Annotated in this window: 48 protein-coding genes and 1 pseudogene (1 of these 49 cut by a window edge); 20 read left to right on the forward strand and 29 right to left on the reverse strand. The window is 72.0% G+C overall.

Features of this window, described 5'->3' with window-relative positions; translation table 11 throughout:
• Nucleotides 1-89: 89 nt before the first annotated feature.
• Entirely contained in the window at nt 90-899 is an 810-nt protein-coding gene (locus tag ABT297_RS06425; protein ID WP_502885505.1) for a sulfurtransferase, read from the reverse strand.
• Nucleotides 896-1,297, reverse strand: coding sequence for a recombinase family protein (locus ABT297_RS06430; RefSeq protein WP_350545384.1), 402 nt, complete (start codon nt 1,295-1,297; stop codon nt 896-898). Before ABT297_RS06430 ends, ABT297_RS06425 begins: the two co-directional genes overlap by 4 nt.
• A gap of 21 nt (nt 1,298-1,318) precedes the next feature.
• Between ABT297_RS06430 and ABT297_RS06435 the strand changes: the two genes are divergently transcribed.
• Both ABT297_RS06435 and ABT297_RS06440 read left to right on the forward strand, forming a co-directional pair.
• Nucleotides 1,319-2,026 (forward strand): iron-dependent transcriptional repressor DtxR, encoded by a 708-nt coding sequence (locus ABT297_RS06435; RefSeq protein ID WP_350545387.1) that lies wholly within the window; start codon nt 1,319-1,321, stop codon nt 2,024-2,026.
• 286 nt (nt 2,027-2,312) lie between these two features.
• The gene (locus tag ABT297_RS06440; RefSeq protein ID WP_350545390.1) at nt 2,313-3,260 is read left to right on the forward strand and encodes a tetratricopeptide repeat protein; all 948 of its coding nucleotides are present in this window, start codon (nt 2,313-2,315) and stop codon (nt 3,258-3,260) included.
• Here ABT297_RS06440 and ABT297_RS06445 read toward each other — a convergent pair.
• Entirely contained in the window at nt 3,257-3,808 is a 552-nt protein-coding gene (locus ABT297_RS06445; protein ID WP_350545392.1) for a hypothetical protein, read from the reverse strand. The genes ABT297_RS06440 and ABT297_RS06445 overlap by 4 nt on opposite strands.
• A 10-nt stretch (nt 3,809-3,818) precedes the next feature.
• Nucleotides 3,819-5,000 (reverse strand): L-2-hydroxyglutarate dehydrogenase, encoded by a 1,182-nt coding sequence (gene lhgD, locus ABT297_RS06450; RefSeq protein WP_350545394.1) that lies wholly within the window; start codon nt 4,998-5,000, stop codon nt 3,819-3,821.
• 92 nt (nt 5,001-5,092) lie between these two features.
• Between lhgD and ABT297_RS06455 the strand changes: the two genes are divergently transcribed.
• On the forward strand, nt 5,093-6,184 hold the full coding sequence (locus ABT297_RS06455) for a lysylphosphatidylglycerol synthase transmembrane domain-containing protein (RefSeq protein ID WP_350545395.1): 1,092 nt from the start codon (nt 5,093-5,095) through the stop codon (nt 6,182-6,184).
• Nucleotides 6,185-6,202: 18 nt separating this feature from the next.
• Here ABT297_RS06455 and ABT297_RS06460 read toward each other — a convergent pair whose 3' ends face one another.
• On the reverse strand, nt 6,203-6,580 hold the full coding sequence (locus ABT297_RS06460) for a GNAT family N-acetyltransferase (protein WP_350545397.1): 378 nt from the start codon (nt 6,578-6,580) through the stop codon (nt 6,203-6,205).
• Nucleotides 6,581-6,671: 91 nt separating this feature from the next.
• Between ABT297_RS06460 and ABT297_RS06465 the strand changes: the two genes are divergently transcribed.
• A complete protein-coding gene (locus ABT297_RS06465; protein ID WP_350545399.1) occupies nt 6,672-7,673 on the forward strand; it encodes an ADP-ribosylglycohydrolase family protein in 1,002 nt (333 codons plus the stop codon).
• 68 nt (nt 7,674-7,741) lie between these two features.
• On the opposite strand, the gene ABT297_RS06470 is transcribed toward ABT297_RS06465, so the two are convergent.
• The 4 genes from ABT297_RS06470 to ABT297_RS06485 all read right to left on the reverse strand — a co-directional run bounded on the left by ABT297_RS06470 (nt 7,742) and on the right by ABT297_RS06485 (nt 10,271).
• Nucleotides 7,742-8,014 (reverse strand): phosphoribosyltransferase, encoded by a 273-nt coding sequence (locus ABT297_RS06470; protein ID WP_350545401.1) that lies wholly within the window; start codon nt 8,012-8,014, stop codon nt 7,742-7,744.
• 86 nt (nt 8,015-8,100) lie between these two features.
• Complete coding sequence (locus ABT297_RS06475; RefSeq protein ID WP_350545403.1) at nt 8,101-8,412, reverse strand: hypothetical protein; 312 nt, start codon at nt 8,410-8,412, stop codon at nt 8,101-8,103.
• Between the two features lie 37 nt (nt 8,413-8,449).
• Nucleotides 8,450-9,451: a DNA-processing protein DprA gene (locus ABT297_RS06480; protein WP_350545405.1), complete on the reverse strand. Its 1,002-nt coding sequence runs from the start codon at nt 9,449-9,451 to the stop codon at nt 8,450-8,452.
• Between the two features lie 100 nt (nt 9,452-9,551).
• Nucleotides 9,552-10,271 carry an HAD family hydrolase gene (locus ABT297_RS06485; protein ID WP_350545407.1) on the reverse strand — a complete coding sequence of 240 codons (720 nt, stop codon included), beginning with the start codon at nt 10,269-10,271 and terminating at the stop codon, nt 9,552-9,554.
• 328 nt (nt 10,272-10,599) lie between these two features.
• Here ABT297_RS06485 and ABT297_RS06490 point away from each other — a divergent pair, with 328 nt between their 5' ends.
• Nucleotides 10,600-11,718: a Shedu immune nuclease family protein gene (locus tag ABT297_RS06490; RefSeq protein ID WP_350545409.1), complete on the forward strand. Its 1,119-nt coding sequence runs from the start codon at nt 10,600-10,602 to the stop codon at nt 11,716-11,718.
• Nucleotides 11,719-11,754: 36 nt separating this feature from the next.
• On the opposite strand, the gene ABT297_RS06495 is transcribed toward ABT297_RS06490, so the two are convergent.
• The 3 genes and pseudogenes from ABT297_RS06495 to ABT297_RS06505 form a co-directional block, all read right to left on the reverse strand.
• Nucleotides 11,755-14,613 (reverse strand): vitamin B12-dependent ribonucleotide reductase, encoded by a 2,859-nt coding sequence (locus ABT297_RS06495; protein ID WP_350545559.1) that lies wholly within the window; start codon nt 14,611-14,613, stop codon nt 11,755-11,757.
• 272 nt (nt 14,614-14,885) lie between these two features.
• A pseudogene (gene nrdR, locus ABT297_RS06500) lies at nt 14,886-15,332 on the reverse strand (transcriptional regulator NrdR); the annotation flags it as partial.
• Between the two features lie 281 nt (nt 15,333-15,613).
• Nucleotides 15,614-15,934, reverse strand: coding sequence for a LysM peptidoglycan-binding domain-containing protein (locus ABT297_RS06505; RefSeq protein WP_350545411.1), 321 nt, complete (start codon nt 15,932-15,934; stop codon nt 15,614-15,616).
• Nucleotides 15,935-16,373: 439 nt separating this feature from the next.
• Between ABT297_RS06505 and lexA the strand changes: the two genes are divergently transcribed.
• Nucleotides 16,374-17,054: a transcriptional repressor LexA gene (gene lexA / locus ABT297_RS06510; RefSeq protein WP_350545562.1), complete on the forward strand. Its 681-nt coding sequence runs from the start codon at nt 16,374-16,376 to the stop codon at nt 17,052-17,054.
• A 646-nt stretch (nt 17,055-17,700) separates the two neighbouring features.
• On the opposite strand, the gene ABT297_RS06515 is transcribed toward lexA, so the two are convergent.
• The gene (locus ABT297_RS06515) at nt 17,701-19,551 is read right to left on the reverse strand and encodes a hypothetical protein (protein ID WP_350545413.1); all 1,851 of its coding nucleotides are present in this window, start codon (nt 19,549-19,551) and stop codon (nt 17,701-17,703) included.
• A gap of 87 nt (nt 19,552-19,638) precedes the next feature.
• Nucleotides 19,639-21,069, reverse strand: coding sequence for a GTPase HflX (gene hflX / locus ABT297_RS06520; RefSeq protein WP_502885506.1), 1,431 nt, complete (start codon nt 21,067-21,069; stop codon nt 19,639-19,641).
• A 150-nt stretch (nt 21,070-21,219) separates the two neighbouring features.
• Here hflX and ABT297_RS06525 point away from each other — a divergent pair, with 150 nt between their 5' ends.
• The gene (locus ABT297_RS06525; RefSeq protein WP_502885507.1) at nt 21,220-22,674 is read left to right on the forward strand and encodes an NAD-dependent malic enzyme; all 1,455 of its coding nucleotides are present in this window, start codon (nt 21,220-21,222) and stop codon (nt 22,672-22,674) included.
• 21 nt (nt 22,675-22,695) lie between these two features.
• On the opposite strand, the gene dapF is transcribed toward ABT297_RS06525, so the two are convergent.
• The 3 genes from dapF to ABT297_RS06540 are packed head-to-tail and all read right to left on the reverse strand — an operon-like array spanning nt 22,696 to nt 25,155.
• Complete coding sequence (dapF, locus tag ABT297_RS06530; RefSeq protein ID WP_350545415.1) at nt 22,696-23,550, reverse strand: diaminopimelate epimerase; 855 nt, start codon at nt 23,548-23,550, stop codon at nt 22,696-22,698.
• 4 nt (nt 23,551-23,554) lie between these two features.
• The gene (gene miaA, locus ABT297_RS06535) at nt 23,555-24,457 is read right to left on the reverse strand and encodes a tRNA (adenosine(37)-N6)-dimethylallyltransferase MiaA (protein WP_350545416.1); all 903 of its coding nucleotides are present in this window, start codon (nt 24,455-24,457) and stop codon (nt 23,555-23,557) included.
• Nucleotides 24,458-24,474: 17 nt separating this feature from the next.
• Nucleotides 24,475-25,155: a class III extradiol dioxygenase subunit B-like domain-containing protein gene (locus ABT297_RS06540; protein ID WP_350545418.1), complete on the reverse strand. Its 681-nt coding sequence runs from the start codon at nt 25,153-25,155 to the stop codon at nt 24,475-24,477.
• 196 nt (nt 25,156-25,351) lie between these two features.
• Between ABT297_RS06540 and ABT297_RS06545 the strand changes: the two genes are divergently transcribed.
• Nucleotides 25,352-26,560, forward strand: a complete 1,209-nt coding sequence (locus ABT297_RS06545) for a DUF349 domain-containing protein (RefSeq protein ID WP_350545420.1) — start codon at nt 25,352-25,354, stop codon at nt 26,558-26,560.
• A 336-nt stretch (nt 26,561-26,896) separates the two neighbouring features.
• On the opposite strand, the gene miaB is transcribed toward ABT297_RS06545, so the two are convergent.
• Nucleotides 26,897-28,360 (reverse strand): tRNA (N6-isopentenyl adenosine(37)-C2)-methylthiotransferase MiaB, encoded by a 1,464-nt coding sequence (gene miaB, locus ABT297_RS06550; RefSeq protein ID WP_350545421.1) that lies wholly within the window; start codon nt 28,358-28,360, stop codon nt 26,897-26,899.
• 252 nt (nt 28,361-28,612) lie between these two features.
• Between miaB and ABT297_RS06555 the strand changes: the two genes are divergently transcribed.
• The 5 genes from ABT297_RS06555 (at nt 28,613) to ABT297_RS06575 (ending at nt 35,205) form a co-directional block, all read left to right on the forward strand.
• Entirely contained in the window at nt 28,613-29,359 is a 747-nt protein-coding gene (locus ABT297_RS06555) for an amino acid ABC transporter ATP-binding protein (protein ID WP_350545423.1), read from the forward strand.
• A gap of 106 nt (nt 29,360-29,465) precedes the next feature.
• The gene (locus ABT297_RS06560; RefSeq protein WP_350545425.1) at nt 29,466-30,431 is read left to right on the forward strand and encodes a glutamate ABC transporter substrate-binding protein; all 966 of its coding nucleotides are present in this window, start codon (nt 29,466-29,468) and stop codon (nt 30,429-30,431) included.
• A gap of 153 nt (nt 30,432-30,584) precedes the next feature.
• Nucleotides 30,585-31,241, forward strand: coding sequence for an amino acid ABC transporter permease (locus ABT297_RS06565; protein WP_350545426.1), 657 nt, complete (start codon nt 30,585-30,587; stop codon nt 31,239-31,241).
• A complete protein-coding gene (locus ABT297_RS06570; protein ID WP_350545428.1) occupies nt 31,238-32,110 on the forward strand; it encodes an amino acid ABC transporter permease in 873 nt (290 codons plus the stop codon). Before ABT297_RS06565 ends, ABT297_RS06570 begins: the two co-directional genes overlap by 4 nt.
• A 206-nt stretch (nt 32,111-32,316) precedes the next feature.
• On the forward strand, nt 32,317-35,205 hold the full coding sequence (locus tag ABT297_RS06575; RefSeq protein ID WP_350545429.1) for an ABC transporter substrate-binding protein: 2,889 nt from the start codon (nt 32,317-32,319) through the stop codon (nt 35,203-35,205).
• A gap of 13 nt (nt 35,206-35,218) precedes the next feature.
• Here ABT297_RS06575 and rny read toward each other — a convergent pair whose 3' ends face one another.
• The 7 genes from rny to dhaM form a co-directional block, all read right to left on the reverse strand.
• Entirely contained in the window at nt 35,219-36,967 is a 1,749-nt protein-coding gene (gene rny, locus ABT297_RS06580) for a ribonuclease Y (protein WP_502885513.1), read from the reverse strand.
• 1,189 nt (nt 36,968-38,156) lie between these two features.
• Entirely contained in the window at nt 38,157-38,813 is a 657-nt protein-coding gene (locus ABT297_RS06585) for a regulatory protein RecX (protein WP_502885514.1), read from the reverse strand.
• Between the two features lie 1,244 nt (nt 38,814-40,057).
• The gene (recA, locus tag ABT297_RS06590; protein WP_350545432.1) at nt 40,058-41,107 is read right to left on the reverse strand and encodes a recombinase RecA; all 1,050 of its coding nucleotides are present in this window, start codon (nt 41,105-41,107) and stop codon (nt 40,058-40,060) included.
• Between the two features lie 156 nt (nt 41,108-41,263).
• Nucleotides 41,264-41,464 (reverse strand): DUF3046 domain-containing protein, encoded by a 201-nt coding sequence (locus ABT297_RS06595; protein WP_350545434.1) that lies wholly within the window; start codon nt 41,462-41,464, stop codon nt 41,264-41,266.
• A 10-nt stretch (nt 41,465-41,474) separates the two neighbouring features.
• Nucleotides 41,475-42,719: an MFS transporter gene (locus ABT297_RS06600; protein WP_350545435.1), complete on the reverse strand. Its 1,245-nt coding sequence runs from the start codon at nt 42,717-42,719 to the stop codon at nt 41,475-41,477.
• Between the two features lie 40 nt (nt 42,720-42,759).
• Nucleotides 42,760-43,020: an HPr family phosphocarrier protein gene (locus ABT297_RS06605; RefSeq protein ID WP_350545437.1), complete on the reverse strand. Its 261-nt coding sequence runs from the start codon at nt 43,018-43,020 to the stop codon at nt 42,760-42,762.
• On the reverse strand, nt 43,004-43,384 hold the full coding sequence (dhaM, locus tag ABT297_RS06610; protein ID WP_350545439.1) for a dihydroxyacetone kinase phosphoryl donor subunit DhaM: 381 nt from the start codon (nt 43,382-43,384) through the stop codon (nt 43,004-43,006). Before dhaM ends, ABT297_RS06605 begins: the two co-directional genes overlap by 17 nt.
• A gap of 68 nt (nt 43,385-43,452) precedes the next feature.
• On the opposite strand from dhaM, the gene dhaK reads away from it, so the two are divergent.
• Both dhaK and dhaL read left to right on the forward strand, forming a co-directional pair.
• The gene (gene dhaK / locus ABT297_RS06615) at nt 43,453-44,448 is read left to right on the forward strand and encodes a dihydroxyacetone kinase subunit DhaK (RefSeq protein WP_350545442.1); all 996 of its coding nucleotides are present in this window, start codon (nt 43,453-43,455) and stop codon (nt 44,446-44,448) included.
• Nucleotides 44,449-44,450: 2 nt separating this feature from the next.
• Nucleotides 44,451-45,083 carry a dihydroxyacetone kinase subunit DhaL gene (gene dhaL, locus ABT297_RS06620; protein WP_350545567.1) on the forward strand — a complete coding sequence of 211 codons (633 nt, stop codon included), beginning with the start codon at nt 44,451-44,453 and terminating at the stop codon, nt 45,081-45,083.
• Here dhaL and ABT297_RS06625 read toward each other — a convergent pair.
• The 3 genes from ABT297_RS06625 to ABT297_RS06635 are packed head-to-tail and all read right to left on the reverse strand — an operon-like array spanning nt 45,058 to nt 48,104.
• Nucleotides 45,058-46,200: an acyl-CoA dehydrogenase family protein gene (locus ABT297_RS06625; protein ID WP_350545444.1), complete on the reverse strand. Its 1,143-nt coding sequence runs from the start codon at nt 46,198-46,200 to the stop codon at nt 45,058-45,060. The genes dhaL and ABT297_RS06625 overlap by 26 nt on opposite strands.
• A 57-nt stretch (nt 46,201-46,257) precedes the next feature.
• Nucleotides 46,258-47,010 carry a hypothetical protein gene (locus ABT297_RS06630; protein ID WP_350545447.1) on the reverse strand — a complete coding sequence of 251 codons (753 nt, stop codon included), beginning with the start codon at nt 47,008-47,010 and terminating at the stop codon, nt 46,258-46,260.
• A 53-nt stretch (nt 47,011-47,063) separates the two neighbouring features.
• The gene (locus ABT297_RS06635; protein WP_350545450.1) at nt 47,064-48,104 is read right to left on the reverse strand and encodes a hypothetical protein; all 1,041 of its coding nucleotides are present in this window, start codon (nt 48,102-48,104) and stop codon (nt 47,064-47,066) included.
• A gap of 332 nt (nt 48,105-48,436) precedes the next feature.
• Between ABT297_RS06635 and ABT297_RS06640 the strand changes: the two genes are divergently transcribed.
• The 3 genes from ABT297_RS06640 to ABT297_RS06650 all read left to right on the forward strand — a co-directional run bounded on the left by ABT297_RS06640 (nt 48,437) and on the right by ABT297_RS06650 (nt 54,950).
• The gene (locus tag ABT297_RS06640) at nt 48,437-49,651 is read left to right on the forward strand and encodes a bifunctional pyridoxamine 5'-phosphate oxidase family protein/GNAT family N-acetyltransferase (protein ID WP_350545569.1); all 1,215 of its coding nucleotides are present in this window, start codon (nt 48,437-48,439) and stop codon (nt 49,649-49,651) included.
• Complete coding sequence (gene leuE, locus ABT297_RS06645; RefSeq protein WP_502885508.1) at nt 49,627-50,268, forward strand: leucine efflux protein LeuE; 642 nt, start codon at nt 49,627-49,629, stop codon at nt 50,266-50,268. Before ABT297_RS06640 ends, leuE begins: the two co-directional genes overlap by 25 nt.
• A 173-nt stretch (nt 50,269-50,441) precedes the next feature.
• A complete protein-coding gene (locus tag ABT297_RS06650) occupies nt 50,442-54,950 on the forward strand; it encodes an ATP-dependent helicase (protein WP_502885509.1) in 4,509 nt (1,502 codons plus the stop codon).
• A 75-nt stretch (nt 54,951-55,025) separates the two neighbouring features.
• Here the strand turns inward: ABT297_RS06650 and ABT297_RS06655 are convergent, their stop codons facing one another.
• Nucleotides 55,026-55,802, reverse strand: coding sequence for an SAM hydrolase/SAM-dependent halogenase family protein (locus ABT297_RS06655; protein ID WP_350545457.1), 777 nt, complete (start codon nt 55,800-55,802; stop codon nt 55,026-55,028).
• A gap of 19 nt (nt 55,803-55,821) precedes the next feature.
• Between ABT297_RS06655 and ABT297_RS06660 the strand changes: the two genes are divergently transcribed.
• Together ABT297_RS06660 and ABT297_RS06665 are read left to right on the forward strand one after the other, a co-directional pair.
• The gene (locus ABT297_RS06660) at nt 55,822-56,760 is read left to right on the forward strand and encodes an LLM class F420-dependent oxidoreductase (protein WP_350545459.1); all 939 of its coding nucleotides are present in this window, start codon (nt 55,822-55,824) and stop codon (nt 56,758-56,760) included.
• Nucleotides 56,761-57,149: 389 nt separating this feature from the next.
• Nucleotides 57,150-57,515 carry the 5' end (the start) of a glycoside hydrolase family 5 protein gene (locus tag ABT297_RS06665; protein ID WP_350545461.1) on the forward strand. 849 nt of this gene lie beyond the right edge of the window, so the window shows 366 of its 1,215 coding nt (coding positions 1-366); it begins with the start codon at nt 57,150-57,152; its stop codon lies beyond the right edge, outside the window.

A 57,515-nucleotide genomic window follows, 5' to 3' on the forward strand; every position in this document is an offset into this window, starting at 1 on the left:
TCATGCCGACACCTCCGCTTCGCTCCGGCGGCGGCACGAGCTACACCTGTGCTCCCGATTCGCGGCCACTACGCTTCGCTCCGTACCGCTCATGCGGCTTCACCCTTCGCGACGGGACGGCCGGGATCGGTGATCCAGTGGCTCCACGAGCCCACGTACAGGGCGGCGGGCACGCCCCGCTCGTGCAGCGCGAGCACGAGCTGCGCAGCGGTGACGCCGGAGCCGCAGTAGGCGCCGACGCGATCCCCGTCGACGTCCGGCGGGCGCAGCAGCCCGTGCTCGTCGACCGTCTCGGCGGCGGGGAGGTTGCGGGCGCCGGGGATGTGGCCGGCGACGGGATCGACGGGCTCGGTCTCGCCGCGGTACCGCTGCGGGATCCTCGCGTCCAGCAGGACGTTGCGCGGGTCGGACGCCTCGGCCTCGGTCCACACCGGCATGCCGCCGGGCGTGACCGTGACGTCGCCCAGGGCCGGCTCGACGGGGTCGGTGGTCACGGGCCGGCCATCGGCCACCCACGCCGCGTAGCCGCCGTCGAGCACCCGGACGTCGTCGATGCCCGCCCAGCGAAGCGTCCACCAGGCCCGGGCCGCGGCACCGGTGGGATTGGCTCCGCCCGCGTCGTACACCACCACCGGCCGACCGGCGCGGACCCCCAGCCTCCGCAGCGCGGCCTCCAGCGCGGCGGGATCGGGCAGCGGATGGCGTCCACCGGCGCCCGGCCGCCCACAGAGGTCCTCGTCGAGGTCGGCGAAGACCGCGCCGGGCAGATGTCCGGCCGAGTAGGCGGCTCGGCCGTCTTTGGCAAGGGTCCAGCGCACATCGAGAACGGTCGGCGGTTGCGCTGACCGCACCAGCTCAGCAAGCACGGAGACATTCAAGATCGCCCGGTTGGCTGTCACGCTCCAATCTTGTCGTACCCACCCGGCCACCGCCGGGCACGGTCGTTGGCACCGCTCCCGACTGTGGTGATCAGCACACTGGATTCGTCGTAGCGCTTGATCGGCCGCGCCGGCCCGAGCGGCCGGCGGGTCGGACGACCGTAGGTCAGGGCCATGATCACGTCGTGCTGCCGGCTCGACGGCGACGAGCATGGGTCGTCCACGGGCCGCGGCCGCGCGCCGAGTGTGCCCGCGGACACGTCGTTTTCGATGTGAACCCCGGCGACCAGGTAGCCTTGCTTCGCAGCGAGCGCCTGGCAGCCATCCTCCTGGCTTGCCACACCGTGCTCAAGGCCCTCGCGGTTCTCCGAGATACGGCAGTAGATACAGGCTCGCTTAGGCTTGGTCAGGGCGGCCACGGGTGGAAGTGGGTGAACACCATGAGAGTACAGAATCTTCAGGTACAGAAGCACGACCTCGTGGACACCACCGAGATGTACTTGAAGACGATCCTCGAGCTCGAGGAGGAGGGCGTCGTCCCGAAGCGCGCCCGGATCGCCGAACGGTTGCACCAGAGCGGCCCCACCGTCAGCCAGACCGTCGCCCGCATGGAGCGCGACGGGCTGCTCATCGTCGAGGGCGACCGCCACCTGGCGCTCACCGGCCAGGGCCGCGAGCACGCGGTGGCCGTCATGCGCAAGCACCGCCTCGCCGAGCTGCTGCTCGTCAACGTGATCGGGCTGCCCTACGAGGAGGCCCATGAGGAGGCGTGCCGCTGGGAGCACGTCATGAGCGACGCCGTGGAGCAGCGGGTCTACGACCTGCTCGGGCGGCCGACCCGCTCGCCCTACGGCAACCCGATCCCGGGGCTGGACAACCTGCGCGGCAGCGAGGAGACCGACGAGGCCGCCGATCGGGAGCGCAACCTCGCGTTCCCGGGGCTGGTCGGCTCGGTCGTGGTGAGCCGCATCTGCGAGTCGGTCCAGACGGACGCCGACGTGCTGCGGCAGTTGCACACGGCCGGGATCGACCCGGGGGCGACCGTGACGGTCGCCCAGGAGCGGGACGGGGTCAGCATCGATCGCGAAGGGGAGCGGATTCGGCTTCCCCGGGAGGTCGCGTCGCGGGTGTTCGTCGCGGCGGCCTGACGGTCGCCGGCGGCGCGGGGCCGGGGTGCCATCGGGGGGGCCACAGCCCCCTCCTGGCCCCCGGCCCCGCGCCGCCGCCAGGCCGTCTGCCGTACTGTCCGATCGGGCCATCCCGGGGAGCAGCCGGCGGATGCTGACGGTCACGTTCCGCAATCCCGCGCGCGACGGGCTTGTGGTCGCCCTCACGGGCTGGGCGCGACGGCGCAGGGGTGATATTGCGGCCGCCCGAGTTCGATATGACGAGCGCGGGGGCTGAGCGGACCCGTTTCGTGCCTAGGCTGAGCCCGTGGGGCTTGATCTTGCCTTCTCCGACGAACGGCTCGAGAAGGCGCTCTGGGCGCTTGCCGACGATGCCGAGGCCACGCCCGCGATGGAGCTGATCGCGGGCATCGATGACGTACACGAACGGGAGCGCGCCGTCAGCGTGCTCGGCGCCGGCGGGGCGCGGCGGCTCGAGCTGCTGCGCGAGCTGGCGCGGCAGCAGGCGTACCGCCAAGAGCGGTGGCTGCTGCTCGGGGCCTCCCTCGCGGCAGCGGCCTGGGAGGTGCGTGACCCGGCGGCGTCCGACAAGGCCACCTACCGGCAGACGATGGAGCAGCAGGCGCTCGTCGCCGAGGCGCGCTCGGCGCTGCGGCACGCCGCGGCGCTCGGGCGCGACGATCCGGTGCCGTGGAGCGAGCTCGCCGGGGTGGTGATCGGCGCGCCGCTGCACGCCACGGAGGCGGCCGACGCGTTCAAGCGGGCCGCCACCATCGCGCCCGACCTGTACCTCGCGCACGCGCGGCGGCTCATGGCGCTGACCCGGCGCTGGTACGGCACCCCGGACTACTTCCTGGCATTCGCCCGGACGCGCGTGGAGGGGCGGCCCGACGGGCATCCGCTGCACGCGCTCATCGCGCTCGCCCACATCGAGGGCTGCGTCGACGGGCTGCTGCGCGGCAACGTGCTCGGGCGGTTCTGGCGGGCGTGGCGGTACTTCGGCGACCCCGAGGTCCGGCGCGAGACCGACGCGGCCGCGGACCGGCTGCTCGCGGGCGGCGGCGAGTACCGCTCCCACCCGTGGGCGATGCCGGCGCACCAAGCGTTCGCGGCGCTCTTCCACCAGGCCGGCGACGCGGGGCGGACCCGGGCGCACCTGGAGCTCGCCGGGGACCGGCCCGCGGTGTGGCCGTGGCGGTACTTCGGCGACCCGGACAAGCTCTTCGCCGCCGCCCGCAGGTCCGCCGGGCTCTAGAGGCTGCTGAGGTCGATGAGCTTGGCCAGTTCGACGAGCTTCGGAACGGCCTCGGCGGCCCGCTCGTCGGGGGTGCCGGGGGCGAAGCGCAGCGACAGCTCGATGATCCGCTTGTTGCCGGCCAGCCAGCCGACCTCGACGCCGGGGCCTGCCTTGCCCGCCGGCTGGGTCGGCATCTGGTATCCGGCCACGCCCAGGCCCTGCACCGGGGTCGCGTCCTTCGGCTGGATCATCGAGCCGAACACGTCGGCGCCGATCGTCGTCGTGCTCACCGACAGCACCAGGTCGGGGTAGCTGGCGCCGCTGGCCTGCAGCACGCAGCTGAACGTGTTGTCCTGCGACGCGCCCGCGGCGACGCTCAGGTCGAGGCCCAGCTTGGCGTTGACCATGCCGAAGTCGAGCAGCTGGCAGGCGCCACCGGCGGCTGCCGCCGGGGCGGTCGAGGACTTGGCTCCCGGGCTCGCGCCGGCACCGTCGCAGCCGGCGACGAGCAGGGCCGAGAGGCCGACAGACGAGAGGGCAAGGACGGCCATCAGCACCCTTCGCACAGCGGGCACCCTATACCGGCAGGCGCGCGGTGATGTACTTGGCGATCTCCAGCGAGCTCGTCGCGGCCGGCGACGGCGCGTTGAGCACGTGGACCTGCCGGCCCTCGCTGACGATGAGGAAGTCATCGACGAGGTCGCCGGAGGGCGTGATCGCCTGCGCCCGCACGCCCGCCTCGGCCCGCACCAGGTCGTCGGCGGTCACCGCGGGCACCAGCCGGGCCAGGCTGTGCGCGAAGCGCCGCTTCGACAGCGAGCGGCGGACCTCCGTGACGCCGTACCGCAGATGCTTGCGCGCCAGCTGCCACAGCCCGGCGTAGGTGGCGGCGTCGGCCACGTCGCGGGGGCGGATCTTCCCCCACGTGTAGCCCTCCCGCGCCATGGCCAGCACCGCGTTCGGGCCGGCGTGGACGCTCCCGTCGACCATGCGCGTCAGGTGTACCCCCAGAAACGGGAACTGCGGGTCGGGCACCGGATAGATCAGTCCGTTGACCAGGTGCCGGCGATCCTCGCGCAGCTCGTAGTACTCGCCGCGGAACGGGATGATCCGGGCCGGCGGCCGGATCCCGGCCATCCGGGCCACCCGGTCGGCGTGCAGGCCGGCGCAGTTGACCAGCACGTCCGCGACGATGTCCCCGGTCGTGGTGCGCACCACCACCTCCCGGTCGGTGGATCGGATGCCGACGACCGCGGTGTTGAGCCGCAGCGTGGCGCCCGCCTTCTCGGCGATCTCGGCCAGCTTGTCGCAGACCGCCTTGAAGTCGGCGATGCCGGTCGACGCGACGTGGATCCCCTCGACGCAGGCGACCTCCGGCTCGTACTCGCGCGCCTCCGCCTGGCTCACCAGGCGCGCCGGCAGCCCGTTGGCCTGCGCCCGCTCGAACAGGGCGTGCAGCCGGGGCAGTTCCTCGGCGGCGGTGGCGACGATGAGCTTGCCGGTCACCTTGTGCGCGATGCCGTGCTCGGCGCAGAACTCGACCATCGAGGCGCTGCCGGCCTTGCAGAGCGTGGACTTGAGGCTACCGGGCTTGTAGTACACGCCGGCGTGGATCACGCCCGAGTTGTGCCCGGTCTGGTGGGCGCCCCAGACGCCCTCCTTCTCCACGACCGTGACCCGGGCGTCGGGCCGGTCCAGGAGCAGCCGGTGGGCGGTGGCCAGCCCGACAATTCCCCCGCCGATAACCACGTAATGCACGCTGACTCCTCCAAGTCGGATCGCTGCATCTTAATTGCGTGCTAGCGTGACCGACCGTGAGGCGTGAGCCCGGGACGACCACCGGAGTAACGATGGACGACGGGCCGATCACTCCCACCAACCCGGCCGGCACTGTCATACCGGAAGACCCGCTCTCGCCGAATGATACGACGGCCGAGTCGGGTGACCGGGTCGCGCCGCCCGCGACGAGCGGCCGGAAGCCGTGGCGGGCGCGGGCCGTCCAGGCGGTGCGCATCCTCGCCGCCATTGGTATCGCGTACTTCATCGTGGCCACGACCGTCCAGCAGTGGTCCGACGTGTCGGCGACGTTCCGTAACCTGTCGTGGCCGTCGCTGGGCGCCTCGCTCGCCGCCGCGGTCGCCTGCCTGTGGGCGACGATGATGGCCTGGCGGGCGATGGTCGGCAGCCTCGACCACCCGCTGCGCATCCGCGACGCGGCGCCGGTCCAGCTCATCGGCGCGCTGGGCAAATACCTGCCCGGCACAGTCTGGGCGTACGTCGTGCAGATGGAGCTCGGGCGCCGCGTCGGCGTGTCCCGGGCGAAGGTGTTCATCGGCTCGGCCGTCGTCACCGGCCTCGGCGTCACCGTCGGCCTGGTCCTCACCGCGCCCGGCTTCGGGGTCGCGTTCGACGGCGCCCGCGCCGCCGAGCACCGGACGTTCGCGGCCGGCGCGGTGTGGTGCACGGTGATCCTGCTGCCATTCGGCCTGGTCTGCTGCTACCCGCCGCTGCTCACCTGGCTCGTCGGCCGGGCGATGCGGGTGCTGCGCCGCCCGGCCCTGGACCGCCCGATCACCTGGCGCCCGGTCCTGGTCTCCAGCGCCTGGTGCGCCGTCGGCTACCTGGCCGCCGGCGCGCACGTCTGGCTGCTGGTCCGCTCCCACCTGCCCGGCCCGCACGGCCTGATCGGCGGCGTCTTCGCGATGGCCCTGGCGATGAGCATCAGCACGTTCGTCATCGTCGCCCCGTCGGGCCTGGGCGCCCGCGAGTTCCTCATGGCGATCGCGCTGGTCGGCCTGGGCGTGCCGTGGCCGGCGGCGTGGGCCCTGACCCTGGTCTCCCGCCTGCTGTTCACCGTCGCGGACGTCGCCGCGGCGGGCGTCTCCGCCGCGGTGGGCCTGCGCCGCATCCGCCACTCGGCGCCGCCCCCGGTCGCGCGGTAGGCCACTCCGGCGGGCTCGTCAGAGGGCGATCACCCCGGCCGCGGTCGGGGTGAAGCCGCACGCGTCGAGGTAGTAGACCGTCAGGTGCGGCTCGAAGTCGACGTGCAGCCACTCGCAGCCCGCCGCCCGCGCCTCGGCCGCCGCCGTCGCCACGAGGCGGGTACCGACGCCGCGGCGACGCGTCCGCTCGGCCACCCACGTGTCCAGGATGAACGCGTGGCCGCCGCCGTCCCAGGCCACGTTCACGAAACCCACCAGGGCGCCGGCGTCGTCGCGGGCGCAGACCCAGCCCAGGCTGTGCCGGTTGACCCTGGCCCACCAGCCGGGAGAGGCGGTCGCCACGGCGGCCAGCTCGGCGTCGTCGAAGGGTGTGCGCCAGGCATAGGAGATCGTCACCGTGCCAAGGTTAGGCGCCGGGCCGCCCGGGGGTCGCGCATCGATGTCGTTCGGGTATAGCTTGCCCGACGGCTGTCATTGGAGGGTCGCCATGTCGAAGGTGAAGGGTTCCCTGTTCGGTCTCGCGTTCGGCGACGCGCTCGGCGCGCCGACGGAGTTCATGAGCTACGAGGAGATCCTGCGGCGGTACGGCGACCGAGGCCCCCACGAACTGCCCCCGAAAGCGTTGGTCACCGACGACACGCAGATGACCCTCGCCGTCGCCGACGCCCTGCTGAGCGCCCAGGAGGAGCCGCCGGTGACCGCCGAGCGCCTCGAGCCGCGCCTGCGCGGTCGCTTCCTGCAGTGGTGGAGCAGCGACGAGAACGACCGCGCCCCCGGCCGCACCTGCATGGACGCGTGCGCCTCGATGGCCGGCGGCAAGCCCTGGTGGGAGGCGACGATCGCCGGCTCGAAGGGCTGTGGTGCCAACATGCGCGTCGCCCCGATGGGCCTGGCCCCCGGCCTGACCGACGACGAGCGCGCCGGCGCCGCTCAGCTACAGGCGGCGCTGACCCACGGCCACCCGACCGGCCTGGCCGCCTCGGAGCTGACCGCCCTGGCCGTGCGCTGGCTCCTCGACGGCCTGCCGGTCGCCGAGCTGCCGGCCGCGTTGCGCGCCCGCTGCGCCTCCCAGCGCACGGTGTACCGCGGCGACTGGCTCGGCGACCACCTGTGGCGCCGCGCGCCGGCGGAGTCCCCCGAGCGGTTCATCGCCACCGGCTGGGACGAATGCCAGGCCGCCCTGTCCGGCCTCGAGGACGCCGTGCGCTACGTCGGCCCGGACGCCGACCCGTGCTCGGCCGCGGGCGCCGGCTGGGTCGCCGAGGAGGCCCTGGCCACGGCCGTGTACTGCCTGCTGCTCTTCCCGGACTCCCCGATCGACGCGATCGCGAGAGCCGCCGCGTCCTCCGGCGACTCGGACTCGATCGCCTCCCTGACCGGCAGCTTCGCCGGCGCCGTCCACGGCGAGCACGCCTGGCCGGCCGAGTGGTACACCCGCATCGAGTACCGCCCGGACCTGGACCGCCTCTCCGCCGCCTGGACCGCCTAGCCTCAAACATCCTCCGACAAGAACAGGGGCCCTACCGTCCCTCCGGCTCGATGCAGCAGCGCTCCAGATCACCACTGCGCCGATCTGAGACGGCCGATCATTGACGCCGATGGCCCGAAGGCCGGATTCACGTGTCGTCCCAGAACCACCGCCGCGACGGCGACGGCACCGGCATCCTTGAGCGCGAAGGCGAGCGACTGGAGCCTGCCACCGCTGGTCCAGGTGTCGTCGAGGAGCAGTACCCGAGCCCTGGCCACCGGCCCGGGCGGGACGAAGAAGCGATCGCGGTGGAAATCGCGATCCTCATTGGAGTAGGCAGAGCTGGCCATCACCTGCAGCATCGGAAGTCCGACCCGCCTCGCGAGAATGATCTCGACGGGATGCGGGCCCCGCTGTCCCCTGGTCGACGGAACGGTCGTCGCGTGCGTCAATGGCCCGCCAGCCGCTTCGGCAAAACATTTCCAATGTTGCCGAAGAAACATGACACCGAGGGCGGAGAGGCTTCGCTGTGCCAACTGCGAGGGTACGGGGCCTTGTACGCCGCCAGGTTGTGCGCGTGCTGGCCGTTCTTCACCGCATAGGCGATCGGGACGACGACGTCCGCCAGCCGTCCGCCCGATGCATAACGGTGCTGCCGGCAGGGATAACAGAATTCGAAGCGTGGTTCGACCGGCCCCCGGCAGACGGCGCAGATGCCGGCGCCCAATGGAAGCGGGTTACGCAGAAAGTTGCGCTGCATTTCCACGGACCGCCGGGCAGCGGTCCAAATGTCGTCATTACCGTCTTCGGACAAGGGGAGGTAGCCCCTCCAGCGGGTCCAGAGCATCAGGAATCTGGCTGACAATGTACTCCACCGCCTCGAGCAATTGCTCGACGGTCCGCACCACCATTACGCCCGGCCGGGTGGCGTAGTCACGTGCCCAGTCGTGGACAAGCAGCGAATCGATCAGCACCACCGGGCGGCCATGCTGCAGCGCAAGTCTGGCCTGCATTCGAGCGCCACTCTGATACGCCGCCTCGATGACGACTGTCGCCGCCGCGTATCCGCTCATGACCGCATTACGCATGGGAAACGTCTGCTTGGTCGGCGGCGCGTCGGGCCAGAACTGACTCAGTACCAGTCCATCCCTGACGATCCGGTTTTGAAGCGATCGGTTGGTCGCAGGATAGTACCGATTGACGCCGGTTCCGATGATCGCGACCGTGCGGCCACCCACGCGCAGCGCCGCCTCGTGCGCGGCAGTGTCGATGCCTTTGGCAAGGCCCGACACCACGGTCACGCCGCTCTCGGCCAATGCGGCCGCCGCGGTCCGGGCGGTCGCGAGGCCACGCTCGGTCGGGTTGCGCGTTCCCACGACGGCCGCCGCCCGCCGATCCTGAGCCAAGGCTCCTCGGGTGAAGACCACCGGCGGCATCTGATGGATGTCGCGCAGTTGGGCTGGATACGTGTCGTCGAAGAGGCAGTGCACGGCGATCCCACTGGCGAGCCAGTCGCGCACCTCGGCCGCGGAGGCGTCGAGCACACCGTCGATCGCGTTGTCGTCGTCGAACAGCGTCGCGCCGGAGTACAGCGCCCGACGTAGCACCGGCATCGCGCTGCCCTCGGCAAGCACGTCCGCGGTGATGTCCGCCCACCGAGCGCCCGGACGCCGCAGCAACGCCACCAGGGCGGCGGTCTCGGCCAAACGATCTTCCGGCATGCCTTCGATCCTATGAGCCGTGGGTGCCGGCGGCAGCGGTGCATGGACCACGACGGCTCCCCCCTTCGGCTCGATCATCCTTCAAGGGTATACGTAATCGAACGCATGTTCTATTAGTCCGCCGTGTGTGGCCGGAGGCACCTGGATCGTCTGCGCCATCTCGGCCGGCGTGATGGCGTCATGCGAGAGCCGGATGGCCTCCGCCGTTCCCGACCATCTGCAGAACCGTGCCCAGTCCGTGCACCGGGCCGTCCGTCCGAGGCAGGATCAACGTTCGAATCTTCAAGGGCACTCCGCCGACGTCGTCCCTGGGGCTGTCGCCGACCATCAAGGTCTGGATGCCCGGAACGTCGAGCAGTTCCAGCGCGCGGGCGTAGATCGCCGGGTCGGGTTTCACCAGACCCACCTCGAAGGACAGCACTACGCCGTCGAGTAGACCACTCACACCGAACCGATCGAGGAGGGGACGAATGTCCAGCCCGATATTGGACAGCACCACGATCCTGACGCCGCGCGACTTCAGTTCTCGAAGGACAGGGAGGGCATCGTCGAAGAGCGCCCACTGATCCGGCATCACCGCGTACAGCGCAGCGATCAGATCGGGTTTGATACCGGGAAACAGGGCGACCGTCCTGTTGAAGACGTCCCAATGACGATCCTGGCTGAGATCGCGCTCGCTTCTGGGGTCGATCGTGTGGGCGTGCTGCCAGATCTGGTCGAGATGCTCGCGCAGGCCCGCGATCTGGTCGGCGCTCAGGTCCGGCTTCGCGCTTCCGCCCTCGGCCAGATGGCGGAGGGCGGCGTCGATCCAACGACCGGCATCGCCGCTCCCAACCAGCGTGGCGTGGAAGTCAAAGATGACCCCCTTGATCGGTTCGGGTGCCACATCGTTGAGCATGCTGCAGCCTAACTGCCCCGCCGCTCTCGACGCCGCGGTCGGCCGCAACGGAAAGTCCCCGGACGTCAGCGCCCGGGGGACGTCCCTTTGGTCAGAATCGCCGCTGACTCTGCGATCTCAGGATGCCCCTGGAGAGGACACCCCGAGAATGGTCAGTCTCAGCTGTTCCTGGGAAGTTAGGGGGTGCCTTCTGCCTGTGAGTGTCTCCCAAAATCAACACCTGACGGCAGCGGGCATGCGCGAGGATGCCATGTGCGCTTCCTAGCCACCCGGGCGCGGCCTCCTGTACCAGACAGTCATGTCATACCCCCGTGCGACGCTTCCCGACATGCCTGGACCTCGCTCGCGCGTCCGATCCGACTTCACCCTGCGCCTGCTGCTCGAGAAGATCGTCGAGTACGGCCTTTCCGACCACATCCGCAACCTCGTCGAGGACGCGCAGCGGCACATGGGATACCGCAGTCCCTATCGCGGCGGCAGGACGCTCACCGATCTGCTGCGTCAGGCTCATGCCGGGGCCCGCGCCGAAGACGACCAGGACGCCGCCGAGCGGTTGGAGGACGCCCTCTCGTACGCGACCAACATCATGGTCGCCCCAGACTTGGAGATCAAGTATCAGCTGCTCGGCGGCGCCCGTGGCCGACACGCGAACGCGCTGACCACCATCGTGTCGCATTCCGCGACATTCGTCGCCGACCAGGTTCGCACGTTCCTCGACGATCACCCGCAGGCAACCCGCGACGAGCTGATGGCATATCTCGACGAGATGAAGCGCCTGGTCATCACGGACGTGGCGGGGGCAGCCGGGGTCTTCGAGCTCAGCCGTGGCATGAACGAGCAGGCGACCTGGATGACGGAGGTGCTACTCGACCGCTTGCACACCGACGATTCAAGCGTCGGCGTCACGCCAACCGCTGAGGCTTCGGCAGAAGAAATCGCCGACGTGGTGTTGCTGCGCGCACGGCGCCGGGCGCTTCGGGAGCTCGATGCCGTCGTCCTCAACCGGCACAGCAGCGAGCGCGACCTGCAGCGGGCGTTGGAGAAGAATCTCTGGATATTCGGTGGGATGCAGCTGGCGGACAGGCCCGGCCCACGGCGAATCAGTAGCGGAATCGAGTTGGACCTAACGCTGCTCCGGCCGGACGGCACCGTGCACGTGGTCGAGTTGAAGCGGGCCGCCGTTGCGCTGCTCACCCATCAGCGGGATGAATGGCAGGTCCGCCCAGGTCAGAACGTACAGGGCGGCGGGTCGGGGAAGATCACGAGCCGCCACCCTGTGTGCCCGCAGCCGCTGTCACCGGACGCGGCGGAACGACATTCACCGGCACGCCTTCGCCCCTCCCGATGCACGCCTGGCCAAAAAACGGATGCCTCCCACCCCAGATCGGGTGAGAGGCGTCCGTTGAGTTCTCCACCAGGAGAGATGTCAACCCATCGTTCCTCTTAGGCAGTACTCACGGGAGACATCTCTAACTTCCCAAGTTCAGCTGCAGCCGCTGGTGGAGCCGCAGCCCTCGCAGACGTAGCAGCTGCCCGCGGGGCGCATCTTCGTGCCGCAGGTGAAGCACAGCGGCGCGTCGGCGGCCTTGCCCTGGACCAGTTCGAGCAGCTCCGTAGAGGAGCCGATGCGGCGCGGCGTCTCGATCTCGACGGGCTTGGAGGCTGTCGACGGCTTCTCCGCGGCGACCGGCTTCACCACCGGGGCCGAGTTTCGCATCTCGGTGAGGTCGACGTCGGACTCGCCGCCGCCGGCCTCGGCGCGCAGCTGGGCCGCGCGCTCCGCCGAGGTCAGGATGCCCAGCTCCGAGCGGGTGTCGAAGTCGAGGAAGTCCAGCGCCAGGCGGCGGAAGATGTAGTCCATGACCGAGCTCGCCAGGCGGATGTCCGGGTCGTCGGTCATGCCGGCCGGCTCGAAGCGCATGTTGACGAACTTCGAGACGTAGGTCTCCAGCGGCACGCCGTACTGCAGGCCGATGGAGATCGCCACCGAGAACGCGTCCATGACGCCGGCGAGGGTGGAGCCCTGCTTCGACATCTTGAGGAAGACCTCGCCGAGGCCGTCGTCCGGGTAGGACGAGGCGGTCAGGTACCCCTCGGCGCCCGCGACCGAGAACGACACGGTCGAGCTGGGCCGCTTCTTCGGCAGCCGCTTGCGCACCGGGCGGTACTCGATCACCTTCTCGGTCTTGACGACCTCCTGGGCTACCGGCTCGGGCTCGGCGTCCTTCTTCTTCGACACGGCCGACAGCGGCTGGCCGACCTTGCAGTTGTCGCGGTAGATCGCCAGGGCCTTGAGGCCGAGCTTCCAGCCCTGGTAGTAGATCTCCTCGACGTCCTCGACGCTCGCCGACTCCGGCATGTTGACCGTCTTGGAGATGGCGCCGGAGATGAACGGCTGGATCGCCGCCATCATCCGCACGTGGCCCATCGGGGCGATGGTCCGCTCGCCCATCGCGCAGTCGAACACGCTGTAGTGCTCGGTGCGCAGGCCGGGGGCGTCGACGACGTGGCCGTGCGCCGAGATGTGCTCGACGATCGCCTCGACCTGCTCCTCCTGGTAGCCCAGGGTGCGCAGGGCCCGCGGCACGGTCTGGTTGACGATCTGCATCGAGCCGCCGCCGACGAGCTTCTTGAACTTGACCAGGGCCAGGTCGGGCTCGACGCCGGTGGTGTCGCAGTCCATCATCAGGCCGATGGTGCCGGTCGGGGCGAGGACGCTGGCCTGCGAGTTGCGCCAGCCGTTCTTCGCGCCGATGCCGTTGCCCAGGGCCCACTGCGCCGTCGCCGCGTCCTTGATCGCGGCGTCGACGGCGCCCACGCTGCCGATGGCGTCGTTCGCGGCGGCGTGCTTGTGCATGACCCGCTGGTGCGCGGAGGCGTTGCGGGCGTAGCCGTCGTACGGTCCGACGACGCCGGCCAGCTCGGCCGAGCGGCGGTAGGCGGTGCCGGTCATCAGGCTGCTGATCGCCGCCGCGACACCCCGGCCGCCATCGGAGTCGTACGCCAGGCCGCTGGCCATGAGCAGCGCGCCCAGGTTGGCGTAGCCGATGCCGAGCTGACGGTACGCGCGGCTGGTCTCGCCGATCTTCTCGGTCGGGAAGTCGGCGAAGGAGATCGAGATGTCCATCGCGGTGATGACGAGCTCGACAGACTTGACGAACTTCTCGATGGCGAACGTGCCATCGGCGTTGAGGTACTTGAGCAGGTTCAGCGAGGCCAGGTTGCAGCTGGAGTTGTCCAGGTGCATGTACTCGCTGCACGGGTTGGAGGCGGTGATACGGCCGGTCTCCGGGCAGGTGTGCCAGTCGTTGATCGTGTCGTCGTACTGGATGCCGGGATCGGCACACTCCCATGCGGCGTGGGCGAGCTTGTGGAACAGCTCCTTGCCCTTGACGGTGGAGATCACGGTGCCGTCGAGGCGGGAGCGCAGCCCGAACTCGGCGTCCTCCTCGACCGAGCGCATGAACTCGGCGGAGACGCGTACCGAGTTGTTGGCGTTCTGGTACTGGACGCTGACGATGTCCTTGCCGCCGAGGTCCATGTCGAAGCCGGCGTCGCGCAGGGCGCGGATCTTGTCCTCTTCGCGGGCCTTGGTCTCGATGAACTCCTCCACGTCCGGGTGGTCGACGTCGAGGATCACCATCTTGGCCGCGCGGCGGGTGGCACCGCCGCTCTTGATGGTGCCGGCGGACGCGTCGGCGCCGCGCATGAACGACACCGGGCCGCTGGCGGTGCCGCCGCTGGACAGCAGCTCCTTGGAGGAGCGGATCCGCGACAGGTTGACGCCGGAGCCGGAGCCGCCCTTGAAGATCAGGCCCTCCTCCTTGTACCAGTCGAGGATCGAGTCCATCGAGTCGTCGACGGCGAGGATGAAGCAGGCGCTCACCTGCTGCGGCGACGGCGTGCCGACGTTGAACCAGACCGGCGAGTTGAAGCTGAACACCTGGTGCAGCAGCATCCAGGTCAGCTCCTGGCCGAACACCTCGGCGTCGCGGTCGGTCGCGAAGTAGCCGTGCGCCTGCCCGGCCCGCTGGTACGTCGACACCACGCGGTCGATCAGCTGGCGCAGCGACTGCTCGCGCGCCGGGGTGCCGACCGCGCCGCGGAAGTACTTGGTGGTGACGATGTTGGCGGCGTTGACGCTCCACGTCGCCGGGAACTCGACCCCCCGCTGCTCGAAGTTGATCGAGCCGTCCCGCCAGTTCGTCATGACGATGTCGCGACGCTCCCACGCCACCTCGTCATACGGGTGTACACCCTCGGTCGTCCAGACCCGCTCGACCCTCAGCCCCTCCCGCTGGTCCTTGCGTGCCGACGCCTTCGTCTTCGTCTCCCCCGCCATCCGCGGCCCCCTCATCGTCGTCATTCGTCGTTCGTCGTGCGTGGTCGTTCGCGGCCGGGCGACTTCGCACCGTCCGCTGGGTGATCTCTTCCCCTATTCGGTACCGCGTGTTGCCGGCGCTCCGGTCAGCCCGACCCGCGCGCCAGGCGCGAGGCCCCACTGGTGCTGAGCGCCCCGTCGGCCGGTTCGCCGGCGCGGGCGGCCGGAGCCGGCGACCCCTCCCCCTGCGGGTGCTGGTCCGGCTTCGCCGGCGCCGGCGGCGTGTCTGTCTTCTGTGCTCCTGCCCGCAGCGCCGCGATCTCGCGCTCGAAGTCGCTCAGCGAGTCGAACGAGCGATAGACGCTGGCGAAGCGCAGGTAGGCGACCTCGTCGAGCTCCCGCAGCGGCGCCAGGATCGCCAGGCCGACCTCGTGGCTGGGTAGCTCGGCGGCGCCCCGGGCCCGGACCGTCTCCTCGACCTTCTGCGCGAGCAGCGCGATGGCGTCCTCGTCGACCGGCCGGCCCTGGCACGCCTTGCGCACCCCGGCGATGATCTTCGATCGGCTGAACGGCTCCGTCACCCCGCTGCGCTTGACCACGGCGAGCACGGCCTCCTCGACGGTCGTGAACCGCCGCCCGCACTCCGGGCAGGAGCGACGCCGCCGGATGATCTGACCATCCTCGGCCTCGCGGGAGTCGACCACCCGCGAGTCGGCGTGCCGGCAGTACGGGCACCGCATCTCGATGGACCTCTCTCCATGGTACGCCGGACAAATCCGCGCAAAAGGGCATGACAAGTCCGGCGAGCGCCCCATAAGGCGGGCTCCGCCGGATGACTACATTCGGTGATGGATGACTGCCGGATCCACAAGTTATGGATGGCTTACACCCCTGTAACTACTACATCTAGGGGTAGACGCTATGCCGACGCCTACGCCGACGCAAGTCAATCGCGGATCCCGACACGTTTGTGTCACGCGTCTCAACAGGCCGTGCGGCGCGACCACGGGATCACCGCAGGTCAGCGCGTGCGGGGCAGGATCAGCCGCTGCCCGGCGTCGATACTGTAGCCGTCCAGGTGGTTGAGACGGCGGATCTCCTCGACCATGGCGTCACGCCCCCGCCACCCGCGGCGCTCGCTCGCGATGCCCCAGAGCGTGTCGCCAGGCTGCACGATGACGGTCGGCACCGGCCCCGGCGGGTCGGCGGCCTGCCCCGGCGCGGCGACGAGCGCGACGAGACCACCGGCCAGCGCGAGCAGGAAGCAGAACACCACGACCCGGCCGCGCCGCGTGAGGCGGATCGGCGCCGCTCCGTGCCCCTTTGCGGCCTTCCGTCCCATGTCAGCCCTCATTTCCGCACACCCGTTCGATAGAACAGTCGTACGATGGCGTATCAGAGAGGAGCGAGCCGTGTCGAGCGACTCGCCGAAAAATCGGCGCGCCACGTAGTACAGATGTTTGAAACTGTCGTACCTCGGCGATACGGTGATCCACACACGATCAAGCGCCTTTGATCGGGAATACCGGAATGTGCGACAACCGGCTCCCCCGCACCCGCGGGAAGCCCGGGTGACGGACCACCCCACGGCCCGTCAGCAGGCGCGGCGCCAGCCCGCTCCTGCCAACACGAGGGAGGACGACGTGTCAGCCGACGACCGCACCGACGCATCCGCGAGCAAGCCGGACGAGATCATCGACGGCCCCGGAGCTGAGGTCACCGCCATCGCCGGCCGCTCCGGCACGAAGCGCGCCACCCGCCGCCGCGGCAGCGAGCCGGAGATGCGCGCGGTCACGGCGGTGGTCAGCGCCTTCCCCGACCTCTTCGCCGCCGACCTGACCGTCCGCCAGCGCCGCATCCTCGAGTTCATCCGCTCCGCCGTCGAGCGCAACGGCTATCCGCCGAGCGTGCGCGAGATCGGCGAGGCCGTGGGCCTGGTCTCCCCGTCGAGCGTCGCCTACCAGCTCAAGGAGCTGGAGCGCAAGGGCTACCTGCGCCGCGACCCCAACCGCCCGCGCGCCGTCGACGTCCGCCCGCCGAGCGAGCTAGTCGCGGTCGACGAGGAGGCCGCGCGCGCCGCCCGCCCAGCCCCCGCCTTCGTGCCGGTCCTGGGCCGCATCGCCGCCGGCGGCCCGATCCTGGCCGAGCAGGCCGTCGAGGACGTGTTCCCACTCCCCCGGGAGCTGGTCGGCGAGGGCACCCTCTTCATGCTCCAGGTCAAGGGCGACTCAATGCTCGACGCCGCCATCTGCGACGGCGACTGGGTCGTTGTGCGGCAGCAGCCCAACGCCAACAACGGCGAAATCGTGGCCGCCATGCTCGACGGCGAGGCCACCGTGAAGACATACCGCAACCGCGACGGCCACATCTGGCTGATGCCCCAGAACGCCGCCTTCGACCCCATCCCCGGCGACCACGCCACAATCCTGGGCCGCGTCGTCACGGTGGTCCGCCGCATCTGACCCGTCCCCGGCCGGCACCGCACCCAGTCCGCACCATGCGGCCGACAACCACGGCCGCGCCCAGTCCGCACCCGCGCGGCCGACAACACGGCCGCGCCCAGTAGCGGCAGGGTGGCGGACAAGCCTGCGACGGCCAGGACGACAGGGCCAGGACGACAGGGCCAGGGCCAGGGCCGGGGCCGGGGCCGCAGCCGGAGAGGCCCGGCCAGTCGGGCAGCGCTGCGACGGGCGAGGCACCCCTGCGGGCCGGACGCCGACTCGGCAGGGTCCGGCCCGCGTCGGACCGCCACCGGCCAGACAAACCCGGGCTGGACGCCGACGGGCGGGGTGGCACGCGGACGCAAACGTGCCAGACCGGCACCCACCGACGCCGACAAGCGGTTGGCACCCGCCGACGCTGTGTGGCTGGCTACCACGCGCCGCTTGGTGACCATGCGCTGCACGACCGCGGCCACCAATCACACCGACGCCGACGGGCGGGGCGGCCGCGCGGACGCCAACGGCCAGAGGCGCGCGCCGTCGCCCATACGGCAGGGTCGCACGCGCGGACGCGGGGCGGCCAGACGGGCACGCCGAACGGCCGGGGTGGGCCAGGCGCGGACGCTACGAGGCGGCCGCGGATGTGATCAGCGGTGCGCGCCTCGCGTCAGCGGTGTGGGGCGTAGCCGCGGTCGTAGCCGTCGTGGTCGCTGCGGCCGTAGCCGCCGCGCTGGTCGTACGCGGACGGTGGGGGGCCCTGGGCGTAACCCTGCTCGGGCTGTGGGCCGTAGCCGCCCCTCGGCTCGCCGCCGTACGCGTTGCCGCCGCCCGAGCCACGGCCGTACGCGTCGCCACCACCGCGACCCACGCCGCCGCCGTACGCGTCGCCACCACCGCCGCCCGAGCCACGGCCGTACGCGTCGCCGCGACCTCCGCCCGGGCCGCCGTATGCGTTGCCACCGCCGCCGCCCGAGCCGCCGTAGACGTTGCCGGGGCCGCCCGAGCCGGCCGAGCCGCCTGGACCGCCGCCGTAGACGCTGCCGCCGCCGCCCGAGCCGCTACCGCCGTAGACGTTGCCGCCACCGGCGGCCGGACCGGCCGAGCCGCCGCCGTACACATTGCCGGTGCCTGAGCTGCCGCCGGGGCCACCGCCATAGACGTTGCCGCCGCCGGGCGGACCGGTTGCGGGACCTGAGGGCTGGCGGCCGCCGTAGACGTTGCCGCCGCCGGCCGAATCGCCACGGCCGCCGCGGCCGCCGCGCGGGCCGCCTGGGCCGTAGGGCTCGTCAGCGGCGTAGGGGTCGTCAGAGGTGAAGGGGTCGTTGCCGTATGCGCCCATCGTGGCCGGCATGTCCCGGTCGTCGGGCACGGCGTCGGACTGCCCTCGGATGGGGCCGGTGTTCGGGCCGTTGGGGCCGGCGGTGCGGCGGGCCGCCCGGGAGCGGCGGATGCCGATCACGCCGGCGATCACCAGGCCCAGGCCCAGAACGCCGATCAAGGCGACCGCGTAGGTGATGTCCTGCAGAGTGATGGACTTCATGAAGCTCTGGTCCTTCGCCTTGGGCGACGGGATGCCGTTGCCATTGCCGTTGTCGGCGCCGGCCGAGATGTCGGTCGGCGTGTACTTCAGCAGTGGCGCCTTCTTCGAGGAATCCATGTCGGATGCGGTGATGTAGTGCTTGCCGTCCGGCGTGTAGGTGATCGCCTCGCCCTGCGGCTCGTTGGGCAGCGGGGTGATGCGCGGCTTGCCCGTCGTGATCGCCTTGACCACGTCGCCGTCGGGGACGTCGAACTCGTAGGCGTCGGAGTAGGTGCGGACGACAACCTTCGAGCCGTCCGGGGAGGACGCCGCGCCGGTGACCAGCTTCCAGCCAAGCATGCCCAGGGGATTGGGGGTCTTCGTCTCCTGGGTGGTGAAGTCGCCGGCCTTCTTGAGCTTGACGGTCTTCTCGGGCTCCAGGGGGCCCTCCGACACCCACACCTCGCTCGGCGCCGCCTTGGTGATGATGATCGGCAGGCCGTCGCCGTTGATCAGCAGGGCCTCAGCGTCGTGCTTCTTGCCGTCGGGGTAGGCCAGCCGGTTGATGGTGGGCTGCTTCGCCCCCTGGGCCATGGTCCAGATCGCGACCGTCGGGCGCGGGTCCTTCGTGCCGCCGCTGACCTCGTCGTTGTCGCCGATGTCGGCGATGTAGAGCGTGCCGTTCTTATCCATGGCGGCGTCTTCGGGATCGAGCGCCCTCGTCGGGTAGTTGATTGTGCTGACGAGCTTGCAGTCGTTGTCGAGAACGAAGATCTTCGGCTTGCCCGGGGGCGGCTGGCTGTCCTGGATGGCGTAGTAGCCGGTCTGCGTGGCGACCAGGCCGGAGATCTCGTTGACTTCCTTCGAGTTGGGCGTGCAGACGGCGGTGCCCGGGGACGGGCCGGTCGCGGGTGACGGTGCGTGAGCCGCGGCCGATGCCGGAACTCCGGCCGACAGGCCGATCGCCGCGGCCGCACAGAACACCACCCGTCGTCGCATCGCACAAGTTTGGCAGAGCCGGACCAGGATTGGGGGTGCCCGGTCCGGCTGTCACTCCAAGTAACTGATTGATACAACGCTACGTAATCACACGGCGTAGGGTGCGAGCTCGGCGGCGAGGCTCTCCGTCACCCGGGCGCGCAGCCGCGTGCCCTCGGCCAGGTGCGAGGTCTCCAGGACCTCGCCGACCGAGTGCACCCGCGCGACCAGGTCGCCGCGCTCATACGGCACCACGGCCGTCAGCTCGATCGCCGGCCACGGCAGCCGGCGCTCGACCGCGGCCCGCACGTCCTCGATGCCGGCGCCGGTGCGCGCGGAGGCGAAGACCGCCTCGGGCCACAGCCGCTTGAGCCGCAGCTGGGTCTCCTCGCCGGCCGCGTCCAGCTTGTTGATCACCAGCAGCTCCGGCACGGCGTCGGCGCCGACCTCGGCCAGCACCTCGCGGACCGCCCTGACCTGTGCCTCGGGGTCCGGGTGCGAACCGTCGACGACATGCAGTACGAGATCTGCCTCGGCGACCTCTTCGAGGGTGGACCGGAAGGCCTCGACCAGCTGGTGGGGCAGGTGGCGGACGAACCCGACCGTGTCGGACAGCGTGTAGATGCGCCCGTCCGCGGCCCGGGCCCGCCGGGTGGTGGTGTCCAGTGTGGCGAACAGCGCGTCCTCGACCAGCACGCCCGCCCCGGTCAGCCGGTTGAGCAGGCTGGACTTGCCGGCGTTGGTGTATCCGGCGATGGCCACCGCGGGCACCCGGTTGCGCCGGCGGGTGGCGCGCTTGGTGTCGCGGATCGTCGCCATCGCGGCGATCTCGCGCTTGAGCCGGGCGATGCGGGTGCGGATGCGCCGCCGGTCGATCTCCAGCTTGGTCTCACCGGGACCGCGCAGGCCGACGCCGCCGTTGCCGCTGGCCGAGCCGCCGGCCTGCCGGCTGAGCGCCTCGCCCCAGCCCCGCAGGCGCGGCAGAAAGTACTGCAGCTGCGCCAGCTCGACCTGGGCCTTGCCCTCCTTGCTCTTGGCGTGCTGGGCGAAGATGTCGAGGATCAGCGCCGTGCGGTCGATGACCTTGACGTTGACCTGCGACTCCAGGGTGCGCAGCTGCGACGGGGACAGCTCGCCGTCGCAGATGACGGTGTCCGCGCCGCTGCCGGTCACCACGGCGCGCAGCTCCTCGACCTTGCCCCGGCCGATGAAGGTGGACGGGTCGGGCCGGCCGCGGCGCTGGATGAGGCCGTCGAGCACCTGGGAGCCGGCCGTCTCGGCGAGCGCGGCCAGCTCGGTCAGCGAGTTCTCGGCGTCGGTGACGCTGCCCTCGGTCCACACGCCGACCAGCACGACGCGCTCCAGGCGCAGCTGGCGATACTCGACCTCGGTGATGTCGGAGAGCTCGGTGGACAGCCCGGCGACGCGCCGCAGGGCGTGCCGCTCCGCGAGTTCGAGATCGCCGTCGTCAACGAAATCCTCGAACTCCTCTGCGTCCGCGTCGTAGGCGTCTGCGGAAAAGCTCGTTCGTGCGCGCAAGATGATCTCCTCGGTGAAGCTGCGTCAACCCTGCAATCCTGACACTTCACGGCCACCGAGGCACTTGATATTGGCGGTATCGCATCGACGCGCCGCAATTCGGGCACACCGGGTGGTCGGCCGGGTGATCGCCGGGGTGAGAATGGGCTCGTGACACCTGCCACACACAGACTGCCCAGCGCCGGGTTCTCCATCACCATCCGTGTCTCCGTCAACGCCGACGCCTCCGCCATCGGCCGCCTGACCACCGCGGTCGGCGAGGCCGGCGGAATCGTCACGGCGGTAGACGTCGTCGACTCCGACAGTGCCAACGTCGTGGTCGACCTCACCTGTGACACCGCCGACTCCTCCCACGCCGAGCAGGTCGTGGCCTGCCTCGAGAAGGTCGACGGGGTCGACGTGCGCAAGGTCTCCGACCGCACGTTCCTGCTGCACCTCGGCGGCAAGATCGAGGTCGCGCCGAAGGTCGCACTGCGCAACCGCGACGAGCTCTCCCGCGCCTACACGCCGGGCGTGGCCCGCGTGTGCCTGGCGATCGCCGAAAACCCGGACGACGCCCGGCGCCTGACCATCAAACGCAACACGGTCGCCGTGGTCACCGACGGCTCGGCGGTGCTCGGCCTCGGCAACATCGGGCCCTACGCCGCGATGCCGGTCATGGAGGGCAAGGCCGCCCTGTTCAAGCGCTTCGGCGGGGTTGACGCCTGGCCGGTCGTACTCGACACGCAGGACACCGACGAGATCATCTCGATCGTGCGGGCGATCGCCCCGGCGTACGGCGGGATCAACCTCGAGGACATCGCCGCGCCCCGCTGCTTCGAGATCGAGGAGCGGCTGCGCGAGCAGTTGGACATCCCGGTGTTCCACGACGACCAGCACGGCACCGCGATCTGCGTGCTGGCCGCGCTCACCAACGCGCTGCGCGTGGTGGGCAAGCCGATCAGCCAGGTCCGGGTCGTCGTCAGCGGCGCCGGCGCGGCCGGTACCGCGATCATGAAGCTCCTGCTGCGCCAGGGTGTCGGCGACGTGATCGCCACCGACCGGCCGGGCGCGCTGCACCGCGGCATGACCGGTCTGTCGGCCGGCTGGCAGTGGCTGGTGGACAACACCAACAAGGACAACTACGCCGGCGACCTGCGCGGGGCGCTGCGCGGCGCCGACGTGTTCATCGGGGTGAGCGCGCCAAACCTGCTCACCGGCGACGACATCGCCACGATGGCGCCCGGCTCGATCGTGTTCGCGCTGGCCAACCCCGACCCGGAGGTCGACCCGCGGGAGGCGCGCGAGCACGCCGCGATCGTCGCCACCGGCCGCTCCGACCAGCCCAACCAGATCAACAACGTGCTCGCGTTCCCCGGCGTGTTCCGGGGCATGCTCGACGCGCAGGCGCGCGAGTTCACCGACGAGATGGCCCTGGCCGCGGCGCGGGCGATCGCCGACACGGTGGGCGAGGACAAGCTGAACCCGACGGTGATCGTGCCGAGCGTGTTCGACGCGCGGGTCGCTCCCGCCGTCGCGGCTGCGGTGCGGGCCGCGGCCAAGGGGCCCCAGCTGGACTCGATGCTCGACGGGGCTACCCCCGACGGCAGGCCCGCGGTCCGGTAGCCCCCGGGCCTCGAGCCGGCCTCAGGAGTAGGTGGGAGCGAGCTGCCGGATGGCCTGCGCGTCGACGTCGCCGTGAGCGACGACGACCGCAGGCCCACGCAGCAGGAACTCCGTCGGCGTCGCGGTGACGGTGAGCCGGCCGCCGAGCACGTCGACCACGACCACGCCGCCGTCGAGGCCCGCGTGGTGCAGCGCCGCGGCGGCCACCGCGCACGCGCCGGACCCGCACGACTGGGTCTCCCCGGAGCCGCGCTCGTACACCCGCATCCGCCGATACAGGTCGGCGCCCGCCGGGGCCGGGCCCACGGCGGCGAACTCGACGTTGACCCCCGCCGGGAAGATCAGCGCGTCGACCGCCGGCGCGCGGGTCAGGTCGAGCCGCTCCAGGGTGGGCTCGTCGACGGCGCAGACCAGGTGCGGGTTGCCCACGTCGACCGCCGTGCCGGTGAAGGTCGCCTCGCTGGTGGCCGCCTCGCTCTGCACGTAGACCCGCGGCAGCGGCATCCCGGCCGAGATCTCCTCGCCCATGGTGACCGGCACCACGCCCGCGCGGGTGACCAGGTCGAACGAGCCCTCCGGGTCGACCAGGCCGGCCTCGGCGAGGTATCGCGCGTAGACCCGCACCCCGTTGCCGCACATCTCCGCCTGCGAGCCGTCGGCGTTCCAGTAGTCCATGAACCACTCCGCGCCGGCGGCGGACGCCTCGGCGTCGGGGTGGGCGGCGCTGCGCACGACGCGCAGCACGCCGTCTGCGCCGATGCCGCGCCGCCGGTCGCACAGGGCGGCGACGAGGGCCGGGGTCAGCGGCAGGGTGCCGTCCGGGTCGGGCAGAATGACGAAGTCGTTGCCCGTGCCGTGGCCTTTCGCGAAGCGCATGGCGTCAATCTTGCCGCACCGCGCTCAAGGCCGCGCCGGTGATGTCCGCCGCGGCACCGTCGAGCCAGTGGATCCGCCCGTCCCGGCGGAACCAGGATCGCTGCCTGCGCACGAAGCGCCGGGTGGCGCGTGCGGTCTCCGCCCGCGCCTCGTCCTCCCCGCACAGTCCGTCGAGATGGTTCATGATTTGGCGGTACCCGAGGGCGCCGCCGGCCGTGCGTCCCTCCCGCAGCCCGGCGCGCAGCAGCCCGCGCACCTCCTCGACGAAGCCGGCCGCCCACATCGCGTCCACCCGCGCCTCGATCCGCGCGTCGAGCACGGCGGTGTCGACGTCGACGCCGAGTTGCACCGCGTCGTACACCGGGCGCGGCTGCGGCAGTGCCGCGGTGAACGCCGTGCCGGTGAGCGCGTTGACCTCCAGGGCCCGCACGATCCGGCGGCCGTTGCTGGGCAGGATCCGCCCGGCGGCGACGGGGTCGGCGGCCTGCAGCCGGGCGTACAGGGGCGCCGGCCCCGCCTCGGCCAGCTCCCGTTCCAGCTCGGCGCGCAGGCCGGGGTCGGTGCCCGGGAAGTCGAAGTCCTCGAGCACCGCCCGGACGTACAGTCCCGAGCCGCCGACGAGCAGCGGCACCCGGCCGCGGGCGGCGATGTCGTCGATCGCGGCGCGGGCCAGGCTCTGGTAGACCGCGACGCTGGCGGGCTCGGTGACGTCCCAGATGTCCAGGACGTGGTGCGGCACGCCGCCCCGCTCGGCGGGGGTGAGCTTGGCGGTGCCGATGTCCATCCCGCGGTACAGCTGCATGGAGTCGGCGTTGACGACCTCACCGCCGAGGGCCTCGGCCAGGCGCAGGCTCAGCGCGGACTTGCCCGCCGCCGTGGGTCCGACGACGGCGAGGACCCTGTTCATCGAGAATTCACCTTTGGTTACCGCCAGGTTGCCACAAAGTAGCCGACGCCGTACGGGGCCGCGTCGTACAGCAGTTCACCGGCCATCTTGCGGTCCGCGGCCTGGCAGGCGCCGGCCAGCACCTGCCAGGGCGCCCGGCCCGCGACCAGCAGCTCGCCGGCCTCGCCCGGATCGATCGCGGCCAGCGCCGCGGCGTCGGCCGCGGCCAGGGCGGCCGCCACGGCGGCGTCGAAGGGCTCGGCGCGGGCGTCGAAAAAGCCGGGAGCCTTCTCGGTACGGCAGGACGATCCGTCCCCGAGCACCAGCAACCCGACGCGCTCGGCCTCCCCGGCCAGCGCCCGGCCGAGCCGCGCGCACTCGGCGGGCGGTGCGTCGGCGGCGACGCTCTGGAAGTCTCCGGCGTGCGGGGCGAGCCACGCGCCGATCAGCAGGCTGAGCGGGAGCTCCTCGCCGGAAGGGTCGCCGACCGGCAGATCGATGCCCCACGGGTACAGGGTTCCCCCGAACGGCGGCTGACGGCGTACCGTCGTGGTATCGGAACCGACGACGATGAGCGAGTCGACCGAGGCGTTCGTCAGGTGCGCCACTGCGGCGCGGCAGGCAACCCGTAGGTCGTGCAGCTCGCCGGCCGCCCCGGCGGCCACCTCCGGCACGAGCAGTGGTGGATGTGGGCAGACCGCGGCGGCGACGAGTGACACGGCCTAACGTTATCGGGGACGGTCGCTGCGCAGCCGTGCGACCCATGAATGGCACCGGAATGGTCACGGTTCGGCCGCAGGCACTCGACCGGCCCCGGGGCACACCTGTGAGAATGCCCTGGGGAACTTTGCTGTGCGATGGCGGCGTAACGGTGGGATACCCGATCCTGCCGGCGCCGGGAGCGAGGATGGGCAGATGAGCGACCCTATGGAGTTTGGACGGATCGACGCCGACGGCAACGTCTTCGTGAAGACGGCCGCCGGTGAGCGGGCCATCGGGTCCTGGCAGGCAGGAACACCCGAGGAGGGCTTGGCCCACTTCGCGCGCCGGTTCGCCGACCTGGTGACCGAGGTCGACCTGATCGAGGCTCGGCTGGGCAGTGGCGCCGCCGACGCCGGCCATTCACTGTCCACCATTCGCCGCCTGCGCGGCGGCCTCGATGAGGCACACGTCGTCGGCGACATCGACGGGCTCGCCGCCCGCCTCGACAAGCTCACCTCGATAGCGGAGGAGAAGGCCGGCGCCGCCCGGGCCGCCCGCGACGCGGCGCGCGCCGAGTCCCTCGCCCGCAAGACCGCCCTGGTCGAGGAGGCCGAGGTGATCGCCGCCGAGGCGACCGGCTGGAAGACCGCCGGCGACCGGCTCAAGGAGATCCTCGACGAGTGGAAGTCGATCCACGGCGTCGAGAAGAAGGCCGAGAGCGAGCTCTGGAAGCGCTACGCGGCCGCCCGCGACGCCTTCACCCGCCGCCGGGGCGCGCATTTCGCGACCCTCGACGCGAGCCGCAAGCAGGCCCAGGGCCGCAAGGACGAGCTCGTCACCGAGGCCGAGTCGCTGTCGGAGTCCACGGAGTGGAACGCGACGGCCGCCCGGCTCAAGGAGCTCATGACCGAGTGGAAGTCCGCCCCGCGCGCCGCGAAGGACACGGAGCAGAAGCTCTGGGAGCGGTTCCGGGCCGCGCAGGACGCCTTCTTCAAGCGGCGCAGCGAGGTCTTCTCGGCCCGCGACGCCGAGTTCAAGGGCAACCTCGACCGCAAGCAGGAGCTGCTCGCCCAGGCCGAGGCGCTCGACATCGACGGCGACCCGAAGGGCGCGCAGAACAAGCTCCGCGAGATCCAGGGCGCCTGGCACGACGTGGGCCGGGTGCCGCGCGAGTCGCAGGCCGGCCTGGACCGCCGCATGCGCGCGGTCGAGGACAGGGTGAAGTCCGCGATGGACGCGGCGTGGCGGCGCACCCCGCCCGAGGCGAGCCCCCTCCTGGCGCAGATGCGCGAGCAGGTGGCGCGGGCGGAGCAGCAGCTGGCGAGCGCCCAGGCTGCGGGCGACCAGCGCCGCATCAAGGATGCCGAGAAGGCCCTGGAGTCGAAGCGCAAGTTCCTGGCGATGGCGGAGCACACCGGCTGACGGACTTCCTCAGTGACGGGCAGAGTCCCGTCCGACATAGAAAAGTTGACCACTACACGCCGCCTGCGTGTAGTGGTCAACGTATTTCGGCGCCAGTCGAGACCGGGCATCGCCGTCGATCTGCGTCGACCAGCCATCATGTTCGCCATGATCACGGAGTGAACATGCACAAAAAGCAACACGTTCACTCCGTGATAATGGCGAACCCCGCTCATCGTGGACGCCAGGCGCATGATCACGGAAACGTTGCTCGCCGCTACCCGCGCGGAGCGACCGACTTGTCCGACAAATCATCCGCAACCTCACCGCGCGGGTCTCACCCCCGGCGGCGGTTCGTCAGCAGTGGGAGGCGGGCTGCGGCGGCGGGACGCCGATCGCCGGCATGCCCAGGGACACGCCGGGAGTGCGGGTGACCCGGCCGGCCTCCCACGCGTCGCCCGCGCGGGTGCGGCGGTGCGCGACGAGCGGGCCGTCGGCGTTGAGGTGGTGCGGCGCGGCGTAGGTGACCGTGGTGTGCACGACGTCGCCGGGGCGGATGCCCGCGTCCGGGTCGGCGGCGAAGTGCACCAGCCGGCCGTCGCGGGCGCGGCCCGAGAGGCGGCCCGTCGCGGTGTCCTTGCGGCCCTCGCCGACGGCGGCCAGGACCTCCAGCGTGGAGCCCACGAGCCGCTTGTTCTCCGCCCAGCTGATCTCCTCCAGCGTGGCGATCAGGCGGTCGTACCGCTCCTGCACGACCCGCTTCGGCACCTGCTCGTCCATCGTGGCGGCCGGGGTGCCGGGACGCTTGGAGTACTGGAAGGTGAAGGCACTGGAGTAGCGGGCCGCGCGGACCACCTCGAGCGTCTGCTCGAAGTCGGCGTCGGTCTCGCCGGGGAAGCCGACGATGATGTCGGTGGTGATCGCGGCGTCCGGCATCGCGGCGCGGACCTTGTCGATGATCCCGAGGTACTTCTCGGCACGGTACGAGCGGCGCATCGCGCGCAGCACGGCGTCGGAGCCGGACTGCAACGGCATGTGCAGCGAGTGGCAGACGTTCGGGGTCTCGGCCATCGCGGCGATCACGTCGTCGGTGAAGTCCTTCGGGTGCGGGCTGGTGAACCGGACGCGCTCCAGGCCGTCGATGTCGCCGCAGGCGCGCAGGAGCTTGCCGAAGGCGTAGCGGTCGCCGAACTCGACGCCGTACGAGTTCACGTTCTGGCCGAGCAGCGTGACCTCGAGGACACCCTCCGCGGCGAGGGCCCGGACCTCGGCCAGGATGTCGCCGGGGCGGCGGTCCTTCTCCTTGCCGCGCAGCGCGGGCACGATGCAGAACGTGCATGTGTTGTTACAGCCGACGGAGATCGACACCCAGCCGGCGTAGGTCGACTCACGGCGGGTCGGCAGTGTGGACGGGAAGACCTCGAGCGACTCGAGGATCTCCACCTCGGCGGCGGCGTTGTGCCGGGCGCGCTCGAGCAGCACCGGCAGGGAGCCGATGTTGTGCGTGCCGAAGACGACGTCCACCCAGGGCGCCTTCTTCACGATCTCGCCGCGGTCCTTCTGCGCCAGGCAGCCGCCGACGGCGATCTGCATGCCGGGGTGGGCGCGCTTGGTCGGGCGCAGGTGGCCGAGGTTGCCATACAGCCGGTTGTCGGCGTTCTCCCGCACCGCGCACGTGTTGAACACGACGACGTCGGGCTCGCCGTCGCCGTCCGCCGGCACGTAGCCAGCCTCCTCCAGCAGTCCGGAGATGCGCTCGGAGTCGTGCGCGTTCATCTGGCAGCCGTAGGTGATCACGCGGAAGGTGCGGTTGTCAGTCATGGCAGCACGAATAATAGCCCCCGATCCGCTCACCGGCCGTATCCACGAGGCGGGACAGCATCCACGAGGCCGGGTAGCTGGACGTCGGCCGCCTCGCCTGCCGCGTCACCAAAACCGGCCCGTCAGGCACGCGCCAGGCAAATCGTCCGTTGTTATCGCTCCGTGACCGCAGTGTCGCGGATCAACGCCCTTTGCCCCGCTAACGTCATTCGCACCGCGGAGACAGGCGGCCATCACTATGCAGTGGGGCGGATGATGACTGACCAGCCTTTGATCGTGCTCAGTGGCGTGAACAAGTGGTTCGGCGACCTGCACGTGTTGAAGGACGTCAACCTGTCCATCGGGCGGGGCGAGGTCGTGGTCGTGATCGGACCGTCCGGATCGGGCAAGTCGACGCTGTGCCGGGCGATCAACCGGCTGGAGCCGATCAATCAGGGTGAGATCCTCGTCGACGGCACCCGCCTGCCCGAGGAGGGCCGGCCGCTGGCCAAGCTGCGCAGCGAGGTCGGCATGGTGTTCCAGTCGTTCAACCTGTTCGCGCACAAGACCGTGCTGGAGAACGTGATGCTCGGCCCGGTCAAGGTCCGGAAGGAGAAGCCGGCCGCGGTCCGGGAGCGGGCGATGGGCCTGCTCGAACGGGTCGGGATCGGCAAGCAGGCGGAGAAGTATCCGGCCCAGCTGTCCGGCGGACAGCAGCAGCGCGCGGCGATCGCGCGCGCCCTGGCGATGCAGCCCAAGGCGATGCTGTTCGACGAGCCGACGAGCGCCCTGGACCCGGAGATGGTCGGCGAGGTGCTCGACGTGATGACCACCCTGGCGGGCGAGGGCATGACCATGGTCGTGGTCACCCACGAGATGGGCTTCGCCCGGCACGCCGCCAACCGGGTCGTGTTCATGGCCGACGGGCAGCTCGTCGAGGAGGCCACGCCGGCGGAGTTCTTCGCCAACCCGCGCACCGAGCGCGCCAAGGACTTCCTGTCGAAGATCCTCACCCACTGACGCACAGACATACCTCGGCACACGAGATCAGGCGTACCGGCCCCGGTGCGCCAGCGGCCGGCCGGCTCGTCCGGGCGGTCATGAGGTCATGGAAGGAGCACGCAGAATGCGAATCACGCGGATCGCGGCCGTCGCCGCGGTCGCCACGCTTTCGCTCGGCCTCGCCGCTTGCGGCAAGGAGGGCACCCCCACCCCGGAGACGCCGGCCGGCCAGTCCGGCGCGCCCGCCGCGGCGAGCGACGCGTGCATGTCCTCGGGCACGTCCTTCACGCCGGCCAGCGGCGTGGACATCGCCGGCAGCCCCACGTTCGCCAAGATCAAGCCGGCCGGCAAGGTCGTCATCGGCGTCAAGGCCGACCAGCCGAACCTCGGCTACAAGGACGCCTCGGGCAAGCGCTGCGGCTTCGACATCGAGATCGCCCAGCTGATCGCGTCGAAGCTGGGCATCGACCCGGCCAAGATCGAGTACAAGGAAATCCAGTCCGCCAACCGCGAGTCGGCGATCAAGGGCGGCGAGGTCGACTACTACGTCGGCACCTACTCGATCACCGACAAGCGCAAGGCCGACGTCTCCTTCGCCGGCCCGTACTTCATCGCGCACCAGGACCTGCTGGTGCGCAAGGACGACACGTCCATCACCGGCGCGGACTCGCTCAAGGACAAGAAGGTGTGCTCCGTGAGCGGCTCGACGCCGATCCAGCGGGTGCGCGACCTGAAGCTCACCGAGGACGGCAACGTCGTGGAGTTCAAGACGTACTCCGAGTGCGTGTCGCAGCTGATCGACAAGAAGGTCGACGCGGTCACCACCGACGACGCGATCCTCAAGGGCTACGCCGCCCAGAACCAGAGCAAGCTCAAGGTCGTGGGCAAGCCGTTCGTCAACCCGGCGACCAGCCAGCCGTACCCGGAGAAGTACGGCATCGGCCTCCCGCACGACGACAAGGCGCTGCGCGACTTCGTCAACGGCGCGCTGGAGACCGCCGAGAAGGACGGCACCTGGCAGAAGATCTACGACGGCACGCTGGGCAAGTCGGGCTCCCCGGCCACCGCGCCGCCGCTCGAGAAGTACTGATCGTGACATCGGGACGCCGCTCCTACCGGGGGCGGCGTCCCGCCTCATTCCCTCCGACGGGCAGCGCGTGAGCGGTCCGGAGCGCAGTGGAGGGGCTGCTCACCTGATAGGACAGGGCTCCGTTCAATCTTGCCGGAGCGAAGCGGAGGGCGAGTGAACGAGTTCTTTCACGTCCTGACGGACAACTGGGACGTCATCGGGTCGCATTTCCTGGCGACGATCGAGCTGTTCCTGATCGCCGCCGCGGGGTCGCTGGTCTTCGGCACCCTGCTGGCCGCGATGCGCGTGTCCCCGGTGCCGGCGCTACGCGCCTTCGGCACCTCCTACGTGCTGCTGCTGCGCAACTGCCCGCTGACCCTGGTCTTCGCGCTGCTGGTGTTCGCCGTGCCGAAGCTGGAGGTCAACATCGACTACTTCCCCAGCGCGTGCATCGCTCTCATCGCCTACACCAGCGCATTCGTGTGCGAGGCGCTGCGCTCGGGCATCAACACGGTGCCGGTCGGGCAGGCCGAGGCCGCCCGCGCGCTGGGCATGACGTTCGCCCAGGTGCTGGGCTCGGTCGTGCTGCCGCAGGCGTTCCGCACGGTGGTGCCGCCGATGATCAGCGTGCTCAACGCCATGCTGAAGAACACCACGATCGCGGCCGGATTCTCGGTCGCCGAGGCGGGCGCGATCCAGGCGTACCTGTCCGAGCGCGGCGAGAACCAGATCTACGTCCTGCTGTGGGTCACGATCGGCTTCCTGATTCTGGTGGTTCCGCTGGTCGCTCTGCAGCGGACGCTCGAGCGACGCTGGAGGGTCGCGCGATGACCAACGTGCTCTACGACCTGCCCGGCCCGAAGGCTCGGCTGCGCAACCGGATCCTCGGCGTGGTGAGCGCCCTCGGGATCGTGGCGCTGCTGGCGTACATCGTCTGGCGCTTCTACGACACCGGCCAGTTCGAGCCGCTCAAGTGGCAGCAGTTCGAGTACACGGCGATCCAGTACCAGCTGCGGGACGGCTACCTGACCACGCTGCGTGTCGCGGGCACCGCGGCCGTGCTGGCGCTGCTGCTCGGCGCGCTGCTGGCCGCCGGGCGGCTGAGCGACCACGCCTGGCTGCGGGCGCCGGCCACCTCGTTCGTCGAGCTGTTCCGGGCGATCCCGCTGCTCGTGCTCATCTTCTTCGCCTACTACGGCCCGATCCAGCTCGGCTACAAGATCGGGCCGTTCTGGCCGCTGGTGATCGCCCTCATGGTGTACAACGGCGCCGTGCTCGCCGAGATCTTCCGGTCCGGCGTGCTCGCGGTCGCGCGGGGGCAGTCGGAGGCGGCCTACGCGCTGGGCATGCGCAAGACCCAGGTGATGCTGTCGATCCTGCTGCCGCAGGCGGTGCGCGCGATGCTGCCCGTCATCGTCAGCCAGCTCGTGGTGCTGCTCAAGGACACCGCGCTCGGCTTCATCATCGCGCTGCCGGAGCTGCTGTACGCCGGCAAGCAGATCGGTGGGCGCCTGGCCTTCGACCTGCCGTACGTGCCGAGCTACCTGGTGGTCGCCGCGATCTACATCGCCACCTGTGGTCTGCTGTCCTGGTTCGCGTTCTGGCTGCAGAAGCGTCTGATCGGCGGCCCTCGCCGCAGCACGGCCACGGGCCGGGTGCCGCTGACGACGGACCAGGGGGTCGCCGGGCCGGCGCTCTAGCGCCTGTTTCATAGCTGGGGTGGGAGCGAGGCGGAGTCCAGATTTCGTCTGGTGGTGGCCCGCGGAGCCAGGCTACCGGTGTTGTAACCGGGCTTGCGCGGGACGCCGCCAGGCGGAATCTGGGCCCGCCGCAGCCCCGCCTCAGCCATGAAACAGGCGCTAGCGTGGACATTGGCAACATTGCGCCCACTGCGTACGCTGCGCGGGTGGCGGACAGCGGCTTCAGGTTGGGCATCGACTTCGGGACCTCGAACACGGTCGCGGTGCTGCGCTGGCCGGACGGGCGCGCCAAGCCCCTGCTCTTCGACGGCTCGCCGCTGCTGCCGTCGGCGGTGTATGTCAACGCCGACGGCACCATCCTGACCGGTCGCGACGCCGTGCACTCCGCGCGGCTGCAGCCGCACCGGTTCGAGCCCTACCCGAAGCGCCGCGTCGAGGAGGGCACCGTCTGGCTCGGCGAGCGGGACGTGCCCGTCGGCGAGCTCGTCACGAGCGTGCTGCGCCGGGTCGCGACCGAGGCCGAGCGGGTCGCCGGCGCGAAGCCGTCGCAGGTGATGATCACCCACCCGGCGACCTGGCCGCCGCAGCGGCGCCAGACCCTCTCCCAGGCCGCCGTCGCGGCTGGGCTGCCGGCGCCGCTGCTGTCCGCCGAGCCGGTCGCCGCCGCCTCGTACTTCGTCGGCACGGTCGGCACCCACGTGCCGGTCGGCGGCATCGCCGTCGTCTACGACTTCGGCGCCGGCACGTTCGACGCGAGCGTCGTGCGCCGCAACGCGGGCGGCGGCTTCGACGTGCTGGCCAGCGAGGGGCTGCCCGACGCCGGTGGGCTCGACGTGGACGCGGCCGTGGTGGCGTACCTCGGGCGCAACTTCACCGGCCGCGAGGGCGACCAGTGGCGCCGGCTGACCAACCCGGAGAGCGAGACCGACCGGCGGACCGCCTGGCAGCTGTGGGAGGACGCGCGGCTGGCCAAGGAGATGCTCAGCCGGGCCGCCACCACGTATGTCCACGTGCCGCTGTTCGACGAGAGCGTGCCGATCGGCCGCGAGCAGCTGGAGCAGCTGGCCCGGCCGATCCTGGACCGCACGGTCACGGCGACCCAGATCGCGGTGACCGCCGCAGCGCTCGGCGACCGCCCGGTGTCGGCGGTGTTCCTGGTCGGCGGCTCCAGCCGGATCCCGCTGGCGGCTACGCTGCTGCACCGCGCGATGGGGATCGCGCCGACCGCGATCGAGCAGCCGGAACTGGTCGTCGCCGAGGGCGCGCTGCACCTGGCCCCGCCGACCGGGCGCGCCCCGGTGTCGGGCGTCGCCGGTGGTGCCCCCTCGCCGATCTCCGGGCCGCCGATCTCGGGCGTCCCCGGCCTCGAGCCGAGCGGAGACGTCGCCGCAGCGCCGGTGTCGGCCTCCCCCGTCTCCGGGCAGCCGGTGTCGCCGGCGTTCTCGATGCCGTCGAACACGCCGCACCTGCCGCCGCTGCTGCAGACGAGCTCGATGCCGGCGGTGCCGCCGCAGCCCACGTCTCCGCCGGCCGCGCCGCCGGTTGTACCGCAGGTCGTGCCGCCGGTTGTACCGTCGCAGCCCACCTCGCCGCCGCCGCAGCACCCGGCCGGCTTCCCGCCCAAGCAGCACCCGGCCTTCCCGCCGCAGCAGCGCCCGCCGGCGCAGCCCGCGATGTCTACCGTGCCCGCCGTGCCCACTCAGCCCGCCGCCTACGCGCAGCCGCGGCCGCCGGTCGCGCCGCCGCAGCCCGTGACCGGGCCGCCGGCCGGCCCCGCCCCGGCGTGGCAGGCACCCGGCTCCGCGCAGCCCATGCCCGCCCAACCCATGCCCTTGCAGCCGATGCCGGGGCAGCCTGTCTCCGGCGGGTACGCGCCGCCCGGGGTACTACCGCCGCGAAAGCGCAACGGCGGACTCATCGCGGCCGCCGGCGTTGGCGCCCTCGCGCTCCTGCTCGTCATCGGCGGGATCGTCTGGCTCAACAGGGACGGCAACGAGGGCGGGGGCGGCGGCGATCCGTCGAAACAGGCGGCGCCGGCCGTATCACCTGCGTGCGGGCACAAGATCGGATACATCGGCACGTCCAGCGGCGACAACTCCGACGACGGCGTGATGATGCGCAACAGCGTCAAGCTGGCCATCGACGACTTCAACGCCACGCACTCGAACTGCCGCGTCGACTTCAAGGAGTTCGACACGACGGGCACCGACGAGGGCAGCAGGAAGCAGGCGCAGAACGCGGTCGGCGACCCGGAGGTCATCGGCGTGGTCGGCCCGGTGTACGACAACGAGATCCTCGCCGCGGGCCCGATCCTCAACAGGGCGAACGTGCCGATGATCGTGCCGTTCGCGCCCGGCGAGAAGCTCGCCAAGCAGGGCTGGGCCATGTTCCACCGGATCATCGGCTCCGACGAGGACCAGGCCCGAGCGGGCGCGCGGTACCTGAGGAACACCCTCAAGGCGAAGAAGACCGCGATCGTGTACGACGACTCGGACTTCGGCAGGGTCGGGCGCCAGCAGGTGTCGAACGAGCTGGGCAGCGCCACCGGCCTGACAGTGCAGATCCACGAGACCGACACCGACTTCACCTCCGAGGTCAAGCAGGTCACGGACTCCAACCCGGACGCCGTCTACTTCGCGGGCCAGTCCAAGGGCGGCATCGCCTTCGTGAAGGCGCTGCGGACAGCGAAGCCCGACCTGCCGGTCGTGGGCTCGGACAGGCTGTTCACGCAGGGCTTCGTCAAGAACACCGAGGGCAAGGCCGAGGGCGTCATCGTCACCTGCCCGTGCGTGCCGTCGAAGGAGGCGGGCGGCGACTTCGCGTCGAAGTACCAGGGTGCGTTCGGCGCGCAGGCCAGCTACTACGGCCCGGAGGCGTACGACGCGGCCGGCGTCTTCCTGGCCGGCTTCCTGGCGGGCAAGGGTACCCGCGACGAGATGGTCGACTTCCTGTCGACGTACAACGCCAAGGGCGCGGCCACGGGCCGCCAGATCAAGTTCGACGGCAGCGGCAACCTGTCGGCGCCGAATCCGCTGATCTGGGCGTACAAGGTGCAGGGCAAGTACATGGTGAAGGAGTCGGTGATCCAGCCCTGATCCGCAGTGCCGGTCAGCGGGCGATCTCGGTGACCCGTGACTCCCGCACGACCGTGACGCGGATCTGCCCCGGGTAGGTCAGCTCCTCCTCGATCTGCTTCGCCACGTCGCGGGCCAGCACCGCCGCCCCGATGTCGTCGACGTCGTCGGGCCGGACCATGACCCGGATCTCACGCCCGGCCTGCATCGCGAAGACCTTCTCCACGCCGGACTTGCCGCCGGCGATCTCCTCGATGCGCTCGAGGCGCTTGACGTACGCCTCCAGGCTCTCCCGCCGCGCGCCCGGGCGGCCGCCGGAGCACGCGTCGGACGCCTGCGTCAGGACGGCCTCGATGGTCTGCGGCAGGACCTCGTTGTGATGCGCCTCGATCGCGTGAACGACTTCGTCGTGCTCGCCATACTTGCGCGCGACATCGGCGCCGATCAGCGCATGGCTGCCCTCGACCTCGTGGGTGAGCGCCTTGCCGATGTCGTGCAGGAACGCGCACCGCTTGATCAGCGCCGGGTCCAGGCGCAGCTCGGCGGCCATGATGCCGGCGATGTGAGCGGTCTCGACGAGGTGCTTGAGGACGTTCTGGCCGTACGAGGTCCGATACCGCAGCCGTCCGAGCAGCGTCATCAGCTCGGGGTGCAGGTCGGTGATCCCGACCTCGACCAGCGCGTCCTCGGCGGCCCGGTGGCACAGCCGCTCAACCTCGTGCTTCGCCTGCTCGAAGACCTCCTCGATGCGGTGCGGATGGATCCGCCCGTCGAGCACCAGCTTCTCGAGGGTGAGACGGCCGATCTCCCGGCGTACCGGATCGAAGCAGGACAGCAGCACCGCCTCGGGCGTGTCGTCGATGATCAGGTTGACCCCGGTCGTCGACTCGAACGCGCGGATGTTGCGCCCCTCGCGCCCGATGATCCGGCCCTTCATCTCGTCGCTGGGCAGGTGCAGGACGCTGACCACGCTCTCCGCGGTCTGCTCGCTGGCGACCCGCTGGATGGCGTCGACGACGATGTGCCGGGCCCGCTGCTCGGCGGTGTTGCGCGCGTCGTTCTCGATGTCGCGCACGAGCAGCGCCGCCTCACGCTTGGCCTGCGCCTCGATCGTCTCGACGACCTCGGTCCGGGCCGCTTCGGCCGTCAGCCCCGCGATGCGCTCCAGCTCCTCGCGGTGCCGGTCCTCACCCTCGGCGAGATCGGCCTCCCGCCGGGCAAAGGACGCTTCGCGTTCCGAAAGATCCGTTTCGGTACCGCTGATGCGCCGGTCCCGCTCCGCCAGCCGCTCGGCCTCCTCGGCCAGCAGCCGCTCCCGCTCGTCGAGCCGGCGCTGCCGGCGTTCGGCGTCCTGCGACTGCTCCTTGGCCACCGCGGTGAGCTGGTTGACCTCGCGCTCCCCCGCCCGCCGCGCCGTCGCCCGCGCCTGCTCGGCGTCGGTCTCGGCCTGCCGGTGCGCGCGCTCGATCAGCGAGTCGGCCTCCGCCCGGGCCCCGTCGAGGATCCGCCGCGCCTCCGACCTGGCCGCGCTGGCCTCCGCCTTCGCCGCCGCCGCCTCGGTGCGCGCCGCCGCCGCGGCCGCCCGCGCCTCGTCGACGGCCGCCGTGGCGTCCTCGGCCGCGGTACGCAGCGACGCCAGTGAGTGCTCCTGCCGGTCCTTCTCGGCGAGGAAGACGGGATCGTCCACCGTCGGCGCCGCCGCTGGCGCGCTCACCCCGAGCCGCCGGATCACCTTCAACGCGACCACGAGCACCACGACCACAACGACGCCGAGCACGGTCATCGCCACCGTCAGCGCGATCTGAAATCCAGTCACGCCGCCACCTCACCGGCTGCCGCACGGTACACGCCCGCCCGGTTTCCGCACGCTCTGTTCACGACTACCGCCCTGTCCGCACGGGCGGTCCCGCCCCCGGTTGCAACCCTACTTGGGTCGGCGGCCCGGGTTCGGCGCTCGAGCCGGAAGGGCGCGGTTCCGCCTGGACCGCCGCACGCCACGAGCCGGTCGCTCCCGTCGGGGGCCGCGCGACGGGCCGGTTCCGTCCGGCGCCGGCCACGCACGGTGGCGACCGCCCGCAGGCGCGGGCCCGGGGTTCGGCTTCCCTCGCCGCCCTCGTCGCCGTCGGCATCCGGCGCCGTGCCGGACCGTTCGCCGTTGCGGGCTCGTCCCGCGGTCGCCCCGGTGGCCGACAGGCCACCGTTGCTTTCGGGGTCGCAGAGGATGACACGAGCGCACTCCGTCACGACGTCACCTCGCTCCGCTCGGCGCCGCGCATCTGCGACGGCGGGTGATGTGGAGGAGACGCCCGACCACGGTGCATCAAAAAATATCGATATCGAGGCTTAGGAAGCCCCGCTGCTGGGTCGCTGCTAGCGCCATGCCTCCCGCAAGGCGTGGCGCTCATATCCGCTTCAAAATGTGGTAAGTGTTGCTGATCTGTGACGCGATCTATGTTGTGCGGTAAACCCGCGGTGGTTGGGCGGTCTCCATCTGGTAACGCCGAGGCTAGGTCTTGAAGGGCTCTTCGGTCAAGGACTCATGATCGGGCACCATACGGGATGTAAGTCCGCCAAGTGCCGTTGCCAGCCGAAACGCCCCAGCGGCGACATTCGACCGGACGTTTCCGGCATGTCGGTCGCCGAGTTACACCCTGCGTAATGTTCCGCTCGACGAAGCGCACCCACACCCCGCCCGAGACTGCAATCATTCCACCACAGAACGTGTCCGCTACCAACACCACCATCGACGCCCATCACGTAAGCAAAGCGGCATTCGGCAAGGCGGCCGGCCCTCATTCGAGGTGGCGGTCCACACCTGGCCTGGTGGCAGCGCGCCGGACGGCGGATGACGCCCGACGGACCCGGCCGCGCGGACACCGCGACGCAGAAGCGAGCGGCGCGGAGCCGGCGACGCCGCGGCAGCGACGGGGAGCGGCGCGGCAGCGACGGGCCGGTGGTTACTGAACGTCTGGTTACTGAGCGTCAGGATCGAGCGCGGCGTCGGCCAGCGCGTCGGGGTCGATGCCGTCGGCGAACTCGGCGGACTCCTCCCGATCGGCCATGACCTCCTTGACCACTCGGATGGCGAGGCCGGCCGGGTACCCCTTGCGCCCGAGCATCCCGACCAGGCGCCGGAACACGGCCTCGGGCCCTCCGCGGGTCTCGGTGCGCAGGCGGCGGGCCACGAGCGCCCGCGCGGTCTGCTCCTCGACCTCCGGGGCCAGCTCCTCGAGCGCCTCGCTCACCTCGTCCGCGGAGACACCCTTGCGCCGCAGCTCGCCGGCCAGCGCGCGGCGGGCCAGCCCGCGTCCGCGGTGGCGGCTGGTGACCCAGGCCCGAGCGAACGCGGCGTCGTCGATGATGCCGACGTCGTCGTACCGCTCGAGGATCTCCGCCGCGATCTCCTCCTCCACCCCGCGCTTGCGCATGGCGGTGGCAAGCTCGGCGCGCGTGCGAGGCCGCACGGCCAGCTGCCGCAGACAGATCTCCCGCGCCGCCTCCCGCGGATCGACCGGCGCCGGCGGCGGCGGCGAATCGCGACGCTCCCGGCCGCGCCCCCCGCGCCTGCCCCGCCGTTCCCCGTCCCGGCCTCCGCCCCCGCCCTCACGCTCGCCGCCGGAATCGGGAATTCCCGGAATATCCGGATCATCCGCGGAACGGCGCTGGACTTCGCCCCGTGAGAAGGACAAAGCCTCGGCGCGCGAGGAGAAGGGCTCGGGCAAACCCGGCGACAAGGACGAAGCCCCACCCGGCGGGGAAAACGGCTCGGGCAAACCCCGCGACGAGGACGAACCCCCACCCCGCACCGACGAGGCCCCACCCGGCGGGGAAAACGGCTCGGGCAAACCCCGCGACGAGGACGAAACCTCACCCCGCGAGGAGGAGGCGCGGCCGGATCCACGTCGAGAAGGCGAGCCCGTCGAGGCCGAACGCGATGCGTCGGCGTCCGCCCACGGGTTGTCCGGCCCGGGCTCCCACGCCGGCCGCGGCGCCGACTCGGGCCCGGGATCGCCGGCCGAGAGCCAGGGATTGTCCGAGGGGACCCCGGGACGACCGCCCGCAGAAGCCCCGGGACGGCCAGAACCCATTCCCGGACGGTCCGAGGAGGCATCGGGACGGCCGGATCCCCCTCCGGAACGGGCGGAAGAGGTGCCCGGAGAGGCGTCGAAACGGCCGGAAGGGGTCCGCGGACCGTCGAAGGAGCTCGGGGAAGCCTCGATCGGGAAGCCGCCGGCAGAACCGGCCCGCGGCGGGGGCGCGTCGCCGCGCGGGGCCGAGGCGGTGGCGGCTGCCGGGCCGGACGAGGGTGCGAGCCAGGGGTTCTCGCCGCCCGGATCGTCCCAGGGCAGCACCGGCGCCGTGGCCGAGGCGCGCCGAGGCGGCACGGGCCGTGCCGGGTCGTCGGCGGTGAGCCACGGGTTATCCTCGTCCGACCCGGGCTCGGCCCCGGACTCGGCAGCGGCGGCGTCATCCCCGCCAGCCATCAGCACACCTCCGACACAGCACCGGCCCGGAGGCCGGAACCACCCGCAACATCACCGGCGGACCGGCGACCGCGGCCCCGGGAGACCCGGTGCCGGCCAAGCGGCTTGGCCCGCCTGGCCGGCACCGGGTGGTCATTGAGCGCAACGAGGACCAATCGCAACGCCGGCACCGACGAGCCGCAGCGACCACGGCGAGACACCGCCATCGGCGACCGCGACCCCGCGCCCCACAGCGCGACGCCGCCGAGCCGCAGCAACCACGGCCGCGCCACGGCGCCACCGCGGCCGGGAAACCACGAGTGTCATATCGCAGCGACCATAGTCAGCCCACGCGACGACCGCGACCTCCGCCGCGCGAGGGCGGTGCCCCGCGCGGCGGTGGAGGTGCGTCAGAAGTCGACCGGGGTGACCTCGGGGCCGCCGGCGGCGTCGGCCGCCTGGCCGACGCCGACACCCAGCTTCTCCTTGATCTTCTTCTCGATCTCGGCGGCCACGTCCGGGTTGTCGCGCAGGAACTTGCGCGAGTTCTCCTTGCCCTGGCCGAGCTGGTCGCCGTCGTACGTATACCACGCGCCGGACTTGCGGATGATCGACTGCTCGACGCCCACGTCGATGAGGGAGCCCTCGCGGGAGATGCCCTTGCCATACATGATGTCGAACTCGGCCTGCTTGAACGGCGAGGCGACCTTGTTCTTGACAACCTTGACGCGGGTGCGGTTGCCGACCACGTCGGTGCCGTCCTTGAGGCTCTCGATGCGGCGCACGTCGAGGCGGACCGAGGCGTAGAACTTCAGCGCCCGGCCACCGGTCGTGGTCTCGGGGCTGCCGAACATGACGCCGATCTTCTCGCGCAGCTGGTTGATGAAGATCGCCGTGGTGCCGGAGTTGTTGAGCGCACCGGTGATCTTGCGCAGCGCCTGGCTCATGAGGCGGGCCTGGAGGCCGACGTGGCTGTCGCCCATCTCGCCCTCGATCTCGGCGCGCGGCACGAGGGCGGCGACGGAGTCGATGACGATGATGTCAAGGGCGCCGGAGCGCACCAGCATGTCGACGATCTCGAGGGCCTGCTCGCCGGTGTCGGGCTGGGAGACCAGCAGCGCGTCGGTGTCGACGCCCAGCGCCTTGGCGTAGTCGGGGTCGAGCGCGTGCTCGGCGTCGATGAACGCCGCGATGCCGCCCTGGGCCTGTGCGTTGGCGATCGCGTGCAGGGCGACGGTGGTCTTACCGCTCGACTCCGGACCGAAGACCTCGATCACCCGTCCGCGCGGCAGCCCGCCGATGCCCAGCGCCACGTCGAGGGCGATGGAGCCGGTCGGGATCACCGCCTGAGGCTGCAGGACGCGCTCGCCGAGCCGCATCACGGAGCCCTTGCCGAACTGCTTGTCGATCTGCGAGAGGGCGAGCCCCAGCGCCTTCTCCCGGTCCGGTTGCACTGCCATGTCCGTCACCCCTGGGTTCGCGGTCTTCGTCGGCGTTCGCTTGGTCACGCTGACACGTTAAGCGCCGGGTATGACAAAAACTGCCGCGTGATGCCCGACCAGCGAGAAGAGTACCCGTACACCTGTACGATCAACATGCTGACACGCCGAAAAACATCAGCGTAAGCGGGCAGGAACACGCTCCGGGTATGCCTCGACCACAGCGCGCCACACCTTCGCGGTCTCGAAGCCGCCGGCGAGGGCCTGCTCGATCGTGCGGCCGCCCAGCTGCGACAACACGTGATCATGGGCGATGCTTTTCGCGTAGGCCGGGCCGAACACCTGCTCCAGCCGCTGCCAGAAATCCGTCAGACGCACGCCTGCCAACCTAACGGAGGACGCGGGCGACGAGCGGCACCACCGCGACCGCGGCGAGCAGGGTCAGCACCGGAAACCCGAACAGGTCGACCACCAGCCCGGACAGCGCCCCCGCCGAGGCGCCCGCCACGCCCATGACGATGTCGGAGAGCCCTTGGACGGCGGCGCGCCGCTCCAGCGGTACCGACTCGGAGAGCAGGGTCGAACCGGCCACCATCGTGCCGCTCCAGCCCAGCCCGAGCAGGGCCATGCCGATCGAAAGCCGCCAGGTGTGCTCGCCGGCGGTGCCGCTGAGCGCGCAGGCGAGCACGAGCAGCGCGGCGCCGCCGAGGATGACGGGACGGCGCCCGAAGCGGTCCGCGAGCCAGCCGGCCAGCGGCGATAGGGCGTACATCCCGGTGATGTGGATGCTGATCACCAGGCCGACGATGCGCAGCAGGTCGCCGTGGTCGTGCACGTATGCCCCGATGTACACCGGCGTCATCGACATCACGCCGACCATCACGACGTGACCGACCGCGACCGCGGCGACACCGGTCCGGGCGCCGGCACTGTCGCGGATCGTGCGGGCCGCCTGCCGCCAGACGCCCCGCGCGGGAGCGGCGGTCTCGCCGGCGAGGCCCCGCGCCGTCAGCAGCGGGTCCGGGCGCAGCATCGCCAGCAGCACGACCGCGCCGAGGCCGAACGCGACGGCGCTGAACAGGTACGGCCCGCCGTACTCCGGCACACCCCACCGCGCCAGCAGCCGATCGGTGAGCGGGGCGAGGTTGGGCCCGGCCACCGCCCCGATCGTCGTGGCCCACACCACGATCGACAGCTGCCGCGCCCGCCGGTCGGAGGCGGCGAGGTCGACGGCCGAGTACCGCGCCTGCAGGTTCGCCGCGCTCGCCCCGCCGAACAGCAGCGTGCCGAGGAACAGCAGCGGCACGCTGGAGACGACCACGGCGAGGGCGACGAGCAGCGCGCCGGCGGCGCCGGTGGAGTACGCGAACACGAGCCCGGGCCGCCGCCCGCCGGTGCGCATCAGGCGGGTCGCCGGGATCGCGATCAGCGCCGCGCCGATGACCGCGCAGCTGCCGGCGAGCCCGGCGGCCCACGGGCCGGCCAGCGACGCGGCGAGCAGCGCGCCGACGGAGACGCCGCTGGCCACCCCGAGCCCGCCCACGATCTGCGTGCCGACGAGCAGGCCCAGCGTGCGCCGCTGCAGGGACGCGACATCGGCGGGCGCTGCGGTGGACGTCACGCCAAGGGTCACGCCGTCATCCTCGCGTACGGACCGCGACCCGCACCAGTCATTACGCCACGGCGGAGAGGGCCAGTACGACGGCCGCGGCCGCCTCGTCGGCGTCATCGCCGTGCGCGTGGACGCGCACCGTGGAGCCCGCCGTCGCGTTCAGCCCCATGATCGCCAGCACGCTGCGAGCGTTCGCCCGCTTCTCGTTGAAGATCACTTCGACCGTACTGCGGAAGCGCGCCGCCACCCGCACCAGCGCCCCGGCGGGCCGGGCGTGCAGATCCTCGGGCAGCACCACGCAGCGCTCAGAGCTTGCGGACATTGCGGGCCTCCACCGCCGCCTGCGTGACCTCGTCGAGGTCGGCGCCGGTGCCGGCGAGCACGGCCGCCGCGACCGCGCCCTCGACGAACGGCGCGTCGACGAGCACGGCGTCGTTGGCGACCCGGTCCTCCAGGACGGTACGCGCGGTGAGCACGGCGCTACCCAGGTCGGTCAGCACGAGGACCCCGGCGCCGCGGTCGGCCCGGTCGATGGCGACGAGAATCCGGTCGTAGCTGGTGCCCAGCCCGCCGTCGTCGGTCCCGCCCGCCGCTTCGATCGGCACCGCCTCGCCCGCGACCTGCACCAGCATGTCACGCAGCCCGTGCGCCAGCCGCTCGCTATGCGAGACGAGGACGATTCCCACCGGTTGCCCACCCGTTGATCCCATGTCCGGCAATGCTATGTGCTCGCCGTAGCACCAAAATGGCAGGCATGAAGAAGTTCATCAACGACCCGGCCGACGTCGTCCGGGAGGCGCTCGCCGGGATCGCCGCCGCGCACCCGGAGCTGCGGGTGGACCTCGAGGCCCAGTTCGTGGCGCGGGCCGGTGCGCCCCGGCCGGGCAAGGTCGGCCTGGTCTCCGGCGGCGGCTCCGGCCACGAGCCGCTGCACGCCGGGTTCGTCGGGCCGGGGATGCTCGACGCCGCCTGCCCCGGCGAGGTGTTCACCTCGCCCGTGCCCGACCAGATCCTGGCCGCCACCAGGGCCGCCGACGCCGGCGCCGGGGTCGTGCACGTCGTGAAGAACTACACCGGCGACGTCATGAACTTCTCCCTCGCCGCGGAGCTCGCCGACGACGACGGCCTGCGGGTTGAGACCGTGCTCGTCGACGACGATGTCGCGGTCGAGGACTCGACCTGGACCGCCGGGCGCCGCGGCACGGGCGCCACGCTGCTGGTCGAGAAGATCGCCGGAGCGCTGGCCGAGGAGGGCGCGACGCTCGAGGCCGTCGCGGCCGCCGGCCGCCTGGTCAACGAGCGCTCCGCGTCGTTCGCCGTCGCGCTGACCGCGTGCACGACGCCCGCCGCCGGAAAGCCGGGGTTCGGCCTGCCCGGCGACGAGATCGAGGTCGGCGTCGGCATCCACGGCGAGCCCGGGCGAAGCCGCCAGAAGATGCGCCCGGCGCGCGAGATCGCCGCGCTGGTCGTCGACGCCGTGCTGACCGCGAAGCCGATCGGGCCCGAGCCGCTGATCGTCCTGGTCAACGGGCTCGGCGGCACGCCGTTGATGGAGTTGTACCTCATGTTCGGCGAGATCTCCCGCGCGCTGGGCTCCGGCGGGGCGCGCATCGCCCGCTCCCTCGTCGGCAACTACGTGACCAGCCTCGACATGGCGGGCATGTCGCTCACCGTGTGCCGGGCCGACGACGAGCTGCTGCGGCTGTGGGACGCCCCGGTGCGCACCCCGGCCCTGCGCTGGGGGGCGTGAGCATGGACGAGGCGCTGGCCCGGGCCTGGATCGCCGCCGTCGCCGAGGCGGTGCGCGCGGAGGCCGACCGGCTCACCGACCTCGACGCCGCGATCGGCGACGGCGACCACGGCGTCAACCTGCGCCGCGGGTTCGACGCCGCGGACGCCGCGCTGGCGTCACTCGAGCCGACGACCGCGGGCGACGTGCTGGGCAAGACGGGCACGACGCTGCTGTCGAAGGTCGGCGGCGCGTCCGGCCCGCTGTACGGCACGGTCTTCCGCGCCCTGGGCAAGACCCTGCGGCAGGGCGGCTCGCTCGCCGACGGCCTGCAGGCGGCGCTGGACGGGGTACAACAGCTGGGAAAGGCGGTCGTCGGCGACAAGACCATGATCGACGCGCTGTCCCCGGCGGTGGCCGCCTACTCGGCCGCGGCCGGCGACGGTGAGGGCGCCGCGGCCCGGGCGGCAGCGGACGCGGCGGCCGAGGGCGTCCGCGCCACCGTGCCGCTGCGGGCGCGCAAGGGCCGCGCCTCCTACCTGGGCGAGCGCAGCATCGGCCACCCCGACCCGGGCGCCACCTCCACCGCGCTGATCCTGGCCGTCCTCGCCGAGGTGACGACCGGCGACGTCACAGCCCGAGGCTCCGGCCGATGATCTCCTTCATGATCTCGGTGGTGCCGCCGTAGATCGTCTGGACCCGGCTGTTGAGCCATGCCTTCGCGACCGGGTACTCCAGCATGAAGCCGTAGCCGCCGTGCAGCTGCACGCACCGGTCCGCGACCTTGTTCTGCAGCTCCGTCGTCCACCACTTCGCCTTGGCCGCGTCGGCGACGCTGAGCCGCCCCGCGTTCTGCTCCAGGATGCAGTGGTTGAGGAACGTGCGGGCGATCGTGACCTCGGTGTCGAGCTCGGCGAGCAGGAACCGGTTGTGCTGGAACCTGCCGATCGGCCGGCCGAACGCCTCCCGCGTCCTGGCGTACTCCAGCGTCATCGCCAGGACGTGCTCCGCCGCGGCGACGGCGGCGACGGCGATGCTGAGGCGCTCCCGCGGCAGGTTGGCCGTGAGGTGGTAGAAGCCGGAGTTCTCCTGCCCGATCAGGTGGTCGGCCGGGATCCGGCAGTCGTCGAAGAACAGCTCCGCGGTGTCGTTGGCCTTGAGCCCGACCTTCTCCAGCCGCCGCCCCCGCGTGAAGCCGGGCGTGCCGGTCTCCACCGCGAACAGGCTGATGCCGTGCGCGCCGCGGGCGGGATCGGTCTTCGCCACCACGATCACCAGGTCGGCCAGCTCGCCGTTGGTGATGAAGGTCTTCTGCCCGCCCAGCACCCAGGCGTCGCCGTCGCGCACCGCGCTGGTGCGGATGCCGGCCAGGTCGCTGCCGGCCCCCGGCTCGCTCATCGCGATGGCGGTCACGATGTCGCCGGAGCAGAAGCCGGGCAGCCACCGCTCGCGCTGCTCCTCGGTCGTCAGCTCCGTCAGGTACGGCGCGACGACGTCGTTGTGCAGCCCGAACCCGAGCCCCGACGCGCCCGCCGCGGTGATCTCCTCGACGAGCACGGCGTTGAACCGGAAGTCCCGCTGTCCGCCGCCGCCGTACCGCTCACCGACGTCCATGCCGAGCAGCCCCACGGCGCCGGCCTTGCGCCAGATCTCCCGGTCGACGATCCCGGCCTTCTCCCACTCGTCGTTGTGCGGCACGGCCTCGCGGGCGAGAAACTCGCGGCACAGGTCCCGGAACGCGTGGTGCTCGGCCTCGTACAGGTGCTGCTCCATGCGGGCCAGTGTGCGACGCGGAACACCGTCTCGCCCAGCCTGATCTTGCCTGGCCCGTCAGAGCCCCAGCATGCCGTACAGGTGGTCCGGCAGCCGCTCGGCCCCCTTCGGCTCCTCGACCGTCACGGGCGCACCGAAGTCGGAGTACGTGGCCTCCACCGTGTCGTCGGGGATGTCCACCCGCACGCCCGTGATGCGGTCCCGCTCGTCCACGGTGGCCTCGAACGGGATCGCCCGCGCCGCGTCGCCCAGCTGCCGCACCCGCGCGATGTTCGCCGGCCCCCAGGCCACCACCCGCGTCATGTCGACCGTGCCGCGATACGTCCGCCCGTCCCGCCGCACGTCGTGGGTCGCCGCAACGAGCGCCTGTACCCCGGTCGGGTCCCTGATCGCGCTGAGCCCGAGCGCGCCCGCCCGCGTCACCCGCGCCGGGTCGACCTGGTACCAGGTCCCGCCGTCGAACCCCGGCAGCGGCAGCCCCGTCAGCCGCGTATATGCGGACCCCCGCACCTCGATGGTGTCGATCTTCAGCGACGCCCCGCTCGAACTCACGCTGACCGACGCGTCGAGCAGGTCCGCGAGCGGGTCGATCCGCCCCTCGTAGCTGCCCTCCTTCGCCACCACCTTGAACCGGTAGCTGCCCTTCGCCAGCTCTCCGGCCCCGGCGGCGAGCCCCGTGGGCGAGGCCTTCACGCCGACGGTGGGCGCCGGTCGGGCGTTCTTTGCGGCGGTACACCCGGAAAGCGCCGCCGTCCCCAGCACCGCCGCCACGAGAAGCGCCCGCCTGCCTGCTGCTGCGGTCCGGCCCATGCGCCGGAGTGTATTGGCAGCCGCCCGGCGGGCCGAGCGCCGAAAGCCGAAGTTCAGTTGTTCAACAGGTTGTACACAGCGGCCGTGGCCGGCGCGACCTCCCCCGCCTTCGGCACCGTGACCTGCACCGGCCGCCCCTGGTCCGTGTAGTCGACGGCGAGCGTGCGCTCCGCCACCGACCCGTATGCCGGCACCGTGATCCTGACCTTCGCCAGCCGCCCCTGCGCGTCCAGCTCCACCACGAACGGCGCCACCTTGGCCCGCTCGCCGAGCGCGACGACGGCGGCACGGTCGGCGATCCCGAGATCCCCGCCGTGGGTGAGGTCGTATGTCCCGCTGATGCGCGCCCCGTCCAGCGTCACCGCCCCCACCCGTGTGACGAGATCCCGGCTGCTGGTGGGATCGCTGGTCTCGAACAGCCCGATGATCCCCGTCTTGGTGACCTTGGTCCGGTCGAACCGGTACCACTTCTTCGCGCTGACCCCGGCCGCCGGAATGCTCGTGCGGAAGTACCGCTCCCCGCCGCCGAGCACGACACCTTCGAGCGTGAACCCCACCCCCGAGGCGACCGACTCGAGTCGGGCCTGCCGCTTCCCGCCCGGGTCCACGACCCCGGTGACGGTCCCTTCGTCGATCCTCATCGTGTACGCGTAGCTGCCGGCCCCGAGCGCCTTCACCGCCGCGACGAGCGCCTCCTTCCCCGCCTTCCCGGCCGGATCGCCCGAGGCCGCCGCCGAGGTGGCCCCGCCCCGCTCCGCCGCTCCCCCACACCCCGCGAGCAGCACGGCGGCAAGCACCGCGGCGACGACCGCGGCAACCCCCGCCCGCCGCCCGGCAGCCGCCACCGGTGAGGACGGCGCGGCGATACGCACGATCGCGGCGACGGACGCCGCGGGCGACGCCGAAGCGGCCGGCTCCGGGGCGGCGAGGACGGAGACTGCGGACGCGGCAGCGAGCGCCGTCGACACGGCAGCGAGGGCCGGCGACGCGGCAGCGGCCGGGCCGGGGGCGGCGGGTGCGGGGGCGAAGGGGGACGGCGTGGCGTGGAGCGGCGGGGTGGGGCTGGTGGTGCTCGTAGGGCTGTCGGGGCGCAAGCTCTCTTCCTCCTTGAACGAGCGTGCGGCGCGGCCCGGAACCGGCCGGTGCGTGGCCGGGCTCCTTCGGCGGTGCCGCCTATCCCCCTTTCAACAGTTGATGGGCCGCCGCGGGTGCGCGTCGATTACCCCGGACGCTTGCGGCACCGCACGCCCCCGTATTCGCGCACGGTGCCCGATCGATGGTGACGGTAGCGGGAGGGTCTGACATTTTCGGTTGTGGCTGGTCGGGGCGCGGCTGATATTGTACTGCCACAGTTCTCATTTTGTACTAGTACAAAGGAACCCACGTGGAGACGTACCAGCAGACGGCGCGGAACACCCCGCGGCGCATGCCCGAACGGGCCTCCTACGATGTCGAGCTCGCCCACGCCGTGCTCGACGAGGCGTACGTGTGTCACCTCGGCTACGTCGCCGGCGGTGAGCCACGGGTGCTGCCGACCCTGCACGCCCGGGTCGGCGACACGCTCTACCTGCACGGCTCCACCGGCAGCCGGCCCCTGCTGGCGGCCCGCGACGGCGGCCTGCCGGTCTGCGTCGCGGTCACGGTCATCGACGGGCTGGTGCTGGCCCGCTCGCAGTTCAACCACAGCGCCAACTACCGGTCCGTGATCGTGCACGGCACCGCGCGGCTGGTCGAGGACGAGACGGAGCGGGCGAACGCGTTCGCCGCGCTGGTCGACAAGGTGGCGCCGGGCCGGACCGCCGACAGCCGCCCGCCGGACCGCAAGGAGCTGGCCCAGACCGCGCTGCTGGCCGTGCCCCTGCGGGAGGTCTCGACGAAGGTGCGGGCCGGCGAGCCGCAGGACGACGCACAGGACGCGGACCTGCCGCATTGGGCCGGTGTCGTACCGCTGCGGCTCACCCGCGGACTTCCGGTGCCCGCGGAGGCACTCGCGGTACGACTGCCGGACTATCTGAGGCCGGAGCGGGACGCCTGGCACAGTCCCGCGACGCTGCGCGGCCGGCACGTCACGCTCGAGCCGCTCGATCACGCGCACGCCCCCGAGCTGTTCGAGGCGCTCGACGACGCGGCGGTGTGGACCCACCTGACCTCCCCGCGGCCCGCGTCCGTGGCCGGGATGGCGGCGCTCGTGGCGGCGGCCCTGGCCGACCCCGACCGCGTGCCGTTCGTGCAGCGGGAGCCGGCGACCGGGCGCCTCATCGGCAGCACGTCGTACTACGCGCCGAACGCGGTCAGCCGCTCGGTCGTGATCGGGTACACGATGGTCGGCCGGCCCTGGTGGCGCACCGGCGTCAACACCGAGTCGAAGCTGATGCTGCTGCGCCACGCCTTCGACACACTGGGTGCGCTGCGCGTGGAGTGGCACACTGACGTGCGCAACGAGCGCTCGCAGCGGGCGATCGAGCGGCTCGGCGCGCAGCGCGAGGGGATCCTCCGGGCCCACCGGCGACGCGCGGATGGGAGCCAGCGCGATACCGTGCTGTACTCCATGATCGCCGACGAATGGCCCGCCGCACGGGACCGGCTGGCCGCGGCGCTGGAAGCGGGAGGCGTTTCGTGCTCGGTGTCACCAACCCCCTGACGTACGTGCTCGGCACGGCGGCGATCGTGCTGCTGCCCGGGCCGAACTCGCTGTACGTGCTGACCGTCGCCGCCCGGCGCGGGGTGCGCGACGGCTATCGGGGCGCGGCGGGCGTCTGGCTCGGCGACGCGGTGCTGATGACGCTGTCGGCGGGCGGCGTGGCCTCGCTGCTGCACGCCTATCCGTGGCTGTTCGGGATCGTGAAGTACCTGGGCGCCGGATATCTGGCGTACCTCGGCGTCCGGCTGGTCGTCGGCACGCTGCGGCGACGGCGGTCGGCCGAGGCGCCCGCGCTGGAGCAGCCGACGCCGGCGGACCGGCCGTTCCGGCGGGCGCTGGTGATCAGCCTGCTCAACCCGAAGGCGATCCTGTTCTTCGTCTCGTTCTTCATCCAGTTCGTGGACCCGGCGTATCCGCACCCGGCCGTCAGCTTCCTGGTGCTCGGCACCATCGCGGAGGTGCTCAGCGCGCTGTACCTCACGCTGCTGATCTTCGGCGGGCGGTTCCTGGCCGGGCAGTTCCGGGCCCGGCGGCGGCTGGCGGCCGGGCTGACGACGCTGGTCGGGGGCGCGTTCGTGGCGTTCAGCGTGAAACTGGCGACGGCCAGCCTGTCCTGACCCGCATGGGGGTCCCCCGCCGAGGCCGACGGGGGACCCTTCGCTGCCCGGCCAGGCAAGTCGCGTCAGGGGTGGGCGCCGGGTTCCCCGGCGAGATTGGCACACACTAGCCAATCGGTTCAATTCGGGCAAATCGCCACCGCCTCGAGGAATTGTCGTACCCCCGGGGCAGGATGGTGGGCATGGCAGAGCTGGAGGGTTTCGCGGCGGCGACGCGCGAGTGGTTCCGCGCTGCCTTCGCGGCGCCGACCAGGGCGCAGGCGGGCGCGTGGCGGGCGATCAGTGCCGGGCGGCACGCGCTGGTCGTGGCGCCGACCGGCTCCGGCAAGACCCTGGCCGCGTTCCTCTGGTCACTCGACCAGTTGGCCGCGCACCCGCCGGCCGACGCCGCGCGGCGCTGCCGGGTGCTCTACGTGAGCCCGCTCAAGGCCCTCGCCGTCGACGTGGAGCGCAACCTGCGCGCCCCGCTCGCCGGCATCCGGCAGGCCGCCGCACGGCTGGGCCAGGCTCCACCCGACATCCGGGTCGGCATGCGCACCGGCGACACGCCGGCCGACGAGCGCCGCGCGTTCGCCCGCACCCCGCCGGACATCCTGATCACCACGCCCGAGTCGCTGTATCTGCTGCTGACCTCGCAGGCTCGGGAGGCGCTGCGCGGTGTGGAGACGGTCATCGTCGACGAGGTGCACGCGGTCTGCTCGACGAAGCGCGGCGCCCATCTCGCGCTGTCCCTGGAGCGGCTCGACGCGCTGCTGGAGCGGCCCGCGCAGCGCATCGGGCTGTCGGCGACGGTGCGGCCGATCGACGAGACCGCGCGGTTCCTCGGCGGGTCGGCCCCGGTGGAGATCGTCCAGCCGCCCAGCGCGAAGACGATCGAGGTCGAGGTTCAGGTTCCGGTCGAGGACATGACGGCGCTCGGGGAGGCTGCGCCCGGGGAGGACGACGACGGGGCGCCCCGGCAGGCGTCCATCTGGCCGGCGGTCGAGGAGCGGGTGCTCGACCTCATCGAGGGGCACCGGTCCACGATCGTTTTCACCAACTCGCGGCGCGGCGCCGAGCGGCTCTGCGCGCGGATCAACGAGCTGGCCGGAGCCCGGGCCGGGGTGGCGCCACCGGAGTCGGCGCGCACGCCGGCCGAGATGATGGCCCAGGCGGGCACCGCCAACGGCGCCCCGCCCGTGGTGGCCCGCGCGCACCACGGCAGCGTCTCGCGCGAGGAGCGCAAGCACATCGAGGAGGCGCTCAAGTCCGGGCAGCTGCCGGCCGTGGTCGCCACGTCGAGCCTGGAGCTCGGCATCGACATGGGCTCGGTCGACCTGGTGGTGCAGATCGAGGCGCCGCCGAGCGTCGCGGCCGGACTGCAGCGGGTCGGCCGGGCCGGGCACCAGGTCGGCGCGGTCTCACGGGGTGTGGTGTTCCCCAAGCACCGCGGCGACCTGGTCTCCTGCGCCGTCGTGGCGGAGCGCATGGTGGAGGGCGGCATCGAGGAGCTGCGCTACCCGCGCAACCCGCTCGACGTGCTGGCCCAGCAGGTCGTGGCGATGGTGTCGATGGAGCCGTGGCAGGTCGACGACCTCGCCGCGCTCGTCCGCCGGGCCGCGGTCTTCGCCGACCTGCCCGACTCGGCGCTGTTCGCGGTGCTCGACATGCTGGCCGGGCGCTATCCGTCGACGGCCTTCGCGGAGCTGCGCCCGCGCCTGGTCTGGGACCGCGCCGACGATGTGCTCACCGCCCGGCCGGGCGCGCAGCGCCTCGCGGTCACCAGCGGCGGCACGATCCCCGACCGGGGCCTGTTCGGGGTGTTCCTGGCCGGCGCCGAGAAGGCGGCGCGGGTCGGCGAGCTCGACGAGGAGATGGTCTACGAGTCGCGGGTCGGCGATGTGTTCCTGCTCGGCTCGACATCGTGGCGGATCGAGGACATCACGCCCGATCGGGTGCTGGTCTCCCCCGCGCCGGGCGCCGCGGCGAAGATGCCGTTCTGGAAGGGCGACTCGCCGGGCCGGCCGGTCGAGCTGGGCCGGGCGATCGGCGCGCGGCTGCGCGGGTTCGTGAAGTCCGGCAACGAGGCGGCCCGGGCGCACCTGCGCACCGGCGGGCTCGACGACTGGGCCGCCGACAACCTGCTGGCCTATCTGCGTGAGCAGCGCGAGGCGACCCGGCACCTGCCGGACGACCGCACGGTGCTGGTCGAGCGGTTCCGCGACGAGCTCGGCGACTGGCGCATGACCGTGCACTGCGTCCTCGGCGCCCGGGTCAACGCGCCGTGGGCGCTGGCCATCGCCCGGCGGCTGGTCGAGCGATACGGCGTGGACGCCCAGGTCATGCCCAGCGACGACGGCATCGTGGTCCGGCTGCCCGACGTGGCCGACGAGCCGCCCGGCGCCGAGCTGGTCGCGTTCGACCCCGACGAGATCGCCGGGATCGTGGAGGAGACGGTCGGCACGTCGGCGATGTTCGCCGCCCGGTTCCGCGAGTGCGCGGCCCGGGCGCTGCTGCTGCCGCGCCGCGACCCGCGCCGCCGCCAGCCCCTGTGGCAGCAGCGGCAGCGCTCCGCGCAGCTGCTGGACGTGGCCCGGGAGTATGCGGACTTCCCGATCACGCTCGAGGCGGCCCGCGAGTGCCTGCAGGACGTGTTCGACGTGGCCGGCCTCGTCGAGGTGATGCGCGACATCGCCGGGCGGCGGCTGCGCCTGGTCGAGGTCGAGACCCAGCGGCCGTCGCCGTTCGCGCGGTCGCTGCTGTTCGGATACGTGGGGGCGTTCCTCTACGAGGGCGACGCGCCGCTGGCCGAGCGGCGGGCCGCCGCCCTCGCGCTCGACCCGACCCTGCTGGCCGAGCTGCTGGGCCGGGTGGAGCTGCGCGAGCTGCTCGACCCGGCGGTGGTCGCCGAGACCGAGCAGGGCCTGCAGTGGCTCGGCCCGCGGCGCACCCCGCGCGACCCCGAGGACGTGGCGGAGATGCTGCGCGTCCTGGGCGACCTCTCCGACGCCGAGCTCACCGCGCGCGGCGCCGACCCGGCGTGGGCCGGCGAGCTGGCCGCGCAGCGGCGCGCGATCCAGGTTCGCGTCGCCGGCGAATCCCGCTGGATCCCCGTCGAGGACGCCGGGCGATATCGCGACGCCCTCGGCGTGGCGCTGCCCGTCGGGCTGCCCACCGCCTATCTCGAGCCGGTCGCCGACCCGCTCGGCGACCTCGTGAGCCGGCACGCGCGCACCCACGGGCCGTTCACCGCCGCGACAGCCGCGGCCCGGTTCGGGCTCGGCGTGTTCGTGCTCGAGCAGGCGTTGCGGCGGCTGCCCTCCGTCGTCTCCGGCGAGTTCTCCCCCGGCGGCGCGGGCACCGAGTGGTGCGATGCGGAGATCCTGCGCCTGCTGCGCCGCCGTTCGCTCGCCGCGCTGCGCCGCGAGATCGAGCCCGTGCCGCCCCGGGCGCTGGCCCGGTTCCTGCCGCAGTGGCACCACATCGGCGCCTCCCGCGCTCGCGGGGTCGAGGCCGTCGCGTCCGCGATCGAGCAGCTGCAGGGCGTCGCCATGCCCGCCTCGGCGCTGGAGCGGCTTATCCTGCCCGCGCGGGTCGCCGACTACAGCGCTGCGCATCTCGACGAGCTCACCGCCTCGGGCGATGTGGTGTGGGCGGGCACCGGCGCGATCGGCGAGCACGACGGCTGGGTCAGCCTGGCCTTCGCCGATGCCGCGCCACTGCTTCTGCCGCCGCCCTCCGACGTGGGCGGGCCCCTGCACGAGGCGGTGCTCGACGCCCTCGCCGGCGGGCAGGCGATGTTCTTCAGGGGCATCGCCGAGCTCATCCACGCGCCCGAGGAGGAGCTCATCGCCGCCCTGTGGGACCTCGTCTGGGCCGGCCGGCTGTCCAACGACACCATCGCGCCGCTGCGGGCCAAGCTCAGCGGCGGCGGGGCGCACCGGTCAAGGCCGTCGGCGCCGCGGTCGCGGTATCGGCGCCCGGGCGGCGCGTCGCTCGGGCGCATGTCGCTCGCCGTGGCCCGCACCGGGCCCCCGCAGGCGGCCGGCCGGTGGTATCTGCTGCCCGAGCGCGACCTCGACCCGACCCGGCGCGCCACCGCCAACGCCGAGCTCCTGCTCGAGCGGCACGGCGTCGTCACCCGCGGCGCGGTCATGTCCGAGGACCTGCCGGGCGCGTTCGCCGGCGTCTATCCGGTGCTCGCCGCGATGGAGGAGCGCGGCGCGGCCCGGCGCGGATACTTCGTCGAGGGCCTCGGCGCGGCGCAGTTCGCGCTGCCGGGCGCCGTCGACCGCCTCCGCGGCGGCACCGAGCACCGCGACGCGCTGGTGCTGGCCGCGACGGACCCCGCCAATCCGTATGGCGCGGCCCTGCCCTGGCCGGAGCGCGTCGTCGACGCCGGCGACGGCGAACGCGCCGGGCACCGCGCGGGCCGCAAGGCCGGGGCCCTGGTCGTCACCGTCGGTGGCGGCCTGACCCTGTATGTCGAACGCGGCGGCCGCACCCTGCTGTCCTACGCCGACGACCCGGACCTGCTCGCCCTCGCCGCCAAGGCCCTCGCCGACTCCGTCCACGGCGGCGCGCTGGGCGTCCTGTCCGTCGAGCGTGCCGACGGCGAGTCGATCCTGCACTCGCCCCTGCGCGACGCCCTGGCGAGCGCCGGCTTCCGCAGCACCCCGCGCGGCCTGCGCCTGCGCGGCTGAGCCGATCGATCCGACCCGCGCCGCCGCGGCCGAGCGGATCGGACGGCCCGCGCCGCTGCGGGCGGCTGGCTGAGATCAGGAGGTGATGGTCACCCGGTCGCCGGGGGCCAGCGACAGGCGGGCGGCCGCGTCGCCGCCGTTCACGGCCAGGGCCAGGTGGCCGGCCGAGTCGGCGAACACCACCAGGGCGCCCGCGGGCGCGTCGCCGAACGTGTTCGCGCAGGTCGCGGGGGTGCCGTTCACCGTGAGCTCGCGCGGGGCGTCGGGCAGCAGGCCGGGCGTGGCCGCCAGCTGGACGTTGCCGAAATGGTCGACGGTCAGGACCTCGGCCACGAGGCCGCCCGGGACCCGCTCGACAAGGGGCGCCGGCAGCATCACCAGGTCGTCGATCTCCTCGCCGGCGTCAGGCAGCGCCGCGCCCGAGCACAGGCGCGCCGCGACCGGAGCGAAGATGTCGCGGCCGTGGAAGGTCGCGGAGACCTCCGGGGCGAACCACTCGCGGTTGGTGAGATGCACCGCGGCCGCGATGCCGCCCAGCGCCTCGGCGGCCGGGACCAGCAGGCCGTTGTCGGGGCCGACCAGGAAGCCGCCGTCCCCCGCGGCGATCGCGATCGGGCGCCGGGCCGTGCCCACGCCGGGGTCGACGACCGCCAGGTGTACCGAGAGTGGCAGCGACCGCACCGTCTGCGCGAGGACGGCGGCGCCGCGGCGGACGTCCCCCGGCGGGACCAGGTGGGTGACGTCGATGATCCGGGCCCGGGGTGCCAGGCGCGCGATCGTGCCGTGACACGCCGCGACGAAGCCGTCGGACAGGCCGTAGTCGGTGGTGAACGAGATGGTGCTCGGCGTCATCACGATAGTGTCGGGTCTCATGCGGCTTTGCGTGTTCACCGAGCCCCAACTGGGCGCGACGTACGAAGACCAGCTTGCCATCGCACAGCGGGTCGAGCAGCTCGGATTCGAGGGGTTCTTCCGTTCCGACCACTATGTGACCACGCTCGGTGAGGGAATGCCCGGGCCGACCGACTCGTGGGTGACGCTCGGCGCCCTGGCGCGCGAGACGTCGACGATCCGGCTGGGCACCCTCGTGACGTCGGCGACGTTCCGGTACCCGGGGCCGCTCGCGATCGCCGTCGCGCAGGTCGACGCGATGAGCGGCGGGCGCGTCGAGATCGGGCTCGGCGCCGGGTGGTACGAGCGGGAGCACACCGCGTACGGCATCCCGTTCCCGCCGGTGGGCGAGCGGTTCGACCGGCTGGCCGAGCAGCTGGAGATCCTGACGGGGCTGTGGTCGACGCCGGCCGGCTCGACGTACAGCTTCGAGGGGCGCTACTACGACATCGTCGACTCGCCGGCGCTGCCCAAGCCGGTCCAGCAGCCCGGACCGCCGGTGATCATCGGGGGCAAGGGGCCGAAGCGCACGCCGCGGCTGGCCGCGCGGTACGGCGACGAGTTCAACGTGCCGTTCTCGTCCCTCGCCGACACCGACGCGCAGTACCAGCGGGTCGTCGAGGCGATCGAGCGCGAGGGCCGCGACGGCCGGGCGCCGATCGTGTTCTCGTGCACCCAGACGATCGTGTGCGGCAGCACCGAGGCGGAGGTCCGCCGCCGCGCCGAGTCGGTCGGGCTCGACCCGAACGGCCCGCGGGAGCGGGGCGGGCAGCTGTACGGCACGCCCGAGCGCATCGCCGAGCAGTTGCTCGACTTCGTGAAGGCGGGCGCGTCCCGGGCGTTCCTGCAGGTGCTCGACATGCGTGACCTGGAGCACCTGGAGCTGATCGCGGCGGAGGTCGCGCCGCTGCTGCCGTAGCGGGTCCGCCGTCCTGATCACCGCCGAGGCTGGTAAATCACGAAAAATCCGGGCAGAGGCCCGGGGTGGTGCTGCGGAAGAGGCCGCCGGGCGAGGACTCAGAACACCGACCGCCGCCCGGCGGCTCCCAACGCGACGAACCTCATCCCGACGCGGCCTCGAACCGTGACGAACCGCAGCCTGACGCGGTCTCGGTAGACGAGCGCGAGCCGGACACGGCGTCGACCGACACCGAGACACCGGATATTCCGGATATATCGGACGGCGCCGACGACACAGACGATACCGGCCCGCCGGAAACGACCTCCGACGACGCGGACATACCAACGGCGCCGGCAACGGTGCCGCCACGGGTTTCCAGGGGTCCCGGGCGCCGCCGGGAGCCTCCGGTGCCGCTGGTCCTGCGCAAGGGTCCGGCGGTGGCGGCGGTGCTGTTGCTGCTGGTGGCGGCGATCGCCGTACCGCTGGAGAATCCGCGGCCGGAGCGCGTCCTGTGCGTGACCGACGACGTGCAGGCTCGGGCCGTGGCCGGGCTCGCCAACTTCTCCGCCTGGCTGCGACGGAACCACGCCACCGGGTTCATCGGCGAGATCGGGTGGCCGTCGGACAAGGACGCGGCGCAGTGGAGCGGCGTCGCCGAGGCCTGGTACGAGGCCGCCGACGCGATCGGGCTGCCCGTCACGGCGTGGGCGGCCGGGGCGTGGCCGGCCAACTACCCGATGGCCGTGTACCGGCCGGTCGCGCAGGGGCTGCAG

It is taken from the genome of Dactylosporangium sp. NPDC000555 (genome assembly GCF_040300025.1).
In the GTDB taxonomy this organism is placed as follows: Bacteria; Actinomycetota; Actinomycetes; order Mycobacteriales; family Micromonosporaceae; genus Dactylosporangium.

Bases quoted from the DNA above. Each gene is read 5' to 3' on its own strand.
- dhaK (WP_350545442.1), top strand. From the start codon at position 43,453: ATGAAGAAGTTCATCAACGACCCGGCCGACGTCGTCCGGGAGGCGCTC.
- recA (WP_350545432.1), bottom strand. From the start codon at position 41,107: ATGGCAGTGCAACCGGACCGGGAGAAGGCGCTGGGGCTCGCCCTCTCG.
- ABT297_RS06545 (WP_350545420.1), top strand. From the start codon at position 25,352: ATGAGCGACCCTATGGAGTTTGGACGGATCGACGCCGACGGCAACGTC.
- ABT297_RS06650 (WP_502885509.1), top strand. From the start codon at position 50,442: ATGGTGGGCATGGCAGAGCTGGAGGGTTTCGCGGCGGCGACGCGCGAG.
- miaB (WP_350545421.1), bottom strand. From the start codon at position 28,360: ATGACTGACAACCGCACCTTCCGCGTGATCACCTACGGCTGCCAGATG.
- ABT297_RS06630 (WP_350545447.1), bottom strand. From the start codon at position 47,010: ATGGGCCGGACCGCAGCAGCAGGCAGGCGGGCGCTTCTCGTGGCGGCG.
- ABT297_RS06435 (WP_350545387.1), top strand. From the start codon at position 1,319: ATGAGAGTACAGAATCTTCAGGTACAGAAGCACGACCTCGTGGACACC.
- ABT297_RS06480 (WP_350545405.1), bottom strand. From the start codon at position 9,451: ATGATCGAGCCGAAGGGGGGAGCCGTCGTGGTCCATGCACCGCTGCCG.
- ABT297_RS06505 (WP_350545411.1), bottom strand. From the start codon at position 15,934: ATGGGACGGAAGGCCGCAAAGGGGCACGGAGCGGCGCCGATCCGCCTC.
- ABT297_RS06485 (WP_350545407.1), bottom strand. From the start codon at position 10,271: ATGCTCAACGATGTGGCACCCGAACCGATCAAGGGGGTCATCTTTGAC.
- ABT297_RS06465 (WP_350545399.1), top strand. From the start codon at position 6,672: ATGTCGAAGGTGAAGGGTTCCCTGTTCGGTCTCGCGTTCGGCGACGCG.
- ABT297_RS06640 (WP_350545569.1), top strand. From the start codon at position 48,437: ATGCCCGAACGGGCCTCCTACGATGTCGAGCTCGCCCACGCCGTGCTC.
- ABT297_RS06495 (WP_350545559.1), bottom strand. From the start codon at position 14,613: ATGGCGGGGGAGACGAAGACGAAGGCGTCGGCACGCAAGGACCAGCGG.
- ABT297_RS06625 (WP_350545444.1), bottom strand. From the start codon at position 46,200: ATGGAGCAGCACCTGTACGAGGCCGAGCACCACGCGTTCCGGGACCTG.
- ABT297_RS06490 (WP_350545409.1), top strand. From the start codon at position 10,600: ATGCCTGGACCTCGCTCGCGCGTCCGATCCGACTTCACCCTGCGCCTG.
- dapF (WP_350545415.1), bottom strand. From the start codon at position 23,550: ATGCGCTTCGCGAAAGGCCACGGCACGGGCAACGACTTCGTCATTCTG.
- ABT297_RS06455 (WP_350545395.1), top strand. From the start codon at position 5,093: ATGGACGACGGGCCGATCACTCCCACCAACCCGGCCGGCACTGTCATA.
- ABT297_RS06470 (WP_350545401.1), bottom strand. From the start codon at position 8,014: ATGCTGCAGGTGATGGCCAGCTCTGCCTACTCCAATGAGGATCGCGAT.
- ABT297_RS06515 (WP_350545413.1), bottom strand. From the start codon at position 19,551: ATGCGACGACGGGTGGTGTTCTGTGCGGCCGCGGCGATCGGCCTGTCG.
- dhaL (WP_350545567.1), top strand. From the start codon at position 44,451: ATGGACGAGGCGCTGGCCCGGGCCTGGATCGCCGCCGTCGCCGAGGCG.
- ABT297_RS06605 (WP_350545437.1), bottom strand. From the start codon at position 43,020: ATGTCCGCAAGCTCTGAGCGCTGCGTGGTGCTGCCCGAGGATCTGCAC.
- ABT297_RS06475 (WP_350545403.1), bottom strand. From the start codon at position 8,412: ATGCAGCGCAACTTTCTGCGTAACCCGCTTCCATTGGGCGCCGGCATC.
- miaA (WP_350545416.1), bottom strand. From the start codon at position 24,457: ATGAACAGGGTCCTCGCCGTCGTCGGACCCACGGCGGCGGGCAAGTCC.
- ABT297_RS06655 (WP_350545457.1), bottom strand. From the start codon at position 55,802: ATGACGCCGAGCACCATCTCGTTCACCACCGACTACGGCCTGTCCGAC.
- ABT297_RS06555 (WP_350545423.1), top strand. From the start codon at position 28,613: ATGATGACTGACCAGCCTTTGATCGTGCTCAGTGGCGTGAACAAGTGG.
- rny (WP_502885513.1), bottom strand. From the start codon at position 36,967: ATGACCGTGCTCGGCGTCGTTGTGGTCGTGGTGCTCGTGGTCGCGTTG.
- ABT297_RS06570 (WP_350545428.1), top strand. From the start codon at position 31,238: ATGACCAACGTGCTCTACGACCTGCCCGGCCCGAAGGCTCGGCTGCGC.
- lexA (WP_350545562.1), top strand. From the start codon at position 16,374: ATGCGCGCGGTCACGGCGGTGGTCAGCGCCTTCCCCGACCTCTTCGCC.
- ABT297_RS06660 (WP_350545459.1), top strand. From the start codon at position 55,822: ATGCGGCTTTGCGTGTTCACCGAGCCCCAACTGGGCGCGACGTACGAA.
- ABT297_RS06560 (WP_350545425.1), top strand. From the start codon at position 29,466: ATGCGAATCACGCGGATCGCGGCCGTCGCCGCGGTCGCCACGCTTTCG.